This is a genomic window from Brevundimonas sp. KM4 (genome assembly GCF_000964075.1).
Taxonomy (GTDB): Bacteria; Pseudomonadota; Alphaproteobacteria; order Caulobacterales; family Caulobacteraceae; genus Brevundimonas; species Brevundimonas huaxiensis.
The window spans coordinates 1-57,671 of sequence record NZ_JZRG01000004.1; the positions used below are offsets into that span (position 1 = coordinate 1).

The 57,671-nt window shown below is 65.2% G+C and carries 48 protein-coding genes and 4 pseudogenes (1 of these 52 running past the window's edge); 31 read left to right on the forward strand and 21 right to left on the reverse strand.

Annotation, left to right across the window (positions count from 1 at the left end; genetic code table 11):
- Nucleotides 1-155: 155 nt before the first annotated feature.
- The 5 genes from VH88_RS00970 to VH88_RS00990 all read right to left on the reverse strand — a co-directional run bounded on the left by VH88_RS00970 (nt 156) and on the right by VH88_RS00990 (nt 5,615).
- Complete coding sequence (locus tag VH88_RS00970) at nt 156-1,307, reverse strand: beta-ketoacyl-ACP synthase III (RefSeq protein ID WP_156146715.1); 1,152 nt, start codon at nt 1,305-1,307, stop codon at nt 156-158.
- 117 nt (nt 1,308-1,424) lie between these two features.
- Nucleotides 1,425-3,491 carry a capsular polysaccharide biosynthesis protein gene (locus VH88_RS00975; protein ID WP_231576541.1) on the reverse strand — a complete coding sequence of 689 codons (2,067 nt, stop codon included), beginning with the start codon at nt 3,489-3,491 and terminating at the stop codon, nt 1,425-1,427.
- A gap of 52 nt (nt 3,492-3,543) precedes the next feature.
- Nucleotides 3,544-4,380 (reverse strand): CoA ester lyase, encoded by an 837-nt coding sequence (locus VH88_RS00980; protein WP_045809598.1) that lies wholly within the window; start codon nt 4,378-4,380, stop codon nt 3,544-3,546.
- The gene (locus VH88_RS00985) at nt 4,380-5,057 is read right to left on the reverse strand and encodes an SDR family NAD(P)-dependent oxidoreductase (protein WP_045809665.1); all 678 of its coding nucleotides are present in this window, start codon (nt 5,055-5,057) and stop codon (nt 4,380-4,382) included. The genes VH88_RS00980 and VH88_RS00985 overlap by 1 nt, the downstream gene beginning before the upstream one ends.
- Nucleotides 5,058-5,117: 60 nt before the next feature.
- Entirely contained in the window at nt 5,118-5,615 is a 498-nt protein-coding gene (locus tag VH88_RS00990; protein WP_045809599.1) for a GAF domain-containing protein, read from the reverse strand.
- A gap of 143 nt (nt 5,616-5,758) precedes the next feature.
- Here VH88_RS00990 and VH88_RS00995 point away from each other — a divergent pair, with 143 nt between their 5' ends.
- Nucleotides 5,759-6,256 (forward strand): hypothetical protein, encoded by a 498-nt coding sequence (locus VH88_RS00995; protein WP_156146716.1) that lies wholly within the window; start codon nt 5,759-5,761, stop codon nt 6,254-6,256.
- 208 nt (nt 6,257-6,464) lie between these two features.
- Nucleotides 6,465-9,764, forward strand: a complete 3,300-nt coding sequence (locus VH88_RS01000) for a S8 family serine peptidase (protein ID WP_045809601.1) — start codon at nt 6,465-6,467, stop codon at nt 9,762-9,764.
- Nucleotides 9,765-9,826: 62 nt separating this feature from the next.
- On the opposite strand, the gene VH88_RS01005 is transcribed toward VH88_RS01000, so the two are convergent.
- The 4 genes from VH88_RS01005 to VH88_RS01020 form a co-directional block, all read right to left on the reverse strand.
- Complete coding sequence (locus VH88_RS01005) at nt 9,827-10,504, reverse strand: hypothetical protein (protein ID WP_045809602.1); 678 nt, start codon at nt 10,502-10,504, stop codon at nt 9,827-9,829.
- A gap of 271 nt (nt 10,505-10,775) precedes the next feature.
- Entirely contained in the window at nt 10,776-11,900 is a 1,125-nt protein-coding gene (locus VH88_RS01010; RefSeq protein WP_045809603.1) for an osmoprotectant NAGGN system M42 family peptidase, read from the reverse strand.
- Nucleotides 11,901-11,910: 10 nt separating this feature from the next.
- Nucleotides 11,911-13,680 carry an N-acetylglutaminylglutamine synthetase gene (gene ngg / locus VH88_RS01015; RefSeq protein ID WP_045809604.1) on the reverse strand — a complete coding sequence of 590 codons (1,770 nt, stop codon included), beginning with the start codon at nt 13,678-13,680 and terminating at the stop codon, nt 11,911-11,913.
- Nucleotides 13,670-15,445, reverse strand: coding sequence for an N-acetylglutaminylglutamine amidotransferase (locus VH88_RS01020; RefSeq protein WP_045809605.1), 1,776 nt, complete (start codon nt 15,443-15,445; stop codon nt 13,670-13,672). The genes ngg and VH88_RS01020 overlap by 11 nt, the downstream gene beginning before the upstream one ends.
- A gap of 65 nt (nt 15,446-15,510) precedes the next feature.
- On the opposite strand from VH88_RS01020, the gene VH88_RS01025 reads away from it, so the two are divergent.
- The gene (locus VH88_RS01025) at nt 15,511-16,023 is read left to right on the forward strand and encodes a MarR family winged helix-turn-helix transcriptional regulator (protein ID WP_045809606.1); all 513 of its coding nucleotides are present in this window, start codon (nt 15,511-15,513) and stop codon (nt 16,021-16,023) included.
- Between the two features lie 86 nt (nt 16,024-16,109).
- Here the strand turns inward: VH88_RS01025 and VH88_RS01030 are convergent, their stop codons facing one another.
- Nucleotides 16,110-17,885, reverse strand: coding sequence for an SLC13 family permease (locus VH88_RS01030; protein WP_045809607.1), 1,776 nt, complete (start codon nt 17,883-17,885; stop codon nt 16,110-16,112).
- A 64-nt stretch (nt 17,886-17,949) separates the two neighbouring features.
- Between VH88_RS01030 and VH88_RS01035 the strand changes: the two genes are divergently transcribed.
- The 3 genes and pseudogenes from VH88_RS01035 (at nt 17,950) to VH88_RS16350 (ending at nt 20,442) form a co-directional block, all read left to right on the forward strand.
- On the forward strand, nt 17,950-18,231 hold the full coding sequence (locus tag VH88_RS01035; RefSeq protein ID WP_045809608.1) for an NrsF family protein: 282 nt from the start codon (nt 17,950-17,952) through the stop codon (nt 18,229-18,231).
- Between the two features lie 625 nt (nt 18,232-18,856).
- The gene (locus VH88_RS01040) at nt 18,857-19,195 is read left to right on the forward strand and encodes a helix-turn-helix transcriptional regulator (RefSeq protein WP_052689445.1); all 339 of its coding nucleotides are present in this window, start codon (nt 18,857-18,859) and stop codon (nt 19,193-19,195) included.
- A gap of 8 nt (nt 19,196-19,203) precedes the next feature.
- Nucleotides 19,204-20,442: pseudogene (locus VH88_RS16350) on the forward strand (type II toxin-antitoxin system HipA family toxin).
- Between the two features lie 31 nt (nt 20,443-20,473).
- Here the strand turns inward: VH88_RS16350 and VH88_RS15490 are convergent.
- A pseudogene (locus VH88_RS15490) lies at nt 20,474-20,665 on the reverse strand (LuxR C-terminal-related transcriptional regulator); the annotation flags it as partial.
- A gap of 300 nt (nt 20,666-20,965) precedes the next feature.
- Here VH88_RS15490 and glmS point away from each other — a divergent pair.
- The 19 genes from glmS to VH88_RS01135 all read left to right on the forward strand — a co-directional run bounded on the left by glmS (nt 20,966) and on the right by VH88_RS01135 (nt 42,610).
- Nucleotides 20,966-22,780 (forward strand): glutamine--fructose-6-phosphate transaminase (isomerizing), encoded by a 1,815-nt coding sequence (gene glmS, locus VH88_RS01050; protein ID WP_045809610.1) that lies wholly within the window; start codon nt 20,966-20,968, stop codon nt 22,778-22,780.
- A 20-nt stretch (nt 22,781-22,800) separates the two neighbouring features.
- The gene (locus VH88_RS01055; RefSeq protein WP_045809611.1) at nt 22,801-24,795 is read left to right on the forward strand and encodes a nucleoside-diphosphate sugar epimerase/dehydratase; all 1,995 of its coding nucleotides are present in this window, start codon (nt 22,801-22,803) and stop codon (nt 24,793-24,795) included.
- Entirely contained in the window at nt 24,792-26,588 is a 1,797-nt protein-coding gene (locus VH88_RS01060; RefSeq protein ID WP_045809612.1) for an ABC transporter ATP-binding protein, read from the forward strand. The genes VH88_RS01055 and VH88_RS01060 overlap by 4 nt, the downstream gene beginning before the upstream one ends.
- 251 nt (nt 26,589-26,839) lie before the next feature.
- Nucleotides 26,840-27,778 carry a glycosyltransferase family 4 protein gene (locus VH88_RS15495; protein ID WP_231576546.1) on the forward strand — a complete coding sequence of 313 codons (939 nt, stop codon included), beginning with the start codon at nt 26,840-26,842 and terminating at the stop codon, nt 27,776-27,778.
- 2 nt (nt 27,779-27,780) lie between these two features.
- A complete protein-coding gene (locus VH88_RS01070) occupies nt 27,781-28,872 on the forward strand; it encodes a hypothetical protein (RefSeq protein WP_156146717.1) in 1,092 nt (363 codons plus the stop codon).
- Nucleotides 28,873-28,990: 118 nt separating this feature from the next.
- Entirely contained in the window at nt 28,991-30,400 is a 1,410-nt protein-coding gene (locus VH88_RS01075) for a hypothetical protein (RefSeq protein WP_052689438.1), read from the forward strand.
- A complete protein-coding gene (locus VH88_RS15310) occupies nt 30,393-31,520 on the forward strand; it encodes a glycosyltransferase (RefSeq protein WP_052689439.1) in 1,128 nt (375 codons plus the stop codon). The genes VH88_RS01075 and VH88_RS15310 overlap by 8 nt, the downstream gene beginning before the upstream one ends.
- Nucleotides 31,517-32,683: a glycosyltransferase family 4 protein gene (locus VH88_RS01085; protein ID WP_052689440.1), complete on the forward strand. Its 1,167-nt coding sequence runs from the start codon at nt 31,517-31,519 to the stop codon at nt 32,681-32,683. The genes VH88_RS15310 and VH88_RS01085 overlap by 4 nt, the downstream gene beginning before the upstream one ends.
- A 26-nt stretch (nt 32,684-32,709) precedes the next feature.
- On the forward strand, nt 32,710-32,997 hold the full coding sequence (locus VH88_RS16640) for a polysaccharide biosynthesis protein (protein ID WP_045809615.1): 288 nt from the start codon (nt 32,710-32,712) through the stop codon (nt 32,995-32,997).
- Nucleotides 32,958-33,326 carry a glycosyltransferase gene (locus VH88_RS15500; RefSeq protein WP_197070957.1) on the forward strand — a complete coding sequence of 123 codons (369 nt, stop codon included), beginning with the start codon at nt 32,958-32,960 and terminating at the stop codon, nt 33,324-33,326. The genes VH88_RS16640 and VH88_RS15500 overlap by 40 nt, the downstream gene beginning before the upstream one ends.
- The gene (locus VH88_RS01100; RefSeq protein ID WP_052689441.1) at nt 33,305-34,474 is read left to right on the forward strand and encodes a glycosyltransferase family 4 protein; all 1,170 of its coding nucleotides are present in this window, start codon (nt 33,305-33,307) and stop codon (nt 34,472-34,474) included. Before VH88_RS15500 ends, VH88_RS01100 begins: the two co-directional genes overlap by 22 nt.
- Nucleotides 34,475-34,500: 26 nt before the next feature.
- On the forward strand, nt 34,501-35,535 hold the full coding sequence (locus tag VH88_RS01105; RefSeq protein WP_045809617.1) for a polysaccharide biosynthesis protein: 1,035 nt from the start codon (nt 34,501-34,503) through the stop codon (nt 35,533-35,535).
- Between the two features lie 3 nt (nt 35,536-35,538).
- Entirely contained in the window at nt 35,539-36,642 is a 1,104-nt protein-coding gene (locus tag VH88_RS01110; RefSeq protein WP_045809618.1) for an NAD-dependent epimerase/dehydratase family protein, read from the forward strand.
- Nucleotides 36,643-36,644: 2 nt separating this feature from the next.
- Nucleotides 36,645-37,775, forward strand: coding sequence for a non-hydrolyzing UDP-N-acetylglucosamine 2-epimerase (gene wecB, locus VH88_RS01115; protein ID WP_045809619.1), 1,131 nt, complete (start codon nt 36,645-36,647; stop codon nt 37,773-37,775).
- 2 nt (nt 37,776-37,777) lie between these two features.
- The gene (locus VH88_RS01120; RefSeq protein ID WP_045809620.1) at nt 37,778-39,004 is read left to right on the forward strand and encodes a glycosyltransferase family 4 protein; all 1,227 of its coding nucleotides are present in this window, start codon (nt 37,778-37,780) and stop codon (nt 39,002-39,004) included.
- Nucleotides 39,005-39,100: 96 nt separating this feature from the next.
- Nucleotides 39,101-39,784, forward strand: coding sequence for a sugar transferase (locus VH88_RS01125; protein ID WP_045809670.1), 684 nt, complete (start codon nt 39,101-39,103; stop codon nt 39,782-39,784).
- A 45-nt stretch (nt 39,785-39,829) separates the two neighbouring features.
- Nucleotides 39,830-40,474, forward strand: coding sequence for a hypothetical protein (locus VH88_RS15885; protein WP_156146718.1), 645 nt, complete (start codon nt 39,830-39,832; stop codon nt 40,472-40,474).
- Nucleotides 40,467-41,441: an ATP-grasp domain-containing protein gene (locus VH88_RS15505; RefSeq protein WP_082064325.1), complete on the forward strand. Its 975-nt coding sequence runs from the start codon at nt 40,467-40,469 to the stop codon at nt 41,439-41,441. The genes VH88_RS15885 and VH88_RS15505 overlap by 8 nt, the downstream gene beginning before the upstream one ends.
- The gene (locus VH88_RS01135; protein WP_045809622.1) at nt 41,435-42,610 is read left to right on the forward strand and encodes a DegT/DnrJ/EryC1/StrS aminotransferase family protein; all 1,176 of its coding nucleotides are present in this window, start codon (nt 41,435-41,437) and stop codon (nt 42,608-42,610) included. The genes VH88_RS15505 and VH88_RS01135 overlap by 7 nt, the downstream gene beginning before the upstream one ends.
- On the opposite strand, the gene VH88_RS01140 is transcribed toward VH88_RS01135, so the two are convergent.
- The 8 genes from VH88_RS01140 to VH88_RS01175 all read right to left on the reverse strand — a co-directional run bounded on the left by VH88_RS01140 (nt 42,576) and on the right by VH88_RS01175 (nt 51,045).
- Entirely contained in the window at nt 42,576-43,865 is a 1,290-nt protein-coding gene (locus VH88_RS01140; protein ID WP_197070958.1) for an O-antigen ligase, read from the reverse strand. The genes VH88_RS01135 and VH88_RS01140 overlap by 35 nt on opposite strands.
- Before the next feature lie 77 nt (nt 43,866-43,942).
- The gene (locus tag VH88_RS01145) at nt 43,943-45,214 is read right to left on the reverse strand and encodes a hypothetical protein (RefSeq protein WP_156146719.1); all 1,272 of its coding nucleotides are present in this window, start codon (nt 45,212-45,214) and stop codon (nt 43,943-43,945) included.
- Nucleotides 45,215-45,228: 14 nt separating this feature from the next.
- A complete protein-coding gene (locus VH88_RS01150; protein WP_082064326.1) occupies nt 45,229-47,466 on the reverse strand; it encodes a GumC family protein in 2,238 nt (745 codons plus the stop codon).
- 5 nt (nt 47,467-47,471) lie between these two features.
- The gene (locus VH88_RS01155; RefSeq protein ID WP_045809626.1) at nt 47,472-48,158 is read right to left on the reverse strand and encodes a polysaccharide biosynthesis/export family protein; all 687 of its coding nucleotides are present in this window, start codon (nt 48,156-48,158) and stop codon (nt 47,472-47,474) included.
- Entirely contained in the window at nt 48,155-48,949 is a 795-nt protein-coding gene (locus VH88_RS01160) for a tyrosine-protein phosphatase (protein ID WP_045809627.1), read from the reverse strand. The genes VH88_RS01155 and VH88_RS01160 overlap by 4 nt, the downstream gene beginning before the upstream one ends.
- Nucleotides 48,950-49,039: 90 nt before the next feature.
- Nucleotides 49,040-49,522 carry a hypothetical protein gene (locus tag VH88_RS16200; RefSeq protein WP_045809628.1) on the reverse strand — a complete coding sequence of 161 codons (483 nt, stop codon included), beginning with the start codon at nt 49,520-49,522 and terminating at the stop codon, nt 49,040-49,042.
- 169 nt (nt 49,523-49,691) lie between these two features.
- Nucleotides 49,692-50,099 carry a hypothetical protein gene (locus tag VH88_RS01170; protein WP_156146720.1) on the reverse strand — a complete coding sequence of 136 codons (408 nt, stop codon included), beginning with the start codon at nt 50,097-50,099 and terminating at the stop codon, nt 49,692-49,694.
- Nucleotides 50,100-50,523: 424 nt separating this feature from the next.
- Nucleotides 50,524-51,045 (reverse strand): DUF922 domain-containing protein, encoded by a 522-nt coding sequence (locus VH88_RS01175; protein WP_045809630.1) that lies wholly within the window; start codon nt 51,043-51,045, stop codon nt 50,524-50,526.
- Nucleotides 51,046-51,339: 294 nt separating this feature from the next.
- Here VH88_RS01175 and VH88_RS01180 point away from each other — a divergent pair.
- From VH88_RS01180 to VH88_RS01190, 3 genes and pseudogenes are all read left to right on the forward strand, one after another.
- Nucleotides 51,340-52,319: pseudogene (locus VH88_RS01180) on the forward strand (threonine/serine dehydratase).
- 57 nt (nt 52,320-52,376) lie between these two features.
- A pseudogene (locus VH88_RS01185) lies at nt 52,377-52,831 on the forward strand (MaoC family dehydratase).
- A complete protein-coding gene (locus tag VH88_RS01190; protein ID WP_045809631.1) occupies nt 52,801-53,346 on the forward strand; it encodes a TnsA endonuclease N-terminal domain-containing protein in 546 nt (181 codons plus the stop codon). The pseudogene VH88_RS01185 and the gene VH88_RS01190 overlap by 31 nt, the downstream one beginning before the upstream one ends.
- A 149-nt stretch (nt 53,347-53,495) precedes the next feature.
- On the opposite strand, the gene VH88_RS01195 is transcribed toward VH88_RS01190, so the two are convergent.
- On the reverse strand, nt 53,496-54,074 hold the full coding sequence (locus tag VH88_RS01195) for a helix-turn-helix domain-containing protein (RefSeq protein WP_197070959.1): 579 nt from the start codon (nt 54,072-54,074) through the stop codon (nt 53,496-53,498).
- A 117-nt stretch (nt 54,075-54,191) separates the two neighbouring features.
- Here VH88_RS01195 and VH88_RS01200 point away from each other — a divergent pair, with 117 nt between their 5' ends.
- The 3 genes from VH88_RS01200 to VH88_RS01210 are packed head-to-tail and all read left to right on the forward strand — an operon-like array spanning nt 54,192 to nt 56,718.
- On the forward strand, nt 54,192-54,374 hold the full coding sequence (locus tag VH88_RS01200) for a hypothetical protein (protein ID WP_045809633.1): 183 nt from the start codon (nt 54,192-54,194) through the stop codon (nt 54,372-54,374).
- Entirely contained in the window at nt 54,371-54,643 is a 273-nt protein-coding gene (locus tag VH88_RS01205) for a hypothetical protein (RefSeq protein WP_045809634.1), read from the forward strand. The genes VH88_RS01200 and VH88_RS01205 overlap by 4 nt, the downstream gene beginning before the upstream one ends.
- Before the next feature lie 8 nt (nt 54,644-54,651).
- Entirely contained in the window at nt 54,652-56,718 is a 2,067-nt protein-coding gene (locus VH88_RS01210; RefSeq protein ID WP_231576542.1) for a recombinase family protein, read from the forward strand.
- A gap of 366 nt (nt 56,719-57,084) precedes the next feature.
- Here VH88_RS01210 and VH88_RS15510 read toward each other — a convergent pair.
- Nucleotides 57,085-57,671 (reverse strand): IS5 family transposase gene (locus tag VH88_RS15510; RefSeq protein ID WP_156146721.1). Its coding sequence is split into 2 segments (ribosomal slippage): nt 57,085-57,539 and nt 57,539-57,671, totalling 768 coding nucleotides; it runs 180 nt beyond the window's last position; the frame shifts between segments, so codons are not numbered across the junction.

A 57,671-nucleotide genomic window follows, 5' to 3' on the forward strand; every position in this document is an offset into this window, starting at 1 on the left:
CGAAGGACGAACCCGGAACCCAGGGGAGGCGCATCAGGCATTGAGTGGCGCCAGCAACGTCTATGTGGCCCTGGGTTCCGGGTTCTTCGCTCCGCTCAGCCCCGGAATGACGAACCGAGGGACCGATCGGCTCGACTGTCGATGGAGCCCAGACGTTAGGCGCGCTTCCTGACGAAGACCGTCCCGGCCGAATAGCCGGCGCCGAAGCTGCAGATCAGTCCTGTATCGCCCGCCTCGAACCCGTCGTTGTGCAGGTGGAAGGCGATGATCGACCCGGCCGAAGAGGTGTTGGCGTAGTCGTCCAGGATGATGACGTTCTCATCCGCCGAGGGTTCGCGACCCAGCACCTTCTTGCCGATCATCGTGTTCATGTTGATGTTGGCCTGGTGCAGCCACAGGCGCTTCAGCTCGTGCGGATCGAGGCCCAGTTCGCCCGCGTGATCCACGATCATGTCCGACACCATCGGCACCACGTCGCGGAAGACCTTGCGGCCCTGCTGGATGAACAGCTTGTCGTTCTGGACGCTGTCGTCGGCCTCGGGGCTGTCCAGATGCGCGGTGTCGCGCGCGTTGCGGTTCAAGAAGCCGAAGTTGTTGCGGATATTGTTCGAGAAGGTCGTCTTCAGCCGCGTGCCGAGCACGTCCCAGCCGCCGGGTCCCGCCGTATCCGACGACTCCACGATCACCGCCGTCGCCACGTCGCCGAAGATGAAATGGCTGTCGCGGTCGGTGAAGTTCAGGTGGGCCGAACAGACTTCGGGGTTGACCATCAGGACCGCCTTGACCGAGCCGCCGGCGATGAAGTCCGCCGCCGTCTTGATGCCGAAGGTCGCCGAGCTGCACGCCACATTCATGTCGAAGGCGAAGCCCTCGATGCCCAGGGCCTGCTGAACCTCGATCGCCATGGCCGGATAGGCGCGCTGCATGTTCGAGGCGGCGCACAGGACGGCGCCGATCTCTGAAGCCGGCTTGCCCCAGGCCTCAATCGCCTGACGCGCCGCCTTGACCGCCATCTCGGCCAAGATCGAGATTTCGTCGTTGGAGCGTTCGGCCAGGTTCGGCGCCATCCGCTCGGGGTCGATGATCCCGGCCTTGTCCAGCACGAACCGGCTCTTGATGCCCGACGCCTTCTCGATGAACTCGGGCGAGGAATGCGACTTGGCCTCCAGCTCGCCGGCCTCGATCTGGGCGGCGTGGCGCGCGTTCCAGCCGTCGGCCCAGGTGTTGTAGCTGTCGACCAGTTCGGCGTTCGAGACCGACTGTTCGGGGGTGAAGAGGCCGGTGGCGGCGATCACTGCATTCGACACTTTTTTGTTCCTATCGCTCGACGCGCGGCGTCTCGCTGCTTGAGGAGATATTGGTTCCTATCGCTCGGCCCGCGGGGCCTCGCTGCTTGAGGAAGGTCCGTTTCCTATCAGAACGCGTCAATAGGACGGCGGCGGCTTGCGGTCGAGACTGGCGATGATGCCGGCGGCCCAGCGCTGGACCTGGCCGCGCGGCGCCCTGGGCGTCGGCTGGTCGCGCGCGGCGATCAGCCGGTCCACCAGATCCTCGGCCTCGCACGGCCAGCCCTCGGGCGTGACATACAGGGGATAGGCGATCAGGGCGGCGTGGACCAGGTGATCGACGCCGGCGCGGCGGCTGCGGCGTTCGAACGTCAGCCGATCGTCGGTCAGCCCCCATCCGGCATAGAAGGGCCGGCCATAGACCGACACCGCCTTGCCCCGCATCAGGGCCTCAAACCCGGTCAGGGAGGTCAGGGTCGCCACCCGTCGACAGGCGTTCAGACAGTCGACGATATCCAGCCCGTCTCCCACCGCATCGACCGAGGCCATGGCCCCGGCGTCCAGCCGCCCCGGCCGGTTGCCCGCCAGCACGTCGGGGTGATTGCGATAGACCAGAAAGGCCTCCGGATGATCGCGCCGCGCCGCCTCCACCAGGGCCGAGTTGGTGTTCAGATCGGCTTCGCAGCCCAGCAGGATCGACTTGTCGTTCTCCACCTGGCCAACGACCAGCAGGATGTCGCGATCGACAGGCCAGTCCGTCGGCGCCTGGCCCCGCAGATTGTATTTCGACAGGCCGGCATCGACCACGCGCGTCCGGAGGGCGGCGGCCCGCGCCAACTGCACCGGCGACAGGTCCGAGGTCTCGATCAGGGTTTCCAGCCGCGAGGGCCGCGACGGATCGTAATAGACCCCCTGATCGTCCAGGGCGACCGACAGGGCGCCGACGAAATCGGACCCCAGACCCCGCGAACGGATGAAGCCGTCCTCCATCCGCACCGTCGGGCCCCCAGTATCTTTGGCGAACGCAGCCGCCGCCTGACGCGTCGCCTCGCTCTCCTTGCCCGCCCACCAGATCAGCCGGCCGTCGGTCGCCTTGGCGTGGGCGGCGGCGCGCGACGGCGACATGAAATAGCGCATCGACGCCTTAGGCGAGTTCAGCAAGCGGCGCACCGGCGGGCGTTTGGCCGGCGCAAACCCCACCGCCGACCATGAACCCGCCAGTCGGTCGGCGCGGTCACGCAGGGCGATCAGCCGCTCCAGCGCCTGCTCGGCCTCGCACCTTTCGCCCGTCACCGGATCGACATAGCGGCTGTAGGCGATCAGGGCGGCCGCCGCGACCTGTTCGATCGACGGCGAGACGCCGCGCCGTCCCGTCTGGACCGCATCGGTCGTCAGACCCCAGCCGGAATAGAAGGGCGCCCCGAAACACCGCACTGGCAGGCCGCGCAACAGCGCCTCGAACCCCAGGGCCGAGGTGACGCAATAGACCGCATTCACCGCCGACAGCAGTTCGGCGGGCCGTACATCCGTATCGACCAGGGTGACGCCGGCCAGATCCGTGACGCAGCCGCGCTTTTTCCCCGCCGCCACGGCCGGATGGCGTTTGACGATCAACTGGGCGTCCGGTTCGTCGCGCCGGGCGGCGGCGATCATGTCGTCAAAGCTCTGAGCCGTGGCGAGCCCACAGGCGATGGAGGCGTCGCCGAACGTCTGGTCCACGATCAGCACGCGCCGACCCGGCTTCAGCAGAACCGGATCCAGCGGCCCGCCCATATTGGTCTTGGACACGCCCGACGCCACGATCCGGTCGATCAGCCCCCGCGCCCGCGCGATCATGGCCGTATCGCACCATTCGTCCGCCGTCTGGATCAGTTGCTCCAGCCGACTGGGCCGCGTCGCATCATAATAGACGCCCAGATCATCGACGATCAGGCTGAGACTTGTCGCGCCCGCCTCGCCGATGCCGACCGAACGCAAAAACCCGTCCTCCAGCGCCACATAGGGCCGCCCGTTCCTCTCGGCCCATCGTCGCCCCGCCGCCGCCGTCGGCTTCATCCCCCAGCCCAGCACCGCCTGCACGTCCTCCCCCGGCAACCGACGCAGATCGTAGTCGGCCAGAAACACGTCGAGGAACGGGACCTTCAGCACGCCGGGCGCACAGACCCAGGCCGGAATTTTCGAAGGCGTGTCGGAGTGTAGGGGCAAGGCGGGTCCGCTGTGGTTCGCCGCGAGCTTTACGGCGGTTGCGTCGACGCGACTAGGCCCGATCCGCCCGCGCCAGCAAGGCCTTCGCCTGCTCCAGATGCAGCCGTTCGACCATCGCCCCGTTCACGCGGATCGCGCCTTGACCCTCGGCGTCTGGTGCGTCGAAGGCGGCGACGATCGCTTGCGCATCGGCGATCTCGGCTTCGGACGGCGAGAAGGCGGCGTTGGCGGTCGCGATCTGCGACGGGTGGATCAGGCTCTTGCCGTCGAACCCGTACAGACGTCCCTGCAATGCTTCGGCCGCCAGGCCTTCGGCATCGTCGATGCGGTTGAACACCCCGTCGATGGCCAACAAGCCGTTGGCGCGCGCGGCGGCGACCAGCATGGCCAGCCACGGCTTGAACGGCTCGCGATCCGGCGACGCCCCGGTCCCCAGCGCCTTGGCCAGGTCGTTGACCCCCAGCATCAGCCCGTCCAGCGCCCCGTCCGCCGTGGCGATATCGGCCAGGGCCATCAGCGCGCGCGGCGTTTCGATCATGGCCCACAGGGCGCAGCCCTTGGCCAGGCCGGCGGACAGGGCGTGCACGGCCTCGGGCGTCTCCACCTTGGGCGCGACGATCAGCGTGGCCCCCGCCGCCTTCATCGCCGTCAGGTCGTCCAGCCCCCACTCGGTGTCCAGCCCATTGATCCGAACGCCCAGGCGCGGCCCAAACCCGCCGCCCCGAATCGCCGCGACGGCGGCGTCACGCGCGTCGGCCTTGGCCTCGGGCGCGACGGCGTCTTCCAGGTCCAGCACGGCGACATCGCAATCCAGCGTCCGCGCCTTCTCGATCGCCCGTCCATTGGAGGCGGGCAGATAAAGCACGCTGCGGACCCGGTCGCTGCGCATCAGACCCGGCCCGTGACGGGCACCAGGGCACCGGTCATGGCCCGGCTCTCGGGCGAGGCCAGGAACAGGATCACCGCCGCCAGATCGGCCGGCGCGACCCAGGTCGCCGGGTCGGCGTCGGGCATGTCCTTGCGGTTCGCCGGCGTGTCGATGATCGACGGCAGGACGGCGTTGACCGTCACCTTTGTCGCCTTCAACTCCTCGGCCAGCGCCTGGGTCAGGGCGTGGACCCCGGCCTTGGCCGCGCCGTATGCCCCCATGCCCGCGCCGGCCTTCAGCGCGGCGGCCGAGCCGACGTTGACGATCCGACCCTCGGGCGAGGCCTTCAGCGCATCCAGCGCCGCGCGGCTGGCGTTGACGGCGGTCGCGACGTTCAGCGCGTGCATTCGGTCCCAGGCCGGTTCCGCATCGTCGGTCGTCTGCCAGACGAAGCCGCCGGCGATGTTCAGCAGGGCGTCCAGCCGTCCGAACCGCGCGATCACGGCGTCGACGGCCTTCTGCGCCTGGCCGGCTTCCGTCAGATCGACCCCGCCGATCTCCAGCACGCCGTCGGGCACGGTATGGCCCTCGGCATGGTCGATGACCGCGACCTGCCAGCCGGCTTTCAGCGCCGCCTCCAGCACCGCCCGGCCCAAGACGCCGTGTCCGCCCGTGATTGCGACTGTTCGCTGCATCATCCGATCCTCCATGTCGCCGGGGACCATAGAGCCGGCTGCGGCCGGATCAACCGGCCCCGATCAAGCGTCGGCGAACACCTTCGCCATCAACCGCTCCAGCGCCTCCTGATCGTCCGTATCGAAGGCGGCCGGCGTGGTCGCATCCACGTCGAACACCGCGATCAGCGCGCCCGAGGCGTCGCGCACCGGAACCACGATCTCGCTGGCCGAACGGCTGTCGCAGGCGATGTGGCCGGGAAAGGCGTGGACGTCCTCGACCAACTGCGTCCGGCCCGTCGCCGCCGCCGCGCCGCACACCCCGCGTCCGAAGGCGATCCGCAGGCACCCCAGCGTTCCCTGATACGGCCCGACCACCAGCTCCTGGGGCTTGTCCGGCGCGACGACATAGAAGCCGGTCCAGAAATAATGATCGAAGGCGTCGGCCAGCATCGACGCCACCGTCGCCATTCGCGCCGTCACATTCGGCTCGCCGTCCAGCACGGCCAGGACTTCCGCCTCGACCTCCAGATAGCGCGCCGCCTTGTCGGCGGGACGATCGTTGCGGGCGACATAGGCCATGGAAAACCTCCGGAGCGGGACAGGCTGGCGATATAGGCGAGCGCTTGCCCGAAGGGGAGGGGCGCCGTCATTCGCCGCCGCTTCGCCGGGAACGCTTCCGTGCGCCCCCGTGTTGGCGCTGGGAGACAGAAACGGAGGCTCCCGTGACATCCACCCCTTCACGATCGCTCAGCCTGATTGCCGCCCTGATGCTGTCGGCCGCCGCGGCCGCCTGCGGTCAAGACGCCGGCGCGCCTGGACCCGTTGACGCGACGCAGACCCCCGCGCCGGCCGCACCCGAGCCGATGGCGCCGCCTCCGGAACCGGCGAAGATCAACACGAACCCTGCGACCTCGTCGTCAGCGTCAGCGACCCCCACGGCCTCGCGCAAGTCCTGTTATCTCTCGGTCGATGGCAAGGTTCTGCTCGACGAGACTTGCCTCGTCTACCCGTTCGGCGACGGCGGCTACACGATGAACGCCTGGTCCGAGGGCAAGCCTAAGAACTCCCATTTCGCCGTCGTCGTCCTGATGGCCGACGGCTCGGCCGACGCCACCTGGAACGCCGACCCCGACGACGACAAGGCCGGCGATCGTCTCGGGACCGTGCGCCTGGACGGCGACTGCTGGATCAACGACCGCGCGCGCATCTGCGTGCGGTAATCACGCGCCACGCCACGTGCCAAACGCGCGCCCGGCGCCTCAAGCTTGAGCGCAAGAGATTGGTTTATCCCAAACAATCCGGCTGGGACGAAACGTCCCAAGGCCAAAATGTGGTTGACGACAACGCGAAACACCTTCGATTTGTGCGCCGGAGTTGCGTCGCGGGGGCGCAGTAGAGTCGTCGGCCGCAGGCCGCAGGGGGTAGGTTTTGAGTTTCAGTTTCAAGGGCGGTCTGCTGGCCGCAGCGGCGGGCGTCGCGATCATGGTGGGCACGACGGCGGCGGCGCAGACCGCTCCGGCGCCCACGGCCCCGGCCGGCGGCTTTTACATGGCCAACGGCACGCGCACGACGAACTATCAAACGGCCATCGCGTCTTGGCGCGCGGACAGCCAGTTCGCGGTCGATTATTCCAAGGGCTTCCTGGGGCTGGAACACGCCTACGCCATGGGCCTGAGCGGGCGCGGACAGACCGTGGGGGTCAATGACGCCGGCGTTTACATGGCCCACCCCCTGTTCGGATCGGCGGGCAAGGTGACAGGCCTGCGCAGCCAGGCGGTCGCCGGCTATGGCAACGACGGCATGATCAATCCGCGTCGCCAGTGGGAAGGTCACGGCACCCACGTGTCCGGCACCATCGCCGGCGATCGCGTGGCGGGCCAGCCGATGTTCGGCAACGCCTTCAACGCCAAGCTTTACGCCGCCACCGCCAACTTCTCGGCCGGTGACTTCCTTTGGTACAAGGACGCGATCATCGACGGAAAGATCGTCGCCACCCAGAACCAGAACATCGTCGACCTGGCCAATACCGGTCAGGTGCGCATCATCAACAACAGCTGGGGCAGCGGCAACTCCCTGCCTTTCAACGCCTCGCTGCCGACCGTGCTGGCGTCGTTCAATCGCAACTACGGCGACTTCTACAAACCGGTTTTGGACAAGGACGTTCTGGTCGTCTTCTCGGCCGGCAACGGCTATGGCGTCCACGCCGGGATCGATGCGGCCGCACCGCTGAATGATCCGCGCCTGCGCTCCAACTGGCTGTCGGTCGCCAACTATTCCAGCTTCACCGCCGCCGACCCCTCGACCAGCTTCTGCGGTCAGACGGCGACCTGGTGCGTCGCTGGACCGGGTTCGGCCGTCGTCTCGTCGGTGCCCGCTTATACGATGGACCGGGCGGGCATCCTGGCCCTCTATCCGCGCGCCAACTACGCCAGCCTGTATTCCGCAACTACGGTTACCGCCCTTCAAACCGCGTCGGTGAACCAGTTCATCGGCGTTCTAAACGCCTATTTGGCCGCTCGCGCCGCTGGTGGCCCGACCTACAATGAAGACGCATGGCGCCGCGAAGTCGGACGTCAGGCGGCTGCCATCACCTTGGTTTCGGGGGCGCGGCTGGGTGATCCGGACGGCTTCACCTCCGTTCTGGCAGGGCTACTGACCTCGACCAACAACATGGCGCTGCTGACCCCGGCCTTCTCGGGCGCGGTTTTGCAGTACGCCAATGACGAGCTTCAGCGCGTGCTGAACCAGTACATCAAATATACGGGCGGCGGTTATGCGGCCTACACCGGCACGTCGATGGCGGCGCCAAACATCTCGGGCTTCGCGGCCCTGCTGATGGAAAACTTCCCCGAATATTCGACGGCGCTGATCTCGGACATTCTGGTGTCCAGCTCCAAGGATCTGGACGCGCCGGGTGTCGATCTGCGCTCGGGGTGGGGCGCGCCGCAGATGGACGTGGCCCTTCGCGGACCGACGGCGTTGCGCGACACCCGCGACGTCACCGTCGCCGTGGGCACAGTCGATATCTGGAGCAACAACATCGGCGATGCGCGCGACCGCTATTCGGCCGAGGTCAAGGCCAACTTCGGCAATGACATCGGCGGTCTGGTCAAGAAGGGCGGCGGTCAGCTGATCATGACGGGCGCCAACGACTACAGCGGCCCGACCCGGGTCGAGGGCGGCCTTCTGACGGTCAACGGCAGCCTGCTGCGATCCAGCGCCACCGTCGGCGGCGTCGGCATGATCGGCGGCACCGGTCGTCTGGCGAACCTGACAGCGGAAAGCGGCGGCGTGGTGTCGCCCGGCGACGGCGTCAATCCGTTCGGAACCCTGACGGTCGCCGGCAACCTGAATTTCAAGCCGGGCTCCTTCCTGTGGATCCGCTCCAGCGTGAACGGCGCGGCCTATTCTCGCCTGAACGTGGGCGGCACGACCAAGATCGACGGCGGCCAGGTCATCCTGAAGGCCGACAATGGTGAATGGAATCTGCGCACGCGGATGAACATCATCAACTCGACAGGCGCGGTGACGGGCACGTTCAGCGGCGCCCAGAGCGATCTGGCCTTCCTGGCCCCGGTGCTGACCTATTCGACCAACGGCGTGGTCCTGACGGTCCGGCGCAACGATGTGACCGTGGCTTCGCTGGGTCGGACGGACAACCAGCAGTCGGTCGGCGGCGCGCTTGACGTCATGATCAACAACACCGCGACCGGGACCAACCACGATCTGTCGCTTGAAAACGCCCTGCTGGACGCCAGCGTGCCTGCGGTTCAGGGCGCGCTCAGCGGCCTGACGGGCGAGGTCCACGCCACCCTGGGCGGCCTGGCCGTTTCGGACACCCGCGTCATCCGCGACGCCATGTCCGAGCGCGGACGCAGCCAGGGCGCGGCCACCTACGTCGGCAACGGCGTGTCGGTCTGGGGCAGCGGCGTCTTCGGCAACGGCCAGGGCTCGGCGCGTGACGGCCTCGCGGGCTTCCGCAACGAAGCCTCCGGCTATCTGGTCGGGGCCGAAAAGGCGCTGGCGAACGACGTCCATGTCGGCGTGGCGCTGGGTGAAACCCGCTCGGAACTGCGCTCGCCGCGTCTCAGCTCGACCGGCCGGGTCACCAGCGAGCAGATCGGCGTGTATGGCGGCGCCGGCGTCGGCGACTTCCAGATCCGCGTCGGCGGATCGTGGGCCAGCGCCGATGTCCGCACGGATCGCACGGCCCAACTGAACGCCTTCACCAACGCCCTGGTCGGCGACTACGACGGCGACGTCTGGCAGGCCTATGGCGAGGTGGCGTGGAGCCGCGCTGTCGGCGGCACGATGTTCGAGCCCTACGCCGGCTACAGCCACGTCGAATACGACGCCGACGTTGTTGAGACGGGCGGCGACGCCGCGCTGTCGGGCAATGTGAAGCAAAAGGCCGATCTGTTGACCGCCGGCTTCCGCACCCGCACCGTGCTGGCGGGCGGCGAGGGGCGTGCGCGTCTGTCGGCCGTGACCCACCTGGCCTACACCCATGACCTGAACGGTGACGGGCCGGTCTTCGACGCCGCCTTCGCCGACGGCCCGCGCTTCCTGATCGACGGAGCCAATCCTGGCGACGACGTCATCTCGGGCGGTCTGGGCTTCAACATCCAGGCGACCGAACGCACCGCGATCGAGCTGGGCTATACCGGCCTGTATAAGGACGAGTATCGCGACAACCGCATCTATGGTCGGTTCAGCGTCAAGTTCTGATCTGAAGTCAGGATAAGACGGCGGCGGCCCCGATCTTCGATCGGGGCCGTTGTTGTTTGCGCCTAGTTGGTCTGGGCGGACAGGGCGTCGTTGTCCTGGGTGAACGGTCGATCCCGCTCGGCCGTGCGGTTTTCGATCCAGACACCCCGGCGCCCCGTCACCCGCTCGACCGCCTCCACCGCGCTGCGAATAAAGACGGCCGGGCTTTCCGCTTCATTGGAGCGTCGAACGGGTATCGCCGGATCGCCCTCCAGCAGGGTCGAGGCATAGACGTTCAACTGATGCCCCCGGCGCCGTCCATCGCGATACGGAAACAGGCACAGGGTGTAGTGCTGCTCGATCCGCGCCTGCACACGCTGAACCGCCTCCGCGCGCCAGCTCGCGCTCGTGCACATCACCGTTCGCGGCGCGCTCAACCAACCGGCGGGGGCGCGTGTCGCCGGCCCTTGCAAGCCAAAGGCGCTCTGCGCTGTCGGATCGACCAGGGTGAAGCGGCCAGCCGACCGCGGCGCATCGGCCATGTTTAGCTGACGATAGGTCGCTTGCATCGGCAGACGATCGAGATGGCGCTGCAGGGCTTGCGCGATTTCACGACCGCTGCGCGACGTCTGGAAATCCACGATCGCATAGGCTTGATCTATGCTTTGCCGATCCGTCCGCACGGACTGAGCCGCAGCGCAGGACGCCTGACCCAGCGCAATCAGCGCCACAAGCGCCGCAGACCGTCGAGAGATCGCCATAGGCCATCACGTTCACGACCGACTGATCTGTCAAGGCGTGCCTCGATATGGGTTTCGGGACCACTTGAAACCGGATCGAGCGCTGAACGAATTTGCACAGACTTTCTGCGACCAAAACTCCGCTGATCACCGGACAATGCCTCAACCGGTTTTGGATCTGGGTCGGCTGTAGTGCGGCGCGGCGCCAAGAGAGGGAACGACTCGAAGGCTGCCTCAGTCTGACATGCATTGGCTGAGTTTAGGCGGCTAGGCGAATGCGATCCCCTACGCGCTAACCCACCTCGTCGCCGACAGGCTGGTGGGTGAAGCCCTTTGTCCCGCTCAAGGACTTGGCGTCACGGCTGATTTCGACGTCGCTTTCGGCATAGGCGATCAGCAGGCGCGACAGGTCTTCCAGCGCGCTTTCGTGAATGCGTTCATAGCCGTGGCTGGCGTCGATGCCGAAGGTGACCAGGGCGGTCCGGATGTCGGCGCCGGCTTCCAGAGCCGAAGCCGAGTCCGAGCGATAGTATCGGAAGACGTCCTTCTGGTGCGGGATGTCGTGGTCGCGGGCCAGTTGAACCAATTTGCGTGACAGGTGCCAGTCGAAGGGGCCGGTCTGGTCGGCCATGGCGATGGTGACGCCGAACTCCGACGAGTTCTGGCCAGGTGCGGTCGTGCCGTTGTCGACCGTCACCATGGCGGCGACATCCGGGATCAGCACGGACGAGGCGCCCAGCCCGACCTCCTCGGCGATCGTGAACAGCCACCAGGTATCGACCGTCGGCGTGCGATCTTCGCGGATCATGCATTCCAGCGCGGCCAAAAGGGTGGCGACGCCCGCCTTGTCGTCCAGATGGCGCGAGACGACGAAGCCGGTATCGACGAACTCGGGCTGCGGATCGATGGCGACGATGTCGCCGACATCCACGCCCAGGGCCAGGGTGTCTTCGCGGCCGTGGGTCACGGCGTCGATGCGCAGTTCGACCTGGGCCCAGTTCACCGGCTGGGTGTCGACCTCTTCGTTGAAAGTATGGCCCGACGCCTTCAACGGCAGGATGGTGCCGCGATAGGCGCCGCCCTCGGAAAAGATCGTCGCCCGCGCACCCTCGGCGAAACGCGACGACCAGTGACCGATCGCGACCAACTCCAGCCGGCCGTTCGCCTTCACCTGTTTGACCTGCGCGCCCAGGGTGTCGACGTGGGCGACGATGGCGCGCGCCGGTTTTGGCGTCCGGCCCGGCAAGCGTGCGCGAAGGGCGCCGCGGCGGGTCATCTCATAGTCGAGGCCCAGCCGCTCCAGTTCGCGGCACAAGAGCCAGACCGCCTCGTCCGTATAGCCGGTCGGGCTGGGCGTGTTCAGCAGGTCGGCCAAACGGGCCTTCAGGTAGTCGAGGTCTATCGCGGGGCGGGCCAAGGGGCCTCCTTCAGGCTTCGGGTCGCGAAAATGTCCGCGCAGCGGCCGGTGCGGACAGTGGAAACAGCAGATCGACGAAACGCTCGGCAGTCGGTTGGGGTTCGTGGTTGGCCAGGCCGGGGCGCTCGTTCGCTTCGATGAAGGCGTAGTCGGGTTCGCGCGGCGACTTCACCATCAGGTCGATGCCGGTGACCGGAATGTCGATGGCGCGCGCGGCGGCGACGGCGGCGCGGATCAGGGCGGGATGCACCTCATCCGTCACATCATGGATGGTGCCGCCCAGGTGCAGGTTGGCCGCCTTGCGCACCAAGATCTCGGCCCCTTCCGCCGCCACGTCGTTGAGACGATAGCCGGCCTCGGCCAGGGTGCGTTCGGTCTCGGCGTCGATCGGGATGGTGGATTCCCCACCGGTGGCGGCGGCGCGACGACGGCTTTGGTGTTCGACGAGGGCGCGCAAGGTCGAGCGGCCGTCGCCGAAGACGCGCGGCGGACGACGCAGGGCGCAGGCGACGACCTTGTAGTCGATCACCACCAGCCGAAGGTCCTCGCCCTGAACCTGTTCTTCGACCAGAACTTCGGAACAGATGCGGCGTGCCCGAACCAGAGCCGTCTGGACCTCGCTCATCGTCCTCAGCCCGACCGCGACGCCTTGCCCCTGTTCGCCGCGTGCCGGTTTGACGACCAGGGCGCCGAACTTACTCAGCGCTGCATCGATTGCTGACGGGCTTTCGGGATCGATCCTCTCGGGAACGCGCACGCCGGCCGCCTCGACGATGCGTCGCGTCATCCGCTTGTCGTCGCAGATGCTGAGCGCGACGGCCGAGGTCAGTTCCGACAGACTTTCGCGACACCGGACCGAGCGGCCGCCCCAGTTCAGGCGAAACAGCCCGCCCTCACCGTCGATGATCTCGGTATGGATGCCGCGCCGACGCGCCTCGTCGACGATGATCCTGGCATACGGATTCAGGTCGTGGTCGTCGGTCGGGCCGACGAACAGGGCCTCGTTGATCGGGTTCTTGCGTTTGACCCCGAAGAAGGAGACGCGACGCAAACCCAGCTTTTCGTACAGGGCGATGGCCTGGTCGTTGTCGTGCATGACCGACAGGTCCATGTGCGCCAGACCTTGGGTTTTGAAGTGTTCGGCCAGACGCCGAACCAGGGCTTCGCCGACGCCCGGCTGGGTCGCCTGGGGATCGACCGCCAAGCACCATAGCGAAGAGCCGCATTCCGGATCCTGAAAGGCGCGGGCGTGGTTGACGCCCGTCACGGTGCCGATCACAGCCCCCGTCACGGTGTCCTCGGCGATGAAATAGGTCAGGGTCCGGTCGTCCCGATGCGACCAGAAGAAGTCAGGCGGAACCGGCACCATCTTGCGCTTGGCGTAGATGTCGTTGACCGCCTGCGCATCCGTTTCCGACGTCAGCCGGCGCACGGTGAAGCCCCGGGGCTGGCGTCGGCTGGTGCGATAGGTCGCCAGTTCCAGCCGATAGGTGTGCGACGGATCCAGGAACAACTCCTGCGGCGCCGAGGCCAGCAGGACGTGCGGATTGCGAACATAGAAGGCGATGTCGCGCCGGTCCGGCCCTTCGGCGCGCAGGGCCTCGACCAACGGCTCGGCCGTCTCGAAGGTCTGGGCGAACAGCAGTCGGCCCCAGCCGCAGTCCAGCACGGCATCGGGGGTCGGTCCGTCGCCAGACTGCACCGGGGGCTTCAGGCCCTCATGCCGCAGACGTTTCAGCCGATGCGCCTTTGATCGCTCGGGGCGGATATCAGACGCCATGCTGCTGCATCCACATTTCCAGGACGGCGACCTGCCAGAGTTCGGAGCCGCGAAGGGGTGTGATGTGCTCGGTGGGATTGGCGAACAGGGTGTCCAGATAGCCCCAGTCGAACAGGCCGCGGTCGCGCGCCGCCTGATTGGTCAGGGCCTCGCGCACCATCTCCAGATATGGACCCAGGATGTATTTCAGCGCGGGCACGGGGAAATAGCCCTTCTTGCGGTCAATGACCTCGGAGGGGATCACCAGACGCGCCGCCTCTTTCAGCACGCCCTTGCCGCCTTGCGCCAGCTTGTGCTCGGGCGGGATGCGGCCCGCCAGTTCGACCAGTTCGTGGTCGAGGAAGGGCACGCGCGCCTCCAGGCCCCAGGCCATGGTCATGTTGTCGACCCGCTTCACCGGGTCGTCGACCAGCATCACCTGGCTGTCCAGACGCAGGGCCTGGTCGACCGGCGTCGCTGCGCGGCCTCGCGCAAAATGGGCCTCGACCAAAGCGCGGCTGACGTCGGTGTCGGCCATATAGGCGCCGTTCAACTGGGTCTTCAGCGTGTCGTGACTGCGGTCGAAGAAGGCCTTGGCGTAGGTTCCGACCGGATCGGTCGCGCCCAGCATCGGCGGATACCAGTGATAACCGGCGAACACCTCGTCCGCGCCCTGTCCCGACTGCACCACCTTGATGTGTTTGGAAACTTCCTGGCTCAGCAGGTAGAAGCCGACATTGTCGTAGGAGACCATCGGTTCCGACATGGCGCCGATGGCGCCCGGCAGGGCCTCCATCAGCCGCTGGTGCGGCACGAAGATCTGGTGATGCTTGGTCCCGTGATGTTTGGCGATCAGATCGGAATAGACGAACTCGTCGCCCTTCTCGCCATTGGCCTCTTCGAAACCGACCGAGAAGGTCATCAGGCCCTTCTGACCCAGTTCGGCCAGCAGACCGACAATCAGGCTGGAATCCACCCCGCCTGACAACAGCACGCCCACCGGCACGTCGGCGACCATGCGGCGCTTCACCGCTTCGCGCACACCGTCGAGGACCCGGTCGCGCCAATCCTCGGCCGTCAGGGCCGCATCCTCGGGATGGCGGGTCATGTCGGGCTGCCAGTAGAGGCGGTCCTTGGCCCGTCCATCCGCCTCGATCACGCGTATGGTCGCCGGCGGGAACTTCTTGACACCCTTCAGGATGGTGTGCGGCGGCGGCACGACCGCGTGGAAGGTCATGTAGTGGTGAAGGCCGACGGGATCGATGGTCTTGTCGATATCGCCCGCCGCCAGCAGGGCCGGCAGGGTTGAGGCAAACCGCAGACGCTTGCCGTGTTCGGCCAGATACAGCGGCTTGATGCCGAAGCGGTCGCGGGCGATCACGGTGCGGCCGGTGTCGCGCTCATGCAGCACGAAGGCGAACATGCCCTTGAACCGCTCGACGCAGGCTTCGCCCCACGCCTTCCAGGCCTTGATGATGACCTCGGTGTCGCCGTGCGAGAAGAAGCGGAAACCCATCCCCTGCAGTTCTTCGCGCAGTTCGGGATAGTTGTAGATGCAGCCGTTGAACGCCAGGGTCACGCCCAGGTCGGCGTCCACCATCGGCTGCTGCGCCTTCTCCGACAGGTCGATGATCTTCAGGCGTCGGTGACCCAGCCCCACCGGGCCGCGCACAACAATGCCCAAGCCATCCGGTCCACGGGGCGAGAGCGCATCGGTCATGCGTTGAACGGCGTCGGCATCGGCCGGTCGTCCGTCGAAATTGATCTCGCCGCTAAGACCGCACATGGATCCTCCTTGAATTGTGGAAGCAGCGGGTACAAATGGTTAGGACACGAAAGAGTTCAACCCGAATGGCCGATATTTCCCATGAGCCAGGCCCTGACGTGGCGGTTGACGCCACCGCATCCCTCGTCCGGTCGGTCCGACGCATCGCCCAGGCGATTGATGTTCGGTCTCGAGAAATTTCACGACTGACCGGGCTGACGCTGCCGCAACTCCTCGTGCTGCAATCCGTCCGCGCATTGGGTGAAGTCAGCACCAGCGCCATATCGCGGGACGTTTCCATGTCGGCGCCGACCGTCGTCGCCGTACTGGACAAGCTCGAAGCCAAGGGCATGGCCGCCCGCTATCGCTCGACCGTCGATCGCCGCGTCGTCCATGTGCGTTTGACTGACGCGGGGCGGCAGGCGTTGAATACGTCCCCGGGCCTGCTCGGCGACGGCTTCCTTGCCGCCTTGGCGGAACTTCCACACGGCGAGCGACTGGCAATGGCTCAAGCTATCGAACGCTTGGCCGTTTTGATGCAGCCGCGCGACACTTCGGCCTCTTCGAAGCCGCACCATGAGGCTGTCAGGCCCTCATAAGCGGCTCGGGATGTCGAGCCGGCGAACAGCCGGAAACGGTGATCCTGACCTGTCTGTTCCAACGCTATCTTCTGACCTCGAGCCAATCACAGAGGCCAAAACAGCAAGATGAGCGAGGGCCCCGTGACCAGAACGAGCGCGCTCAAAGGCGCGCCCAACCTGGGGTAATCAGAAAACTCATAGCCGCCAGGTCCCATAACCAGCGTGTTGCACTGGTGACCGATGGGCGTCAGGAAGTCGCACGCGGCGCCGACCGCGACCGCCATCAGGAACGGGTCTGGATTGTAGCCAAGCTGCTTGGCCAGCGTCGCTCCGATCGGGGCGACGATCAGAACGGTCGCCGCATTGTTCAGGAAGGGCGTAACCGCCATTGAGGCGAGCATGACGCCTGTAATCGCGACAACGCCCGGCAAACCTGTGAACACGTGGCGAAGCAGTCCCGCGATCAGGTCGGACCCTCCCGTGGATTGTATCGCGTCCGAGACGGGAATGAGGGCTGCGATCAGAACGAGCAGGGGTCCATCGAGGGCGGCGTAGGCCTCACGCATCTTCAAGCCGCCCAATGCGACGATGACGACGGCGGCGCCGAAGAAGGCGACGGCGACTGGAAGCAGGCCAAGGCCGACGAGCGTCATGGCGCACGCAAGAACAACGGCTGGCATGAAGCGCCTGCGCACGCTTCCGAGTTGAACCTGACGCTCCGCCAGGGGGAGTAAATCCAGCGCCCTCAGCGCGACCGGCAGCGCCTGTTCGGCGCCTTGAAGCAGGATGATATCGCCGGGGGCCAGTTTCGCCGTCCGCAGATGCTGGGTGAGTTGAAAGCCGCTTCGCGACACGCCCAACAGATTGATCCCGTGCTTGCCGTACAGATCCGAGCTTCGAACAGACTGCCCTTGCAGCGGCGAGTTTCGGCCGATGACCGCCTCCACGATCGCAATCTCCTCGGATGCGGTCGCTATGGGAACCGGGCGATCATCGCGGATGAGATTCATCTGAGCCCGACTGACGAAGCCCTCCAGCGCCTGCTGCTCGCCTTCGATCAGCAACGCGTCACCCGCCTTGACGACGACATTGCCTCTGGGACTCAGCCGCCGTTTCCCTGAACGGATCAGCGCCATGATCTTGACCTCGTCGTCGCCGAGGGCGGCAAGAGCGGACACGGTCATAGACCCCGGAGCCCAGCCTTCAGGCGCCCTGACTTCCGTGGCATAGGCGTTGGCGGCCAAGGCCGCGCTCATGGACGTTGCGCCCTGTCGATCGCGGGGCAACAGGCGATAGCCGAACGCCAAAAACGCCAAGGCGATCAGCGTGAGCGCCAGGCCCACGGGTGCGTAGTCAAACATGGCGAAGGGTTCGCCGACGATGCCCTGGCGCACTTCGGCGACGATGATGTTCGGGGCGGTCCCGACAAGGGTGACCATGCCGCCCGCCATGGCGCCGAAAGCCATCGGCATCAGGAGCCGGGAGGGAGACGACTTCGTCTGGCGCGCCACCTGAAGCGCCACCGGCATCATGATCGCCAAGGCTCCGACATTCTTCGTCGCCATGGAAAGCAACGTCACGGCACCGGTCAGAACCGGGACCTGGGAGCGCTCAGTCTTTAGCAGCGGCATCACCCGCCGCATCGCGAGCTCAATTACCCCCGATCGGGCGAAGGCGGACGAAACGATCAGCGCGCAGGCGATGATGACGGTGACGTCGTTTTTGAAACCGTCAAATGCAGCCTCGGCGGGGATGATGCCGATCGCCAATCCTGCAACCAATGCGACGACCGCGACCAGGTCGTAACGAAACCGACCCCAGATGAAGGCGCCGATTGTCAGCCCGACAAGGCCAACGGCCAGTCCCTGTTGAAACGTCACTCGCCTAGCGCCCTTGCATGATCAGCGTGCAGCGTAGGCTCAATGCTAGAAGGCAGCCAGCCCTCTGGATCATGGGTGCTGCGCCAGGGTCTGTCCGACGAACAACCTGTCGCTCGGCGCTGTGGCGGCGCCGTTCATCTTCTTCGCCGCGAGACGATTCGCTCCTGTGAAGCCCGCTTCCGCCGGCGCCGCCGCCGGTCTTCTGGCCGCAGGGCTGGCCGCCACCGTCTATGGCCTGCATTGCCCCGAGCATACGGCCGCCTTTGTGGCGGTCTGGTACACCTTGGGCATAAGCCTTGTCGCAGCCCTTGGCGCTGCTTTGGGTCGTTTCACCTTCCGCTGGTGAGTGTGTTTTGCGCGATACTGCCGTGAAGCGGTCTTGAGCCGTTTTTGAGCGGTCTCGACAGACAGATTTGGTAGGCCCGGAGGGAGTGCCCTTGCGGGCTAAGTCAATGGGTTAGACTGTCAAACCGGCTCGCAGCCGGTCCCGCAAACACTGGGAACTACAGGGCGGTGTCAAACCATCCTGTGGATCACCTTGGCCCTCAGAATGTGAGCGCCTTCCTGACAACGTCTTGCGCATCTGAGCAGAACAACACCTGAACCCTAGCCTCCACGGTTAGGTGCTTCGTGTCGTGCGAGGGGGTAGGCTAGCGTTTCTCGGGCAAAACGCGGGTGGTCGATGCCGCTTGGGGTGGTCTATTGGCTGTAACTGATCGAAAATGCTTAGAAAAGACTGGTGGACGCGACAGGGATTGAGCCTGTGGCCCCTACGATGTCAACGCGAATATTTTCAACGAATTCAATGATTGGGAATTATCCAAAGAACGGACAGGTCAAGGAAATCAGGACTCGCACCGAGGTTACACGGGCGTTTCGTGGGCGATCCTTGCGCGCGTGCGTGTCGGCTCAAACCGGCATTAAGCTGGATAATGTCGGCTCAAGGCTCCATAGTGGCTTCGGAGGCCGTCATGCGTCGCAGTCGCCTGCATACCACCCCGCCCTATGAAGTCGAGGCCGCCCTGAAGCGGTTAGGAGCGGACCTGCGCACCGCGCGTCTGCGCCGAAACGTCACCATGATCGAGGCGGCCGAGCGGCTGGGTGTCGGCCGCGAAGCCATCGCCAACGCCGAGCGGGGAAAGCCGTCAACCAGCGTCGCCATCTATGCGGCCTTGCTGTGGTCCTACGGTCTGATCGAGCGCCTGGCGTCGCTGGCCGCACCGCTCGCCGACGAAGAAGGCCTGCGCCTCGCCAGTCTGAACGAGCGCCAGCGCGCCCGTGTCGGCCAGGCGCTGGACGACGACTTCTGAGCCGCGCCATGCCGCAGGCCTACGTCTACATCACCCTGCCCGGCGCCACCCAGGCCGTCACCGCCGGGCGGTTCGAGCGCCAGGTCGACCGCAACGGGGTCGCTGTCGGCCGCTTCGTCTACGGCCGCCGCTATCGCGAGCGGCCCGATGCAGTCGAGATCGATCCGATCGAGCTGCGTCTGGGCCGCGCGCAGTTCGAGACCGTGCGCCTGAACGGCGTCTTCGGCGCCCTGCGCGACTCAAGCCCGGATTATTGGGGACGGCGGGTCATAGAGAAACACGCCGGCGTCGACGCGTTGGGCGAACTCGACTACCTGCTGCACTCGCCCGACGACCGGGCGGGCGCCCTCGGCTTCGGTCTGGGCGTCGAGCCGCTCGCGCCGATCCGTGAGTTCAACAAGACTTGGGACCTTGAGAAGCTTCAGGCGCTGGCCGACACCCTGATCGCCGACCAAGCCCCCAAGGACGCGGCGGCGGTCGAGGAACTGCTGCTGCTGGGCACCTCCATGGGCGGCGCTCGGCCGAAGGTGGTGGTCGAGCACGACGGAGCCTTGTGGCTGGCCAAATTCAACCGCGCCGACGACCGCTGGAACATGGCGCGCATGGAGCACGCCACCCTGTTGCTCGCGAGGCGGTGCGGGTTGCAGGCTCTCGACTCTTAGGTTGTGGCCGTGGGCGGACGGGATGTCCTGTTGGTCCGCCGCTTCGATCGCGAGCGCGCCAAGGACGGCTACGCCCGCGCCCGCATGGTCAGCGCCCTCACCCTGCTGGAGACCGATGAGACCCCGGATGGTCGGGCCCGCTGGTCCTACGTCATTCTGGCCGAGACGTTGCGTCGGATCAGCGAGCGACCGCGCGAGGACGCGCACGAACTGTTCCGCCGCATGGTCTTCAACGCCCTGATCTCGAACATCGATGACCACCCGCGCAACCATGCCGCCATCGCGCCCGGCCGGGGCTGGCGCCTGTCTCCGGCCTACGACCTCTCTCCGACACCGTCAGTCAGCGAGGACCGCCGCGACCTGGCCATGGCCTGCGGCGCCCAGGGGCGCTCCGCCAACGCCGCGAACCTGCTCAGCGAAAGCGGGCGGTTCCTGCTGCCTCCTGCCCAAGCCGCCGCCGTGGTGGACGAAGTGGAGCGGGTGGTGACGAGCGAATGGTATGCGATCGCGCGCGCGGCCGGGGTCAGCGAGGCTGATTGCGGGTCGGTGAGCAGCGCTTATGGGTATCCGGGATTCCGGCGATAGCGAACTCAGACTGTAGAGGCGGCGAGGCTGGCTAGCCCACGGTGAGGACCATCCGCACCCGTTCGGACAGGCTGTTGGCGCCCATCTTGGTCATGGCGTTGGCGCGATAGACCTCAACGGTGCGCGGGCTGATGTCGAGGTCGAAGGCGATGACCTTGTTGGCGTGGCCCTTGACCAGCCCGTCGAGAACATCGCGTTCGCGCGCCGACAGGCTCTCCAGCCGGGCCTTGATGCGTTGGCGTTCGGCATCCGCCGCCAGGGTGCGGTCCGGAGATTTCGAAGCCGATCTTGTTCGAGCGCTTCGTCATCGTCTCAGTGCAGTGGGTGTTCTATCTAAGTCAGCCTGTTGTTCTTGCGCTGAGCACCAGCCGGACGCACCGGCGGCGTAAGCGCCCTGAGCAGCGCCCCTCCCCTTTTGCAACGCCAGTGCGGATGCTCTCAAAATGAGAGTGACAGCACAACCTTGTGGCTGTAAAAGGCGGTATTCGAGGCGCGGGGCGCTGTTTCAGCGAGCGCTTTCTTTATGTGCGGCATCATCGGCGTCACCGGCGAGGGCCCGGTCGTTCCGCGCCTGCTCGACAGCCTCAAGCGGCTGGAATACCGGGGCTACGATTCCGCCGGCGTCGCCGCCGTGGTGGACGGCCGGATCGAGCGCCGCCGCGCCAAGGGGAAAATCCGCGCGCTGGAAGAGGTGCTGGCCGACCAGCCCCTGAAGGCCACCGTCGGCATCGGCCACACCCGTTGGGCCACGCACGGCGCGCCGAACGTGCCCAACGCCCACCCGCACCAGGCCGGGCGCGTGACCCTGGTTCACAACGGCATCATCGAGAATTTCGCCGAACTGAAGGCCGAATTGGCGGCTCTGGGCCATGTGTTCGAAAGCCAGACCGACACGGAGGTGGTGGCCCATCTGCTGGACCAGACCCTGTCCGAAGGCTCGGCGCCGCTGGACGCCTTCAAGGCGACGCTGAACCGGCTGACCGGCGCCTATGCGCTGGCGGTGCTGGTCGAGGGCGAGGACGGGCTGATCCTGGGCGCCCGGCGCGGCAGCCCGCTGGTGGTCGGCTGGGGCGCGGGCGAAATGTACCTGGGCTCGGACGCCCTGGCGGTGGGGTCCTTCACCCAGAGGATTACCTACCTGGAAGAGGGCGATTACGTCGCCGTCGATCGCGCGGGCGCGCGCATGTTCGACGCGAGCGGGGTCGCCGTCGAACGCGCTATCGTCCAGGTCTCCGCCTCCTCGGCCATGGTCGAGAAGGGCGAATACCGCCACTTCATGGAAAAGGAGATCCACGAACAGCCCGACAGCGTTCAGCACACCTTGTCGGAGTATCTCGACCTGGTGACCGGAAAGGCCAAGACGCCGGCCCTGGATTTCGCCGCAATCGACCGCGTCCAGATCATCGCCTGCGGCACCGCCTTCTACGCTGGCCAGATCGGCCGCTACGCCTTTGAGCGCATCGCCGGCCTGCCGTGCGACGTCGAGATCGCCTCGGAGTTCCGCTACCGCTCGCCCGCTCTTGGCAAGCGTACCCTGGCGGTTGCCGTCAGCCAGTCTGGCGAGACCGCCGACACCCTGGCCAGCCTGACGTGGTGCAAGCGCGAGGGGCTGAAGACCGCGGCGGTGGTCAATGTCCACTCGTCATCGATGGCGCGAGAGGCCGGGGTGCTATGGCCGACGCATGCGGGCCCGGAGATCGGCGTGGCCTCCACCAAGGCCTTCACCGCCCAGGTCGCGGCGCTGTTGGCGCTGGCGGTCGCGGCGGGCGTGGCTCGAGGCCGCCTCGACGCCGCCGAGGAGGCCGAGCTGGTCAAGGCCCTGTTCGAAAGCCCGCGCCTGATCGCCGAATGCGCCGAGCATCACGCCGACATCGAAGCTGTCGCCCACGACCTGGCCAAGGCCAGAGACGTGCTGTTCCTGGGTCGCGGCGCCATGTTCCCGCTGGCCATGGAAGGCGCGCTGAAGCTGAAGGAGATCAGCTACATCCACGCCGAGGGCTACGCCGCCGGCGAGCTGAAGCACGGCCCCATCGCCCTGATCGACGAGGAAACGCCGACCGTCGCCCTGGCGCCGCTGGACGACGTGTTCGAAAAGACCTGCTCCAACCTGCAGGAAGTCTCCGCCCGCGGCGGTCCCGTGATCATGATCGCCCCGGAGACCGCCCCCGCTCCGCACGGCGCCGACATCCGCCGCATCCACGCCCCCGACTGTCACCCCCTGATCGCGCCCCTGGTCTACGCCGTCCCGGTCCAGTTGCTGGCCTACTACACCGCCGTCCACAAGGGCACGGACGTGGACCAGCCCCGCAACCTGGCGAAGTCGGTGACGGTGGAGTGACCATGCTGGAGGTTCGCTGAATGCCGCACCGTTTCAAAGCGCCGGCGCGGTTCGGAGTCACCGACGCCACGAAGTTCGCCCTGCATGTGGGCGTGCTGTTTGTCGCGTTTCTCGCGGCCTATGAAATCCGGCGCGCCCTGCCGCTGGAGTGGTGGCTGACCCAAAGCGATGCGATCCGGGTCCTGGGCTGGGCGGCGCTGTATGCCGGGATAGGCGGTGCGGTCGAACTCGTCGCCAAGACTGAACGGTCCGCCTGGCGCTATACGTCTCTGGGCGAGCTGCTGGCCCTGGCGCGCAGCCTTGTCGCGGCCATGGCTCTGTTCCTGGTACTCGTGTTCGGCCTCGATCGGGGTCTGCAACTGCCGCGCTCGGTTCTGGTTCTCGCCCTTCTGTTCAGCCTGCTGGGACTGGCGGGCTTGCGGCTGTGCTGGCGCCTGGCTCACGATCCTCACCTGCTTCGTCGATCGGTCGCAGGCGGCCTCAAGGCCGGAGAGCTCCACGCCGCTCGCAACACGCCCCTGCTCGTGGTGGGAGACATGAAGGCCGCAGACGCGCATCTGCGCCACCTCCTGGCCGATGCCCGGTCGCCGCACCAGCCGGTCGGGATCATCACGCCCAACGGGGGCGAGGTCGGCCTGCGTCTTCATGGCGTGCCGGTGCTGGGCATGGTCGGCGAGTGGCGCCTGCCCGAGACGGCGGATGGGCCGCGTTACGCCATCCTTTTCCTCGACGATCCGGTTCAGGCCTGGAACGTCAGTCCGGCGCGCATCGGCGAGGTGCGCAAGGCGGGCCATACGCTGCTTCGGCCGCGGATGCTGGTGGACCTGGCGGCGACGGACGGAGATCCCCAGGCGCTGAAGGAAATCCCGCTGGAGGAGTTCCTGCCGCGCAGCCCGGTTCGGCTCGACCCCGCGCGCGTTCGCCAGCTTGTGCAGGGCAAGCGCGTGCTGGTGACCGGCGCGGGCGGCAGCATCGGCTCCGAAATCTGCCGCCAGGTCGCCGCCTTCGGCTGTGGTCATCTGGCGCTGCTGGACCATTCGGAGTTCGGCCTGTTTAAGATCGACCAGGAGATCGGCCAGGCCTATCCCCACCTGACGCGCCGCGAGATCATCTGCGACGTGCGCGACCGCCGCCGCGTCTCAGCCTGGGTGTCGCAAGAAGCGCCGGACATCATCTTTCACGCCGCGGCGCTGAAGCATGTGCCCATTGTCGAACATCACCCGGCCGAGGGCGTGCTGACCAATGTGATCGGCACCTGGAATGTCGCCGAGGCGGCGCGAGAGGCGCGCGTGCCGCAGATGGTGATGATCTCCACCGACAAGGCGGTCGACCCCGCCAACGTCATGGGCGCCACCAAGCGGCTGGCCGAGGCCGTGGTGCGGGGGCTGCACGACCAAGCGGGCGACACCGCCTTTAGCGTGGTTCGGTTCGGCAATGTGCTGGGATCGGCCGGATCGGTGGCGCCGATTTTTCAGGACCAGATCCGGCGCGGCGGCCCGGTGACCGTCACCCACCCGGACGTCGAGCGCTATTTCATGACCATACCCGAGGCGGTGCAACTGGTGCTGCACGCCACGGCCGAAAGCGCCGCGCGCGAGCTGTCGCGCCCCAGCGTTTTCGTGCTGGACATGGGCGAGCCGGTGAAGATCATGGACATGGCGCGCAACATGATCCTGCTCCACGGCCTGCAGCCGGATGTGGACGTGGCGATCACCTTCACCGGCCTGAGGCCGGGCGAGAAGCTGATGGAGGAGCTGGTGGACACCAGCGAGCGTGTCGTGGCGCGGCTGGACTCGGTGATGGAGGTGGTGGAACACGGCGCGTCGGCCGTTGTGTCCCAAGATCAGGTCGAGGCGCTGGAGGCGCTGGCGCGAACCGGCGACGAATCCGAGGTGTGTCGCACGGTTTATGAGCACGTGGCGAGATTACGCGGTAGCTCAGGGATTGACTTGCCGTCTGAGGTCGGTGGCGCCAACGGTCTGAGGGCGTTGAATGTCGGAAGAAAGAGACGATGAAAAACGCCTCTGATGCGGCACGTCCCGCCGCGCTGCTCTCTGTTGTCGCCGGCCTGTTCCGCCACCTTCCGCATCAGCTCCGCCGGGCCGCGATCGGCGTGCTCGCGCTTATGCTCGTCGGGGCCGGGGCGGAGCTATTCACGCTCGGCGCGCTGTTGCCGTTCCTGGCGGCTGTGGCCGCGCCGGAGAACTCGCCGCTGTTGCGGGCGATGCAGCCACTGTTCGAGCTGGTCGGAGCGCACACGCCGCGCCAGGTGCTGTTCACCTTGACCGCCCTGTTCGCGCTGGCGGCGCTGACGGCGGCCATGCTGCGGTTGATCCTGCTGTGGGCTAGCCAGAGGTTCGTCTACAGCGTTTCGTATGAGCTGGGCGTGAAGCTCTACTCCGATACGCTGCAACAGCCCTATTCCTACCATCTCAGCCGCAACAGCAGCGAGATCATCGCTTCGATCACCAAGGTCGAGATGATCACGCACCAGGTCCTCAATCCGTTGATGACGGCCGCTGTCGCCGTGGTGATTTCCGTCGCCATCATCACCGGGCTGATCGTCGTCGATCCGATCGTGGCGTTGCTGTCGGGAGGCGGGTTTGTCGCCGTCTATCTGCTGGTCTCCCTGGCCACCCGGCACCGTCTTCAAGCCAACGGCGTGGTCATCGCGCGGTCGCAGGGCGCGCGTGTGCGCGCCCTCCAGGAAGGTCTCGGCGGCATCCGCGACGTGCTGCTGGACCGGTCGCAATCGGTTTTCGTCGACACCTATGAGAAGGCCGAGGCTGACTTCCGCGACGCCCGCGCTCGCAACGCCCTGTTCGCCAATGCGCCCCGGTTTCTCGTGGAAGGCCTGGGGCTGATCCTGATCGCCGGCATAGCGGTCGCAGTCACAAGTCGTTCCGGCGGCTTCAGCGCGGCCATACCGACCCTTGGCGCGCTCGCCCTGGGCGCCCAGAAGCTGTTGCCCCTGACCCAGCAGATTTACGGCGGGTGGTCTTCCGCCCTCGGCAACCGACAGAACCTGGTGGATGTCAGCGAACTCTTGTCCCGCGCCGTGTCGCCGGTGGGGCAGGCAGAAACAGCGCTGCCCTTTGCAGACACCATCCGACTGACGGATGTAGGCTTCGCCTATGGGGGCGCAGGGGCGCGCGCGCTGTCGGGCGTCAATCTGGAGATCCGCAAGGGCATGCGGCTCGGGATCGTCGGCAAGAGCGGCAGCGGCAAGTCGACGCTGATGGATCTAATTCTCGGCTTGCTGGAGCCGAGCGAAGGCCAGATCGCGGTGGACGGAGTTCGGCTGACGCCGGAAAACCGCGCCGCCTGGCAGAGAAACATCGCCCATGTGCCGCAGGCGATCTTCCTGGCCGACGCCAGCGTGGCGGAGAACATCGCCTTCGGCGTCAGGAGGCGGGACATCGACCTCGAGCGCGTGCGACGCGCGGCCGAACAGGCCGAGCTGGCGGATGTGATCGCCGTGCTTCCGAACGGCTATGAGACCCGTGTGGGCGAACGCGGCATCCAGCTCTCCGGCGGCCAGCGTCAGCGGATCGGCATCGCCCGGGCGCTCTATAAGCAGGCCAGTGTCCTGGTGTTCGACGAGGCGACCAGCGCCTTGGACAGTGAGACGGAGATGTCCGTGATGGCGGCCATCGCGCGATTGGACAGGAGTCTAACCATCCTTGTCATCGCTCATCGACTCTCGACCCTTGAAGGTTGTGACGCGGTAGCGACACTGGAGCGCGGGGAGGTGAATGGTTTGGCTAAGAGGATCTTTCGTGAGTCTCCGAACTGTTTAGCGTCATGACCAACGTGCTCGTGATCACCAGCTACTGGCCGACGGAAGCCAACTCGATTTCAGGGATCTTTGTTGCTCAGCAACTCAACGCGTTCTGCCGGTCCGGATTTCACATTACTGTTGTCGTGGGGCGAACCATCGGTAGGGATCGAGCACGGCTACTCTCCCCGAAAGAGCTCGGTCTCAGTGACCAGTCAGTGCACCTGATAGAACTTCCCTACTTTAGATTGCCTGAAATCTTCTCTCGGCACTCAGTAGCCATGGCGGTAAATACCTACTGTTTTGGACATGCTGCTGCCGTGCATCTAAACCAGAAGGACGGCGCGCGCGCTTACTCAATTTGTATAATCCATGGGCTGCGATACGGGGGACTGTCCTTGCCCGCGTGGTCGAAGTTCGTACCGGCGAAGAAACTGATCGTCATCCATGGTGTGGATCCCGTTCTGACAAGACCTAGCCTGAGAGCGTATCTTCAACGTCGCCTGCGTCGTGTAGATGCGTCGGTAGAGAAGTTCATACTCGTTGGGTCTCCATTGGCCCGGCACGCGTCCACCTTAGGTATAAAAAGCAATCGTCATACTGTGATCGCTAACGGAGCGGAACTTCCCAGAGTTGGAACGGAACCCGGATCGAGAACGGACTCTCACGGCAAAGTGACAGTTGTTAGCGTATCGAATTTGATCCGTCTGAAAGGAGTTGATCAAAATATACGAGCGCTAGCTATGATCGACTCCGCTTGCCCCAATCTGAGTTGGGAGTACGAGATCATCGGCGATGGTCCTGAAAGGGATGCCTTAGAGCGCTTGGCTAAATCGCTCGGAATCTCAGACAGGGTCTTCTTTCGCGGCCGCCTCGAGTATGAAGAAACGATGAGCGCCTTGTCTCGTGCCGACATATTTTCGCTCCCAAGCTGGGGGGAGGCGTTTGGAATAGTGTATTTGGAAGCCATGATGAGGGGCCTGCCTGCTGTGGGTTGTCATGAGAACGGAGCCGCCGACATCATTAGTGACGGCACGGACGGCTTCCTGGTTCAGCCGCTCGATCCGGAGGCGCTCTCAAAAGTGCTAAAGCGTCTAATAGAGGATAAAGCCCTTCGGTTTCAGGTGGGGCGCAGGGCGAGATCGAAAGCCAAGACTTTCACTTGGGAGGAAAACGTTCAGCGCGTCCTCCAAGTTGCGGAATTGAAGGCCGAACGATGAGAGTGGCCTTCATACCCTTTGACGATGTCGCGTTGTTCCCCAATCTCTACAACACGGCTGCACAGATTGCGAATTTGGGCCACGATACTGTTTTTATTTCCGAGGGGCGACCATCCTCTATGGGGGACGCGGTTGGCGTGAAGGCGGTGGAATGGCGCAGGGTAGAGCTGCCCACCGGAGTGGCTTCTCGGATACCTGTACTACGAGGAGCACACACGAGCATCTTCAGGCATCTCTGCTCTGCTCATCCGCATGTCATTGTAGCTGAGCAGGCTTATGTTCTACCAGCGATGCTCTACAAGATGCTGGCTCGCCAGAACGTGAAGATCATAGGTTACTACGCGGACTATTGGCCGGATGCGTGGTATGCAAAGATTACAGGTTCGCTCAGTTTCCTGTTGGATGCATATGTCGACGTTTGCGATATACGGCTGCAGTGGCGCAAGAAAAACTGGCCGGGCATGCGCGGCGATTATTTCATCACCCGCCAAGCGCCGCATAGGCGCAGATCCGAGAAACACGAGGATCATCGCGGAGCAGTGAGGATTGTTTTCGCCAGTTCTGGGTACGTACTTGGGCTGGAGCGAGAGAGGCTTTCTCGCTTCTTGGAAAGGCTTTGCTGCCATGGAATGGCAGTGGATTGGTACTTGCCAGGTTCAGATGAAGTGCGGTTGGCCGCGAAAGCATTAACTTCCCATGATCTCTTCAGGGTGCTGGAGCCGGTAGAGAAATCACGCCTTCCGGAGGTCCTCGGTCAATATGATGTTGGGTTGCACTGGGCCCCGATGGCAGAGCGCGCGTACGATCCCTATTACTTCGACTCGACCGCCTCAAATAAGATCGGCGAGTATATCGCCGCTGGCTTGGTAGTCGGACATGCCGGCAACCCGGGATTGTCTTATCTTCCTGCCGACGTCTGCGCGATCTTCGATCCGACGGATCCGGAGGCGGGAGCAGATCAGCTCGCCTCCGCGCTTGCTGACCGCGGCGACGTCGAGCGCAAGCGCAAGGCTGCCCTAGGATATCACCTCGGCGAGATGAACTTCGAGGCGCAAGCTGAACCGTTCATCCGTTACATCACGCAGCCAGCGTGAGCTCGTCTGTAGTGACTTTTCCAATCGTGCCATTGTCCCGCCGGCCTGGAGCGAAGCCGGGGAGCGAGCCTCGCGCAGGGGCGACGACTGATGACCGTGCGCACCGTGGGACGACCCTATGGAAGTGACCAGTCGGCAATTGTCGGTGCTAAGCCTGCGGCGCGATGGCAGTGGCGCGCCCCGCGCCGACCTACTGACCTACTTGCCACTCGTCCTGCTGCTCGCTCTCCGGCTAGCGGCCCCATCCACGGCGGGGCTCGCCTACATCGGCCTGGGCGCTTACGCCCTGCTAGGACGCAGACAGGCCATCTATGCGCTCACCCTGTCCTGGCTATTCACCATGGTCAATCCGGATATTGCGCCGGAGAGCACGGGGGCAGGCGCAGGGCGGTATCTTGTCATGCTGGCGGCTGCATCCTCGGCGTTGCTTCGCAGCGGCTTTCTGACGCGGCATCTTCAGGTTCGCCCCTTCACGGTCGCGACGGTGCTGCTAAGCGGGTTCTTCGTCCTGCATTCGGTGCTGGTCAGTCCGTTGCCGGACGTGTCGATCCTCAAGGCGTTATCCTGGGGGCTGACCATGACGGCGCTGCTTTCGCTTTGGCTCGGCTTGTCGCCGTCAGAGTTTGTAGCGGCGACGCGGGACTTGTTCTGGGGATTGACCTTGGTGCTGGTTCTCAGCCTGCCATTTCTGGTGTTGCCCGCCGGCCACGCCGTAAACGGCACAGGCTTTCAGGGCATTCTCAACCACCCGCAGGCGTTCGGTATGACGATGGCTCTGCTCGGCGCCTGGGCCGGCGCCCGCATGTTCGGCGAGCGGCGGCCGAGCTGGATGCTGATCGCGCTCACCGGAGGAAGTCTCGTCTCGGTATTTTTGTCCGAGGCGCGCACCGGTGGCGTGGCCATGGTTCTCGGACTTGGTCTGTCGCTGGTGCTCTCTCCGGTGTTCGCTGGACGGAGCCTGGTTCTGATGGCGCCCGGCTTCGGCAGTGGTCGCGTGTGGTTGACCCTCGGAGCGGGCGCGATCGCCAGCGTCGCCATGGCCGCCACCTTTGCGGAGCTGATCGGCAGGTTTCTGTCCAAGTCGAACCGCAGCGGCACGAGCGGGTTGTTCGACGCCTATGAAGCATCGCGAGGTTTTCTGATCGACCGCATGGTGGCGAATATAGCCGATGACCCGCTTCGCGGCATCGGTTTCGGCATCGCATCTGAACCGTCCCTGATGGTGGTGGAACGGGATCCGGTCCTGGGTCTGCCCCTGGGGGCGGCGATCGAGAAGGGCATTGCACCCTTGGCTGTGCTGGAGGAACTCGGCGTGATCGGGGCGCTTCTGGTAGCCGCGTGGATCATCTGGCTGTTGCGCAGGGGCGCGGTAGGGGGGCTCGCGCCCTTCGCCGTCTGCCTGACGGCCCTGGCGCTCAACATGGGAGAGAACACGCTGTTCTCGCCCGGAGGACAAGGCATGTTGCCCCTGATCCTGTTTGGCTGGATCTACGCCGGTGGAAGCCGGCGCGCGGGCTCCAATGCGTAGGCCCGTCTGGTTCTGGCAGCGCATTGTCTCGCCGCACATGGCGGGTCTCGCCTCGGCGCTCGCCGAGCGAGGCGTGGACGTGACCTATGCGGCGGAGCGGCCGATGTCGGCGGATCGCGCGGCCCAGGGGTGGGGCACGCCTGATCTGGGCGGCGCGCGCCTGGTCTATGCCCAGGATGCGGCGGCCGCCAGCCGCTTGGCGCGGTCGGCGCCGGCAGACAGCTTGCACATCTGTCAGGGATTGCGCGGCAATGGCGTGGTCGCGACGGCTCAGGCCGTGCTGGCCAACCGTGGACTGACGCAGTGGGTGGTGATGGAGACGGTGGAGAACGCCGGCTGGCGAGGCCTCGTTCGGCGTCTGGAGTATCGCAGGCTGATCGCCAGCAGGCGAAAGACCGTGACCGGCTATCTGGCCACCGGACACGAAACGCCTGGGTGGCTGATGGCGCGCGGCGCGCCCGCCGAGCGCGTGTTCCCGTTCGCCTATTTCCTGTCCGACGAGATCGGGCGCACGCCGCCGCCGCCCCGGCCCGCCGGCGGCTTTCGCATTCTGTTCGTGGGCCAGTTCATAGAACTGAAGCGGCTCGATCTCTTGATCCAGGCCGTGGCCGCGCTTGGGCGTGACGATGTTGAACTCCAGGTGATCGGCTCCGGGCCTCAGGAGGAGGCGCTTCGGCGTCTGGCCACAGACGCCTTGGGATCGCGTCTCCGGTGGATCGGCCGTGTTCCGTCCGTCGATGTTCCAAGCCACATGGCTCAAGCCGACCTCCTGGTGCTGCCGAGCCGCTATGACGGGTGGGGCGCGGTGGTTTCGGAAGCGATCATGGTGGGCACGCCCGCCGTTTGCAGCGATCGATGCGGCTCGGCCGGCGTCGTTCGCGCCAGCGGCCGGGGCGGGGTCTTCGCAGCGAATGATCTGGACGCCTTGACCGCCCTGCTGCGCCGTCTAATGGACCAAGGATCGCCGTCGCCGGACCAGCGCGCAGCCTTGGCGGCATGGGGCCGGCGCCTGGGCGCCGGTGCGGGCGCGGACTATCTCCAAGCCATTCTGGCCTTTTCGGACAAAGGCGGAGATTGTCCGGCGGCGCCCTGGATGCTGTTCGAGGAGCCGGCGCAATGACCCGTCCCGCCATTCTCACTTTCGCCGGCCATTACCTGCCAGGCTACAAGGCCGGGGGGCCGATCCGGTCGATCGCCAACATGGTGGAGCAGCTGGGGGACGAGTTCGACTTCCGCATCGTGGCGGCCGATCGCGATCTGGGGGACGCCGCGCCTTTCCCCGACGTCGCCGTCAACACCTGGAACATCGTTGGCGGGGCGCGGGTGTTTTATCGCTCCCCCGGGGCGACGGGCTGGCGCGCTCTGCTGAAGAGTTTGGAGCAGGGGTCGTTCGACCTGATCTATCTGAACAGCTTTTTCTCGACCGGGGCGGCCCTGCGCCCGCTGGTTTATCGGGCCGTGGCGCGTCTGGCGAGAAAACCGGTCCTGCTCGCGCCGCGCGGCGAGTTCTCGCCCGGGGCGCTTGCGCTGAAGCCGACCAAGAAGCGCGCTTTCATCGCGCTGGCGCGGGCGACGGGGCTGTACCGAAACGTCGTGTTCCAGGCCTCGTCCGAGCATGAAGCGGCCGACATCCGACGGACGCTCGGCGATGTGCCGGTTCACGTCGCGTCCGATCTGCCGGGCCGTTCCGCACCGGATGCGGACCGGCTCGATGTTGCCGCGCCGGGGCAGCCGCTTCGCGCCGTGTTCCTGTCGCGCATAAGCCCTATGAAGAACCTCCTGGGGGCGATCGAAATGCTGGCGCGGGTCAGGGCGCCCATCACCTTCGACATCTATGGGGTGATTGAGGATGGGGCCTATTGGGCGCGCTGTCAGGCCGCCATCGCCGCCCTGCCGCCGCATGTTCAGGCGCGCTATCAACGGCCACTGCGGCCCGACGAGGTGATCGAGGTGCTGGCCCGGCATGACTTCTTTTTTCTGCCGACGCTCGGCGAAAACTATGGCCACGTCATCCGCGAGGCTCTGTCCGCGGGCTTGCCGGTGCTGATCAGCGATCGGACGCCATGGCGCGGCCTTGTCGCCGAGTCGGCGGGCGCCGACCTGCCGCTGGAGGCGCCGGACGCCTTTGTCGCCTGGGTCGAACAGTTCGCCGCTCTGGCTCCGGCCGAACGCGCCGCCATGCGCCGCGCCGCGCGGACCCGGGGCGACGATCCGGCGGCGGCGGCGGCGGCCGTGAACGCCAATCGCACCCTGCTGCTCCGCGCCCTTGGCGCGGCGGCCTAAGACGCTTTCCCCAGGACTTCCAGACCATGTTCACCGACAAGACCCTGCTGATCACCGGCGGCACCGGCTCGTTTGGGAACGCCGTGCTTCGCCGCTTTCTGTCATCCGACATCGGCGAAATCCGCGTGTTCAGCCGCGACGAGAAGAAGCAGGACGACATGCGCAAGCGCTATGGCTCGTCCAAGCTGCGGTTCTATCTCGGCGACGCGTCGTCCCGCCGCGCGTGGCAGGCCTTACCTCGGCTTGGGCCGGGTGGAGCGCTCAGGCTGACCTCGTGGTGCTGCCCAGCCGCTACGACGGGTGGGGCGCGGTGATTTCGGAAGCGATCATGGTAGGCACGCCCGCCGTCTGCAGCGACCGCTGCGGCTCCGCCGGCGTGGTTCGCGCCAGCGGACGGGGCGGGGTCTTCGCAGCGAATGATCTGGACGCCCTGACCGCCCTGCTGCGCCGTCTAATGGACCAAGGATCGCCGTCGCCGGACCAGCGCGCAGCCTTGGCGCGATGGGGCCGGCGCCTGGGCGCCGGCGCGGGCGCGGACTATCTGAGGGCCATTCTGGCCTTTTCGGATAGAGGCGGAGATCGTCCGGCGGCGCCTTGGATGGTTGGCCAAGAGGCGGCGCAATGCCCCGCCCCATCATTCTGACCTTCGCGGGTCACTACCTGCCGGGCTACAAGGCCGGAGGGCCGATCCGCAGCCTGGTCAACATGGTCGATCAGCTGGGGGATGCGTTTGATTTCCGCATCGTGGCGGCCGATCGCGATCTGGGGGACGCCGCGCCGTTCAAGGGTGTCGACGTCAACGCCTGGAACACGGTTGGCGGGGGGCGGGTGTTCTATCGCTCTCCAGGAGCGGCGGGTTGGCGCGCGCTGCTCCACAGTCTGGACCCGACGTCGTTCGACCTGATTTATCTGAACAGCTTCTTTTCTCCCAGCGCGGCCTTGAGGCCGCTGGTCTATCGGCGATTTGGGCGCCTGGCGCGAAAGCCGGTTCTGCTGGCGCCGCGTGGCGAGTTCTCACCCGGCGCCCTGGCGCTGAAGCCTGCCAAGAAGCGTTTGTTCATCGCGCTGTCCAAGGCCGTCGGTCTGCACGGGAACGTCCTGTTCCAGGCCTCCTCCGAGTATGAAGCGGCCGACATCCGACGGACGCTCGGCGATGTGCCGGTTTACGTCGCGTCCAATCTGCCCGGCCGTTCCACGTCGATTGTGGACCAAGACGATGTCGCCGCGCCGGGGCAGCCGCTTCGCGCCGTGTTCCTGTCGCGTATAAGTCCCAAGAAGAATCTGCTGGGGGCGATCGAAGTGCTGGCGCGGGTGAGGGCGCCCGTCACCTTCGACATCTATGGGGTGATCGAGGATGGGGCCTATTGGGCGCGCTGCCAAGCCGCCATCGCCGCCCTGCCGCCTCACGTTCAGGCCCGCTACCAACGGCCGCTGCGGCCGGACGAGGTGATCGAGGTGCTGGCCCGGCATGACTTCTTTTTTCTGCCGACGCTGGGTGAAAACTACGGCCATGTCATCCGCGAAGCCTTGTCCGCGGGCCTGCCGGTGCTAATCAGCGACCGCACGCCCTGGCGCGGCCTTGTCGCCGAGTCGGCGGGCGCCGACCTGCCGCTGGAGGCGCCGGACGCCTTTGTCGCCTGGGTCGAACAGTTCGCCGCTCTGGCTCCGGCCGAACGCGCCGCCATGCGCCGCGCCGCGCGGACCCGAGGCGACGACCCGGCGGCGGCGGCGGCGGCCGTGGACGCCAATCGCACCCTGCTGCTCCGCGCCTTAGGCGCGGCGGCGGCCTAAGACGCTTTCCCCAGGACTTCCAAACCATGTTCACCGACAAGACCCTGCTGATCACCGGCGGAACCGGCTCGTTCGGCAACGCCGTGCTTCGCCGATTTCTGTCGTCGGACATTGGCGAGATCCGCGTATTCAGTCGCGACGAGAAGAAGCAGGACGACATGCGTAAGCGCTATGGCTCGTCCAAGCTGCGGTTCTATCTCGGTGACGTGCGGGACGACCGCAGCGTGGCGGCGGCGATGCAGGGCGTAGACTTCTGTTTTCACGCTGCGGCGCTGAAGCAGGTGCCGTCATGCGAGTTCCACCCGATGCAGGCGGTGCGCACCAATGTGCTTGGCACCGAAAACGTGCTGAACGCGGCACTGCACAGCGGGGTGCGGCGCACCATCTGCCTGAGCACCGACAAGGCCGTCTATCCGATCAACGCGATGGGGGTCTCCAAGGCGATGATGGAAAAGGTCGCCGTAGCGTCCTCCCGCAGCTTCGCCGAGACGGGCCTCACGGTTTGCGGCACGCGCTACGGCAATGTGATGGCCTCGCGCGGTTCGGTGATCCCCTTGTTCGTCAGCCAGCTTCTGGAGGGGCGGCCGATCACGGTGACCGAACCCGCCATGACGCGGTTCATGATGACGCTGGAAGACGCCGTCGAACTGGTGCTCTACGCCTTCGCGCATGGAGACAACGGCGATATTTTCGTGCAGAAGGCGCCCGCCGCCACGGTGGAGACCCTGGTTCAGGCCTTGCTGGAACTGTTCGGCCGACCGGATCACGAGGTGCGCGTGATCGGCGTTCGTCACGGCGAGAAGCAGTATGAATCCTTGCTCGGCAAGGAGGAACGGGCGCGCTCCGAGGATCTCGGGGACTACTTCCGGGTGCCGCCGGACGGCCGTGACCTCAACTACGGCAAGTTCGTCGATCAGGGCGACGCCTGCCTGCACGAAGGCGAGGAATACAACTCGCACAACACCGAGCGTCTGGACGTCGAGGGCATGAAGGCCTTGCTGCTCAAGCTGGAGTTCATCCAGCGCCTGCTGAGCGGCGAGCGGGCCTCGCTGGAGGACTGAGCCATGGCTGTTGTTGTCACCGGCGCGCGAGGATTCATTGGCCGCAACCTGATGGTGCGGCTTCAGGAGACCGGAGTGGAGCCTCTTCCGCTCGGTTCGGATGCGGATGAGGCTGCTATTCGGGCCGCCGCGGCGCGAGCGGAGTTCATCGTCCACCTGGCGGGCGTGAACCGACCCGTTGACGAGGCGGATTTCGTGACCGGCAATGTTGGCTCGACCGAAGGGCTGGTGAAGGCCATCAAGGACGCGGGCAGAACGATCCCGATCCTATACGCTTCGTCGATCCAGGCCGAGCGCGACAATCCCTACGGCCGCAGCAAGAGGGCGGCCGAGAATGTCCTGTTTCGCTATTCGGAAGAGACGGGTGCGCCGGTGCGCGTCTTCCGGCTGGCTAACGTCTTCGGCAAATGGGCGCGGCCGAACTACAACTCGGCGGTCGCTACCTTCTGCCACAACATCGCGCGCGGTTTGCCGATCTCCGTCAACGACCCCTCGGCGTCCCTTCGCCTGGTGCATGTGGACGATGTGTGCGACGCGATGCTGGACCTGATTCGTCATCCGCCGTCGAGCGCCGCCTTCGCCGAGGCGGGACCCATCCACGAAACCACGGTCGGAGCGGTGGCCAATGCCATCACCGGCTATGCCGCCAGCCGGGAGACCCTCGTCACCGACCGCGTCGGCCAAGGGCTCGACCGAGCGCTTTACGCCACGTATCTCAGCTACCTGGAGCCTAAGAGCTTCGCCTATGACGTGCCGCGGCACGCCGATCCGCGCGGCATATTTGTGGAGATGCTGAAGACCCCGGACTGCGGCCAGTTCTCCTATTTCACGGCCGGCCCAGGAATCACGCGCGGCGAGCACTATCACCACACCAAGACGGAGAAGTTTCTGGTCCTGACCGGCAAGGCTCATTTTGACTTTCGCCATATATTGACCGATCAGCGGCACGAGATCGTCGTGGAAGGCGGCCAGGGTCGCATCGTCGAGACCATCCCTGGCTGGACCCACAACATCACCAACATTGGAGATGGCGAGATGGTCGTCATGTTGTGGGCCAACGAGATATTCGATCGGGCGCGGCCCGACACTGTGGCGCAGAAGGTCTAGCCGTGAAGAAGTTGAAGGTCATGACGGTCGTAGGAACACGGCCCGAACTCATCCGCCTGTCGCGCGTCATCGCTCGGCTGGACGATCATACAGAGCAGGTCCTCGTTCATACGGGCCAGAACTACGACTATGAGCTGAACGAGGTCTTCTTTCGGGATCTGGAAATTCGCAAGCCCGACCATTTCCTGAATGCGGCCGGCGGCAATGCGGCCGAGACCATCGGCCAGATCATCATCGCCGTGGACAAGGTGCTGGCGGCTGAAAACCCGGATGCCCTGCTGGTGCTTGGCGACACCAACAGCTGCCTGTCTGTCATTCCCGCCAAACGACGCAAGATCCCGATCTTCCACATGGAGGCTGGTAATCGCTGCTTTGATCAGCGCGTGCCGGAAGAAACCAATCGTCGCATCGTCGATCACACTGCCGACATCAACCTGACCTACTCCGCCATCGCGCGGGATTACCTGTTGAGGGAAGGCGCCGCCCCCGACCGCGTGATTTGCACCGGCAGCCCGATGAACGAGGTGCTGAGCTACTATCGTCCCGCCATCGAACGCTCGCGCGTTCTGGAAGAAGTGGGGGTGAGCGAAGGAGGCTACGTCGTCGTCAGCGCCCATCGTGAGGAGAATGTCGATTCCGAGCGCCAGCTGCGACGCCTCGCCGACTGCCTGAACGCTGTTGCCGATCACACTGGCGAGCCCGTCCTGGTCAGCACCCACCCACGCACGCGCGCCCGCATCGAAGCCTTCGGAGTCAGCTTCGACGAGCGGGTGCGGCTTCTGAAGCCGTTCGGCTTTCTGGACTACATCGCCCTTCAGACCAGGGCTCGGGCGGTGCTGTCGGACAGCGGCACGATCACAGAAGAGTCGTCCATCCTCAACTTTCCGGCGCTGAACCTGCGCGAAGCTCACGAACGCCCGGAAGGCATGGAGGAGGCCGCGGTGATGATGACCGGCCTCAATCCCGAACGCGTGCTGCAGGCCATGGCGGTCCTCGAAACCCAGCCCCGCAGGGATGAACGTCTCCTGCGGCTGGTGCGCGACTATTCGCCGGACAATGTGTCGGACAAGGTGCTCCGCATCATCCTCAGCTACACGGACTATGTGCGCCGGACGGTCTGGAAAGAGTACTGATCGTGCCGCGCCGCATTCTGTATCTCAGCCAGTGGTTCTGGCCGGAACCTGCCACGCGTGGCCTGACGGTCGTGAAGGACCTCCAGGCCAGAGGCTACGAAGTCGAGGTCCTGACGGGCTTTCCCAACTATCCATCGGGCAAGCTGGCGCAGGGGTATCGCCTTGCGCCTTACATGCGCGAGCAGATCGAGGGCGTGATCGTCCATCGCGTCTTCCTCTATCCCAGCCATGATCGCTCCAGCCTCGGTCGGGCTCTCAACTATCTGTCCTTCTTCCTGTCGGCATTCGTCTTCTGCCTGGTCCAGGCCAGGCGCTTCGACCTGATCTACGTCTATCATCCGCCGATCACGACCGGTCTGGCGGCGGCGCTCGCCGGGCTGGTCTGGCGCAAGCCCTTTCTTCTTGAGGTTCAGGACCTGTGGCCGGACACCGTGGCGGCCTCGGGCATGTCCGCGACGGGAACCCTGGCGCGCATCCTCGATCCGATCTGCCGCTTCGTCTACAAACGGGCCGCCCTGGTCCTGGGGCAGTCGGAAGGCATGGCGGCGCGGTTGGTCGAGCGCGGGGTGGCTCCCGAGCGCGCCGACGTTTTCTTCAACTGGGCCGATGAGGACGCAGCCCGCGCCAATGGCTTATATGACACGGCCTCGCTGAACTTCGAGGGGCGGTTCAATTTCGTCTATGCGGGCAACTTGGGCACTGTCCAGGCCCTGGAGGTCCTGATCGAGGCCGCCCACAGTCTCGCCGACGCGGCGCCGCACATCCAGTTGACCCTGATCGGCGACGGCGCCGAGCGCGCGCGGCTGGAAGCCCTGGTGCGCGACCGCAGCGTTCGCAACGTCCAGATCCTGCCCGGCGTGCCGCCGTCGCACATCGGCGATGTTCTGGCCGCCGCCGACGTGCTGGTGGTCCATCTGAAGGACGACCCGCTGTTCGAGATCACCATTCCGTCCAAGACCCAGTTCTATCTCGCCATGGGCCGCCCGATCCTGATCGGCGTCAGCGGCGAGGCCGCCCGCATCGTCGCCGAGGCCGGCGCCGGCGTCCGCACGCCGCCCGAGAACAGCGCCGCCATGGCTGAAGCGATGCTGCACCTGGCCAACCTGCCGAAGGCCGAACTGCAGGCCATGGGCGCCCGCGCCCGCGCCGCCTACGCCTCGCGCTTCGCCTTAAAGACCACCATGGATCGCATTGCCGGGCATGTGGGCCGGGTGCTGGAGGTCGCGTGATGGCGCTCTTGTCTTCAACCCAAAAGAATGCGGATGAGCGGTCGGACAGCTCGCCTTTTCCTGTCACCCCGCTTCCGCCACAGCGTTGATCCGATCATGTCTCAAGACACCTCCCCCCCCGCGTCCCGATCACGCCACGGCTATGACCGCCTCAAGCGCTGCATCGATGTAGTGGGCAGCCTGGCCGGCTTGGTCGCCTTGTCGCCGGTGCTGTTGGTCGTTGCCATCCTGGTGCGGGCGCGTCTGGGATCGCCGGTTCTGTTCCGTCAGATCCGACCTGGGTTGCATGAGCGTTCCTTCGAAATGGTCAAATTTCGCACCATGCGCGACACGACGGGGCCAGACGGGCACCCCCTGCCGGATGCCGAACGCCTGACGCCTTTTGGCCGATGGCTGCGCTCAACCAGCCTTGATGAGTTGCCGGAACTCTGGAACGTGTTGAAAGGCGAAATGAGCCTGGTGGGACCTCGGCCGCTACTGATGGCCTATTTGCCCCTATATTCGCCTGAGGAGGCGCGGCGCCACGAGGTGCGACCAGGCGTCACCGGCTGGGCCCAGGTGAAGGGACGCAATGCCCTGACATGGGGTGAAAAATTCGCGTGCGACATCTGGTATGTGGACAATATGGCTCTAATCGTCGATCTGAAGATCATGCTGATTACGGTGTATAAAGTCCTCCTCAGGTCCAGTGTATCATCACCAACCTCGGAAACTATGGAACGTTTTACAGGGACGGCTCCGCCGGTTGATGCATCCCGCAGCGATCTTCCAGGATTTTGACTTGGTGTTCAACCTGGCGCTACCTTTTAGGAGAGTAATACGGCCATGCGGAATCTAGTCATCTCGTTTGTTCGACGAATTCGGCAGGGTGACTTAAAGAACGCGCTGTACCTTACTTATTACTACGCTTACTTGATGACATATGATGTTATCCACGGAACCCGGTTTGCGGTTTCTCACAAGCCAGGCGACATGGGCAACGAAGCATTATCAGGATCAACCGGTAATTTTCCGGCTCATCCCCGGCTTATCCGGCGATATCTTCAGCACGCAAACATCGATGAACGGGCACCCGTCATAGATATCGGTCACGGCTCCGGCACATTCCTGCACGTAGCCTCATTGGAAGGGTACACAAACCTCTCTGGAATCGAATTTGGCCACATTCCCTTTGCGATGTCGCAGCGAAATTTGGGCGAGCGGGCGACGCTGATACACGGTGACGCGCTTGCACTTGATCTTACACCCTATAGAGCGCTGTTCTTTTTCAATCCCTTTCGCGGCGATTTAGCTGTTACGTTTTTTAACCGCCTTCCTGACAATGTCCTAGTGGTGGTTAGCGTGAATCATGATCCGGTCATTGAATCCATATTGCACCTTAAAGGGTTCTCTTTAGATTTTCTATATTCTCACCCGATCTACTCTAACTTCAATTGTAAGATATGGAAGCGACGACCTAGACATGCTTGATAAGAGGACATTGCTGGTCTCCGGGATTGGTAAGCGGAACAGCCTTTTGAAGTTACTTAGGGACGAATGTCGGGTTTTAGGCATACGTCTGGTCGGCTGCGATGCAGCGGCTTGGGCACCGGCGCGATTAGATGTCCCCCATTTCTCTCAACTCCCCTTGGCTCGAGACAGTGGTTTCAAGGTCGCCTATCTCAACACTCTCGCCCGTTCTTCTGCCGGAGCTTACTTGACCCTTATTGATCCGGAGATAGTTTCTCTTGGTGAAATCGAGGGCGAAGCGGACGCCCTTTACCTGCATCCGGCGGCGTCCACTGCAGCGATCTGCGAAGATAAATACCACTTCTTCGAAACTATGCGAGCCAACGGCATAGCCACTATCCCGACATCCCTGACTCCGCTCAACCAGACACCATTCATCCGGAAGGACCGAACGGGTTCCGCCGCAAGCGGGTTCAAAGTCTATAGCGAAACCACTGATACCGAGACCGTCCGGCAGAACGCGCGGGATCCACGCTACATCTATCAACCGTTCTGCTCAGGTCGGCACTACTGCATCGATGCCTATTTCTCCATCCGGGATGCTCGTCTTATCGACCTGTGTGTCAAGGAGGTGTTGGCCAAAGCAAATGGCGAATCCTACCTGCTCCGGTCAGTGCCGCGTGACCGTTTCATCGGGATGCTTGATGCTGTTGCAACAGTGCTACCCATGCGCGGCATAGTGAACTTCGACATCTATGATGAGGATGGCGAATTAAAGATCATGGAGGTAAACTGCCGGATCGGCGGAAATTATCCCGCGTCGCACGCTTTCGGTGTCAATCTTCTTCGGCCTATGTTGACCGAAGTCTGCGGCAGACACTTGCCGTCAGACGGCGTCCGCGCCAACTATGCCGCAGACCAGGTGATCGCAAAGTATATCGGGTTCTCAGTGCCCTCACAGATGCTTGAGTTCGGGTCTAAATGCTGAACACTGCCTTCTCCCCTTGGCCCTGCTATTCGCCCGAAGAGGTCCAGGCTGTCTCCGAAACGCTGGCCTCCAACCGCGTCAACTATTGGACCGGAGATCGCTGCCGCGAGTTCGAGCGGCGCTTTGCCGACTGGGCCGGCGTCGGGCACGCGGTGGCTCTGGCAAATGGGACGCTGGCGCTTGACTTGGCGCTGAAGGCGCTGGGGATTGGGCCTGGGGACGAGGTGGTGACCACGCCGCGCACCTTTATCGCTTCGGCGTCCTGCATCGTCACGGCGGGGGCGACGCCGGTGTTCGCTGATGTGGACGCCGACAGCCAGAACATCACCGCCGACGCCATTCGCGCGGTGCTGACGCCACGGACCCGGGCGGTGATCTGCGTCCATCTCGGCGGCATGCCGTGTCACATGGATCCAATCATGGCGCTGGCGCGCGAGCACGACCTGAAGGTGATCGAGGACTGCGCCCAGGCCCATGGCGCACGCTATCGCGGCCGATCGGTTGGCTCGATCGGACATGTGGGCGCCTGGTCCTTCTGCCAGGACAAGATCATGACCACCGGCGGCGAGGGCGGCATGGTCACGACAAAAGATCTGTCTCTGTGGTCGGCCATGTGGTCCTACAAGGATCATGGGAAAAGCTGGGAGGCCGTCTATGAGCGGCCGCATCCGCCGGGGCCGCGCCTGGTGCACGACAGCTTTGGCACCAACTGGCGCATGATCGAGATGCAGGCGGCCTTGGGGCTGATCCAGCTTGAGCGGATGAACGACTGGACGGCGCGGCGGACCGAGCTGGCGCTGCGCCTCGCCGACGCCTGCGAGCCGTTCGACCTGCTGCGCACGCCCTTGCCGCCGCAAGGCGTGATCCATGCGTGGTATCGCTTTTATACCTTTGTCCGGCCCGAGCGCTTGGCGGATGGCTGGACGCGCGACCGGATCATCGGGGAAATCAACGCGCGCGGCGTGCCCTGCTTTCACGGCTCGGCGTCCGAGGTCTACCTGGAGGCGGCGTTCGACGGCACGGGCTGGCGGCCGAGCGAGCGTCTGCCGACGGCCAAGCAACTCGGCGAAACCAGTCTCGCCTTTCTGGTGCACCCCACGCTGACGGACGCGGAGATCGACAAGAGCTGCGCGGTCATCTCCGAGGTGATCTCGGCGGCTCAGGCCTGATCGCCGTCCGTGACCGCGCTCGATCCCGCGTCCGCACTGCGAGGCTGGCCAGAAGAAGGGCCATCAAAACTTGAAGCGCCGGGGTCCTGAGCGGGTAGTCGACCAGCGAGGCCGCCAGAAGCACGGCCAGGGCGAGCAGGGCGAGAGTGCTCTGGGATCCCTTGTGTCGCCAGGCCTGTTGCAGCAGCAGCAGCAGAAATGCGGCAGGCAGGAGCGCAAGCAGGCCGTATTCGACCACGACTTCCAGCCAATCGTTATGCGCCTGGTTGGTGAAGCCGGCGGTCAGGTCGTCGGGCGTCTCGACGCCGGCAAACACCGCGCTGAAGCTGCCCGCGCCCGTCCCGAACGGCAGGTGGGCGGCCGCTATACGACCCGCCTCGGCCCAGATGTCGAACCGCAGATCACGAGGCGCATCGGCGAAGCGGTCCGCAGCGACCCAAGATCCGGCGACCGCCAGGCCGAGACTGACCACCAGCAGCAGCCCGGGCAGAAGAAGGCGACGGGGGTCGCCCTGTCGGCCGACCCCAAGCCAAGGCGCCAGTCCCAGAGCGCACAGCAGCAACAGCCCGGCACCGGCCCTGGAGCCGGAAATCGCCACCCCCGCGAGCAGGGCGAGACATGCGACGGCGCCAAGGATCAGTGCGACGCCGGAGCGCCCTCGATCCGCCGAGGCGCGGCGCTGGAAGCTCCAGGCAGCCACGGCTGGAAGCGATGCGACCAGAAAAGCAGCCCAGTGGTTGCGATTGGCAAAGAAGCCGGTCGCTGCGCGTCCCGCATCCGGACCATAGAGGCGAAACGGGCTGGAGGGGCCGCCGCCCAGTTGAAACCCGCCCAAGCCAACGGAGATGACCGCGATCACTGCGACCAGCAGCCACATCGTCTGGGCCTGAGAGCGGCGAAGTGTCAACACGCCAAGGAAGACGGCGGCAAAGGGCGTAAGGCCGAACAGCGCGTCCCACGTGGCGCCTGGCGCCAAACTGATCGGCCGCCAAGTCTCACCCGCACCCACTGCGACGAGATCGGCCGCTAATGTGGCTCGACCAGGCAGGGCGCTCCAGACCGCCGGCGGCAGCGGGATCAATTGCACCAGCGGCAACAGGATCAGCGATCCAAGAAACAGCAGGGCCGGGCGTGAGACATCCTCTCTAGCCAGCAGCCGCAGGGCGCCGAGGGCCAGCAGCGGCAAGCCGGCAAGCCGGAGAACGAGGTCGAAACCGTCGTTGTCTTGAGACGCCCCGCCAAGAACCAGCGCCAAAGCAAGGTACAAGCCCAAGACTGCGGTGTACCAGGGGTGGGCGTCTCCGCCGGTTCGCGGACGTGCGGCAAGCGGGTTCATTGGAGACCGGTCAGTTCGATATGGAGGTCGTCATAGACCGCAGTGGTCGGGGACAGGCTCGCACCCGGACGTGTCTCCAGCGCGAGCCGCTGTGCGGGGCAGGCCTGTGCGGTTTCGAAAGAGATGAAGAAGAGGAAAGTCCCCTCCCCGCTTCGGCGTAGGGTCTGGGTTGCCTCTATGGCAGGTCCGTTCTCACAGCGCATCGTCCAGACCAGGGCGTCTTCGGGTGTGTTCGCTTCACGCCACACACGCCCCTGCAGCCGGTAGGATCCGGGCGCGAGCACCAGCAACTGTTCCGCCAGCCTCTGCCGCTGCAGGCCACCGAGCGTCGTCGCCTGGAGCGCGCGGCCCTCTCCGTTGGGCGAGCGGATGATTTCGGCCGCACCTCCGTCCGCCGCCAGCAGCTGCCAGCCAAAGGGCGGCAGCCTGTCTTCCGCCTCGAAGCCGCCGTCGATCAGCAAGCCGGCGGCCGTCTGTGGGCGCTGTTGTTGCCAAGCGACCAGCGCGGCGACATAGGCGCGGTCGCGGACAAGACGATCGATGTAGGCACGGGCTTCCTGATCGGTGGGAGGCGCCGGCCCATCCCGCAGCAACTGCTGGAGATGATAGGCAAAGGCGGGTTCAGAGGCGCTTCGACTGTAGCTCGTCAGCAGCATCGATCGCCATGGCGGCGTCAGCGCCATCCTTTCCGCCAGAGCGGCGCGTGCGTCCGGCGCGGCGTCGAGCAGGGGAAACAGCACCGGAGCCAGCGTCTCCCTCAAGTCCGGACGGCGTCGAAGCAGAACATCCAGAGAGCGCATGGCGGCAGGATAGTCCTGGCGATCCAAGGCGCGGGCAAAAAGCCAGGTCTGGCTTGGCGCGTCGCGCAGGCTGCGACGGGCCGCTGTTTGCATCAGCGCATCGGCGTTCTGGAGCTCGCCTTTGGAAATTGCCGCCTGCCCGAGAATGGAGACGGCGCGCACCGACAGGGGGGCGTACTCTAGGGCGTTGCGTGCGTGAGCTTCGGCCAGCGAGGGGCTCGCAACGCCCGCGGCGCCTCCCAACGCGTCCGCAGCAAGAGCCAGGTGCGCATCCGCCTGCCACGGCCACGCCCTCAGCGCTCGCTCGGGGGCATCATCCGCCCACAGTCTGCCGAGGCCGAAAGCGCCCGTCACCCCGCCCACACCGGCGGTGGCGCCAACGATCAGAACCGCCGCAAAAGGAGATGCGCGCAGCTTCCCCTGCTTGCGGCTATCACGACGACCATGCTGTGGCGGGCGGCGGGCCATTTTCGAGGCGCCCGTCAGCGCTTGCGCCGACGAGCCTTGGCGCCGGGCGTTTCCTCCATGCCGTAGTCGTAGGCGTAGGTGTATTCATAGCCGTAGCCGCCGAGGTTCGCCCGCTTCGAGTCGAAGCGCTCCAACACACCGCCCAGAATGTCGGCGCCGGCGCCTCTCAATCGGTCGAGCGCGCGCAGCGCCGTGCCCCGGCGCACAATGCCCGCGCCACTGATGAAGAGCACGCCTTCCGACGCATTGCCCAGCAAGGTGGCGTCGGCCAAGCCCATCACAGGCGGACCGTCGATGATCACTAGGTCGAAATGCTCAGCCAACCTGCCGAGAACATCGGGCAAGGCCTGGCTGGAGAGCAGGTCAGCGGGACTCGGCGGGCGCGGTCCGCTCGGCAGCAAAGTCAGGTGCTCCTGCTCCGTCGGCTGTAGCAGGTCGTTCAGGTCTGATCCCGCGAGGGCCGACGAGAAGCCAGCGCGGTTGTTGCCGCCCAGCATCTTGTGCAGGGACGGATTGCGAAGGTCGCCGTCGATCAGCAACACACTCTTGCCCATCCGCGCAAAGGCGCGGGCGATCGCAACCGACGAGGTGCTCTTGCCTTCGGCCGGCTGGGCGCTGGTCACAAGAAGCGTGCGGACCATGCCGCCAGGCCGCGCGAACTGCAGGGCCGAGCGCACGGAGTGATAGGCTTCGGAAAAGCCGGAGCGAGGGTCGCGCTCGGCCTGCGCCAGAGCCGCAGCCGATGGCAGCCACGGTACGCTGCCAAGCAGCGGCAGGTTCAGCTTCGCTTCGACATCAGCCGGTACCCGCAGCGATTCGTCCAGGAACTCGAGCACGAAGATGATGGCGGCGCCCAGCAGCAGGCCGAGCAGTCCAGCCAAGGCCAGATTGATCAATGGACGCGGCGCCACCGGATTCACCGGCAGGTCGGCGCGGTCGACGATGGATACGTTGTTGGTGCCGACGCCACCGGCAATGCCGATCTCGCGGTAGCGCTGAAGCAGGCCGTCATAGAGGGTCCGGTTCGTGTCCAACTCGCGCTGGAGAATGTTGTAGCGGATGCTGCGTTGATCCAGATCGAGCGCCTGCGCCTTCAGAGCGTCGATCTCGCCCTGGATCGAGCGTTCGGCGGCCGCCGCTGACGCATACTGGCCTTGCAGCGAACGACGAACGTCGCCCGCCTCGGCCGCCAACTGGCGATCCAACTCCGTGATCTGGGCTTGGATCTGCTGGACACTGGGATATTCAGGTTGAAAGCGTTCCAGCAGCTCCTGCCGCCTCGCCGTGAGCTCGGCGCGCTGTTCACGCAGCGCCTGAATGGTGGGGCTGGACAATACCTCGCTGAGTCCCAGTCCGGTTGAAGCCTGCGCCGCGCGTGAGCGTTCCTCGGCCTCAATGCGCGTAGTCCGCGCCTCTGCAAGGGAGGCGTTAAGCGCCTCCAGAGATGAAGCGATCAACGATCGGCCGCGGTTGGCGTTACCGTCCGATGTGGCGCTGGCGCTGGGGATATTGATGATCTGCTGGTTGGAGGCGTAGGCGACGAGCTCGCGCTCGGACTCCTCCAAGCGGGCGCGAAGTTGCTCGATGCGTTCTTCAAGGAAGCGACGGGCATAGGACGAGGCTTCGAAGCGACGCTCCAGGTTGGTGGCGATAAAGGTCTCAGTGATGGAGTTGACCACCGCCTGCGCCAGGGCCGGGTCGGCGCTGTCATAGCTGATCGTCACCAAGCGGGAGTTCATCGTTGGCGTGACACGAAGATTGGCGAGCAGTTGACTGACGGCCTGCCGATTGCGTTCGGCCGGCGAGCCTCCATCCTCGTCACTTCGCGGCTGCGCGTTGGCGGGGCTGCGCCGATTTGCTTCGATAAACTGCGCGTCCTGCGCCAGGCGCAGTCCCGTCACCACACGCTGAGCCAGCGACCGGCTCTTCAACAGGCCATATTGAGTTTGATAAAATTCCTGTGCCGAGTACATGCCTTCGGCCGGAAGAACTCCTTCCACGTCGACGACCTGCGCGGCTTCGCGGTCGATCTGTAGGGTGGCGCTGGCGCGATAGATCGGCGTCGACAGCAGGGTGATCACCACGCCAAGGACCAACGCAACCGCCAGCACGCCGGCAAGTATCCACCAGCGCTTCAACAGAATATGCCAAAGACGGCGCAAATCGATCAGGCCGTCGCCGTCCTGCCCGAACAGGGGACGAGACTCTGCAGCAGAAGAGCTGGTACCGGCCGCGGGAAGCATGGAGGTCATCAGCTTTAATTCAGTACGTTGAAGATGCCGACCAGGAAGCCGCCCAGCGGCGCCAGGTCGCGAATGAGGCGGCGCGCGCGCGCCGTGTCGACGATCACTGTATCGCCAGGAGCAAGCTCAGGGTCAGCAAGCCGGCCCGCTTGAATCTCGCGCAGATCGAAACGCGCAGCGGTTTGTTGGCCTTCGGCCTGGCGCAGGACAACCACGTTTCCGGCGTTTGCGTTATCGCTCAGACCTTGAGCCTGTGCGATCGCCTGAACCAGGGTCAGCCGCCCCTGCACCGGGAAGACGCCGGCTTCGCGCACCTCGCCTGACACAACCACCCTTTGGCTCTGCGGCGTGGTGATTTGGATAGTGACGTTCGGGTCGCGAACATAGCGCTTCGCATAGGCCCGCTCCACCTCGACCGCCAACTGCGGCGGGGTGCGGCCCAGGGCGTCCACGGGCCCCACGAGCGGCAGGTTCAACTGGCCGTCGCCGTCCACCTGCGCCGCGCCCGAGAGCTCCGGCACGCCGAAGACATTGACCTGCAACTGATCAAACGGACCAATGCGATAGGTCGGCTGCGGCGCCTGCTGAACGACGGGCATTGGTAGAACGGCGGGGGGCGCAGCCGAACGGGTCGCGCAGGCGCTCACGGCGGCGCCCGCCATCAAAGCCGTTGCCAGGGTGAAGGTCCGCATGCGGATCATCTGAAGCCTCCGAACCAGCGCCTTCGCGCCGGCTGCTCGACCGGACGCCGCGCCTTCGTCAGGGCGGGCATGTCCGTAGGGGAATGGTCAAGGATCACGCCTTGCGCCCTGACGCTCACCATGTCCAGCGCCGCCTGCTGTCCCAGCCGATCGGCCACGCGTTCGCGTGCTTCCGAGAGCACAGGGCGACGACGGCGCAGATTATGTCCGTCGCTGGCGACTATGTGGACGCGGCCTTCGTCCAGCATCCGTTCCGACCAGTACTGGGCGCGCTTGCCGAACAGCCCGGTAATGGAGCCGGCGGTCAACTGGATCCAGGCGCCGGCCTCGAAGACCTCGCAGATCGTGGCGTAACGATCTTCGATCCAGGTCAGGCGCTCGGGATGGGTGATGATCGGCACATAGCCAGCCGCCAACAGCTCGAAAATCACGTCAGCCATGCGGGGCGGCGCCACATGGTGGGGCGGCTCAAACAGGAAATACCGAGAACCGGCCAGCGTCGGGATGCGGCCGGTCTTTAGCTGCTCGAGCATATTCGGTGTGAGCTGCGCATCTGCGCCCGCCACCAGCGTCAGCGGAATGTCAGCCTTTGCAAGTTCATCCTGTAGTGAGGCGACCCCATCGTGGATGATCTCGGCGGTGTTGTCATATAGGCCAGGATAAATGTGCGGCGTGCAGGCCAGCGTGGTGATGCCATCTTCCCACGCCACCCGGGCCAGTGCCAGGGCGTCGTCGAGGTCGGTGGCGCCATCATCAACGCCAGGCAAGAGATGGCAGTGCAGATCAATCATCGAGTGGATACGCTACGCCCCCCCGGCGCCGGCACAAACCGCAAAAAAAGAGCGGCCGAAGCCGCTCTTCTTGACTTCCGTGATCAGGGCTTAGCGGCTGATCGGCTCGTCTTCGTCATCGTCGGCGACGGTCGCCACAACGCTCACCAGGACGCCGGCCGCCAGACCGCCAACCACCAGGCCGGTGGTGCTGATCGTTGCCAGCCCCCCAGCAGATGCTGATCCCGCCGCGACGCCAGCGCCGGTCTCAGCCTGGCCGCCGCCAGCCACCTGAGCGGCGCAGGGCGAAACCGAAGGAACCGCGAAGGCCTGACCCGCGGCGATCGGCAGCGCGCAGCCGTCAGCAAAGACCACCTGGGTTGCCGCAGATGTCCGAACCACGTCACCGGCGCGCAGGATCGAGGCTGCGTCCGACGAAACAAAGCCTTGGCCGCGGTCCACCATCACTTGACCAGCAGCACCCGACAGGCGCGCGGTCGGCGTTTGAGCCGAAACGCCCGACTGGGCCGAAGCGCCCGCGGAAACCGCGGCGACGGCGAGAGCGGCGGCAACGACGCTCAGGGACTTTTTCATGGTGGACCTTTCGAACGGACGGCTACCGGAGATTGCCGGGGGCTATTAGCATGGTGGAGATCGCGTCAGCAACCCCGATTACGTCAAATGAGATGACTGGGGAGTTAAAAGGCTGATCGGACAGAAAGGTTCACCTCGCGACAGGGTCTCGTAAGCAGAGGGCCGCGCCTTAGCGGTGATCCGGGCCGCCATGCGGGCCGCCGGCTTGGCGCCTTACAGCTCCGATCGAGATGACCAGAAACACAGCCGCCACAACAGTCGAGTCCCAGATGGCTTCAAGAACGCTTGGGCCTCGGTTCACGCCGGGCAAGCCCTGGATCACCTCGATCAACACACCAAGAAGCGTCAGGCCCCACCACAGCCGCAGCAGCGACACTCTGGGCAGGGCGACGGCGGAGAGCACCGCCAGCACCAGAAAGGCTGCGCCGTGGCTCAGCCAATCTGACCCAAGCGAGGGCGCGGACGAGATCGGCAGAAAGGCGGCCGCCAGCACGCCCCCGCCCGAAACGATGAGCGCAAGGCGGCTTAGAAGAACAACAAGGCGCGAATGCATAAAGGCGGGAGAGGCTCTGTTCACGCGCTCTCCTAGCGGACGCGCCCTCGGTCCCGCAACAGAGCAAGCCGCTTGGCTCGCCTCACCCTCTTTCAAGGAGACCCTTGAGGAGGGCATAGCGCGCGCGAAAAGGACCTTCGCTGATCGCATGAGGCCGAAGTCTCCCTATCCCTTCTGGATGTCAGCGCGGCGTCGGCCTCTCTAGGGCAGCGGCCTCAGCCACCGGGCGCAGGTGGTCCACGTCCGTGTCTGAGATCTGCAAAGGCGGCGGCCTTTCAACCGACCTCGACCCGCGATCGTCAGCGGGAATGCAACTGAGCCAACGGGCGCGGGCCCGAACGGCGTCGTCAGCATGAGCGGCGATGCGAACGGACTTCAAGCGCCAGCGCGGCCGTCACAAGCAGTTTTCCATCGAAGGCAACTCAGAAGGTGTTCTCGGCGCCTGAACTCAGGGAAAGACGACGCCTTCTGACCGACCGTGAACCGTGCGCTCATCATAATCGCTGTTGGCCTTCAGGATTTCTGACCGCCAGCGATCCGACGCCCGCACCATGTCGCCGCATGAAGAGGCGGAGCGCATCTCCGTCTGCATCTGCGCAGCGCCCATGGTGATCAGGTGTGCATGGTGACGCTCATGGATTTCGAGGCGTCGCAAGTACCGCATCCAAGCCTGTTGGAGGCGGCCGGCGCGGCGGTGTTCGTCCTTCAACGCAGGCAGAGTGATCGAGATCACCGGCCAGACCGTCACAGTTGACGGCACGCACTCGCCACTTGCATCTGTGGCCCACTCGATCTGGAAGCGCCAAGATGTCACGGCGTCATGTCGCGCACCAGAGGCGTCCGTCGGCCGGCGCTGGTTGAGCGACTGCCGAACATCACGAGACGTTCGCCCTTCGACCTCATAGGTGGTCACGCTGACCTGCGCCGGGGCGGAAGCGCTTTCGGGAAAATCAGCCAGGCTGGCGATCACTGGACCTAGGCTCCCCAGACGAGGCGTTGTCTCCAGGCATTTATGCGGTTGGAGCTCCAACGCTTCTATCCTGCGTCGCCATGAGAGCCCAGAGAGCCAGGCCTGCTGGGCTCTGGGCGAAGTCCAAAGCCGCCATGAGCTATGAGCGCTCTACGGTCTACCGCTTCGGCGTGACCAGGGTGAACAGCGGCCGCGGCGTCGCTTGGGCGATCGCTGCGGCCACCGCCCCTGGTCGATGGCGAGGATCAGGCTCAAGTCGTTTCTCTCCCGATAGGCTTGGGCTAAGGGGAGCACATGACGCACCGCCTGCCCAGCTATGAAGGCGTCCTCGACGCCGCCCGCCGGATCGACGGCGTCGCCGTGCGCACGCCGCTGCTCGAAAGCCCCGCCCTGAACGAACGCATCGGCGGCCGGGTGCTGATGAAGGCCGAGAACCTGCAGCGCGCGGGGGCCTTCAAGTTCCGCGGCGCCTAAACCGCATCAGCCGGCTGAGCGAGGACGAGCGGCGCCGCGGCGTGGTCGCCTTCTCCTCCGGCAATCACGCCCAGGGCGTGGCGGCGGCGGCGCGGCTGGCGGGCACGCCGGCGATCATCGTCATGCCGTCCGACTCGCCCCGGGTGAAGGTCGAGGGCGTCCTCGCCTTCGGCGGAGAGGTCCGCGAATACGACCGCTGGACCGAGAGCCGCGAGGAAATCGGCGCCGCCATCGCCGCCGAACGCGGCGCCGTCCTGGTCCCGCCGTTCGACGATCCCTTCATCATCGAGGGCCAGGGCACGACGGCGCTGGAAATGCTCGAACAGGCCGATTCGCCGATCGACCAGCTGCTGTGCGGCGCCTCCGGCGGCGGCCTGATGGCCGGGATCAACCTGGTCATGGCCGAGCGCAGTCCAGACACGCGCGTCTTGGTGGTCGAACCGGAGGCCTTCGACGACACCGCCCGGTCCCTGGCCGCCGGCGAGCGGGTCGGTCATCCGCAAGGGCCGCCCTCGATCTGCGACGCCCTGATGGCGCCCATGCCGGGCGAGCTGACCTTCCCGATCAACCGTCGCCTCGCCGGCGCCATCACCGTGTCCGACGCCGAGGTCGCCAAGGCCGTGGCCTTCGCCTTCCGTCAGCTGAAGCTGGTCGTCGCGCCGGGCGGCGCCGTGTCCCTGGCGGCGCTGCTGGCCGGCAGGATCGAGGCCAGGGACCGCGCAACGGCCCTCGTCCTGTCCGGCGGCAACGTCGACCCGGAGCTGTTCGCCGCGATCATCGAGGGCCGGTTCGGACGCTGACGCTTTCCTTCCGCCGCGCCTTTCGCCACCTTCCCTTCAAAGCCATGGGAGGACGTCATGCCGAAACCGTCGGAACTGCAGGGCCTGATCGGCCAGGAAGTCAGGGTCTCCCGCTGGTTCGAGGTGGCCCAGGCCCGCATCGACGCCTTCGCCGACTGCACCGAGGACCGGCAGTTCATCCACGTCGATCCGGACCGGGCCAGGCCACCCCCTTCGGCGGAACCATCGTCCACGGCTTCCTGACCCTCAGCCTGGCCTCGGCCATGAGCTACGACGCCGTCGCCCCGCTGGAAGGCCTGGCGATGGGGGTGAACTATGGATTCGACAAGCTGCGCTTCCTCGCCCCCGTCCCCGCCGGCTCGCGCGTGCGCGGCCGCTTCAAGCTGCTCTCCGCCGAGGACAAGGGCGGCGGCCGCTGGCTGCTGAAGCACGAACTCACCGTCGAGATCGAAGGCGCCGACAAGCCGGCCCTGATCGCCGAATGGCTGGGCATGCACATCGTCGACGGCTAGCGGAGCGCCAGCAGGATGAGCACGAGGTCGAACTGATCAAGGTGCCGGCCGCCGGTTACTACGAGGTCACGGCCGCCGCCGACAAGATCGTGCGCATGGGCGATGTCGCCGATGAAGCGGAGCGGGCGAAGAGCTTCCACCTCGACACCTACTGCTTCGACTCCAACCCTGAACGCACCCTGTTCTGGGACCTTCTCCATGAGAAGCGTGTGAGGAAGATCTACTTCACCGGCATGCTGACCCACGGTCAGTCGGACTCCTTTGTCCAATACATTGACCCTGAATCCCACACGGTGCGCTCCTACTATCCGGACTTCCTCTTCCTCCGTGAGGAAGGGGACGGCACTGAAAAATACGTCATCGTGGAGGTGAAAGGTGATCACCAGATCGACGACGCGGTTGTCCAAGCCAAGAAAGAGTTCGCCCACCAGATCGCGGTGGCGAGCGGCATGAAATACCAGATGATCAAATCCAGCGATGCCGACGATCGACGCTATCGCGCTTTGATAGACTGATAGTGGCTGTCGTTTGAGTCTACCCGACGCGCTCAGTCGCCGGTTGGGGGCGTCGTCCCCAGCCGGCGGCTGAGTCATCTAAGCCATTTGACGGGAATCTTAACTTTCCGAGCGATGAGCAGCGGAAGCCATTCGTCCCACTCGTGTGCTCAGCGCTTGGGCGCTACCAGCGTAAACAGGGGCCGGGGTGCCGACTTGGCAATCGCAGCCGCCACCGCCCATAGATTGATAAGCCCGGCGGCCTCGACCGTCTCGTCGGCGGCGTCTTCGCTCAGGGCGTGAAGGAGCCGGCACTCGCCGTCCTCGATCACCGCATGCCGATAGACCTGATCCATGCCGTCCAACTCGGCCAGGATCAGCATGTAGGCGTGATCACCTTCCTCCTCCAATGTTGCGATGTAGGCGGCGGCGTCCTGCGCCGTGCCATCGACCGCCAGCGTTCGTGTATGATGGTCGGCCAAGGCGGCGAACACTACGCCGGGCGCCGCTTCTACCGCCGCGCGCTTCGCATCGGGCAAGGACACGCCCAGGCTCCGCAGGCGCATCATCAGCCGCATCTCGGCCAATTCACGAGGCGTGAAGCTGGCTCGCCCGCCGTCGCGTGCGCGCAACAGGCCCTGGCTACGCCAGTCCCGCTGAAGGTGGAGCGGCGTGCCGGTTATGGCCGCCGTCTCGGAAGGCGTGAACTGCCCCTCTCGATAACGCAGCGAAATCTGGACGCTTGACATCCTGACCATTCCGTGTGATGCGAACAACAACCGCATCGACGACACGGTTTGTGTTTATAGGTTACGTTATGGACTGCGCAGGCGCATGGCGCAAGCGCGTTTGGAGGATGAAAGAAGATGATCTCGAAGATCGATGTCAGCGGCCACGACATGGCCGAGACTCTCGCGAAGGACCGCCGCCGCCGTCACGAGGCCCAGATGAGCGAGGGCATGGGCGACCTCGACGCCCTGCTGCTTCCCTTCGCTCTCGCGGTCGCGCGTCTGTCGGCGCGGGTCGAAGTGAAGGGGGCCGCCCAATGAACCGCGTCGCTATCCACCTGTCCGGCCCGCCGCCGATTGACCGCGACGTGCTCCGCGCCGTCTTCCAGCAAGTTCAGGACGCTGGCGGGCGCGTGGTGACCCTCGCGCAGGACGCGGCCGGCGAAGAGGAGGCGTTGGGCGACCTGATCTACCGTCTGGGCGACGATTTCGATCAGTTGTTCAGCATCGTGGGCGATGAGTTCTACGAGTTCATTGTCCAGGGCGACAGCCCGTTGGCCGGCGGCCACGTGATGGCGATGGCGCACTGATGCGCGCAATGCCGCCACCCGGCAGCCGGGTCGTCTTCTACAGCCGTTTCTCTAGCAGCCGCCAGAAGCAAACCTCGATCGAGGGTCAAGAGCGGCTCTGCGTTCACTACGCGGCGGAGAAGCAGTGGGTCGAGGTCAATCGCTTCAGCGATGCGGAAAAGTCCGGCACCACCACCATGGGTCGCGCCGGCCTGTTCGAGATGATGGCGTCGGCCGAGCGGGCCGAGTTTGATGTGCTCCTTGTCGAGGACATCGACCGCACCAGCCGCGATGCGGCCGATATGCACAAGATCGCCAAGGACCTGGACGAGTTGGACATCGTCATCTGCACCGTCGCCAATGGCGTGGTCACCGACATCGAGCTGGCCTTCAAGGCCGTCCAGAACAAGGAGTTCATCAAGCAAACTGTTTTCAAGTCCAAGCGCGGGCAGGAACTGGCGGTCAGCGAAGGCCGTATGTCAGGGTCGATTCCTTACGGCTACCGCAAGGTCCACAAACTGGATGCCAAGGGCGAGCCCATCAACGGGCTGCGAGAAGTTGACGCGAAGAAGAAAGCTATCGTCATCCGCATCCACACGGAATTCGATGCGGGCCGCTCGACCCTCGAAATTTGTGCCGGTCTTAACGCGGACGGCATCTCCGGTCCCAAGGGCAAGGACTGGCGGCCCGGCGCCCTCCTGGGCAACCGCCACGGCGGCATCGGTATCCTGCGCAACCCCATCTACATCGGTGAATACCACTTCCGGAAGACCAGCCGCCGTCGCCGCAAGGGGCGAATGAAAACGCGCTTCACCGCCCAGTCGGAACGCATGATCACGCAGCATCCGGAACTGGCCATCATCGACCAGGATCTGTGGGACCGTAACCAGGCGCGCCTGGCGGAGAACGTCGACCGCCCCTTCCACACCAAGCGGAAGGTCGAATACGTCTTCACCGGCAAGGTTAGCTGCGGGGTCTGTGGTTCCAGCTGCATCGTCAGCGACGGCAAGTATGTCTGCACCGGCCGTCAGCAAAAGGGCATCTGCTCCAACCCCCGCCGCGTGCCGCGCGAGGCGGTCGAAACCTCCATCTTCGACCGCATCAAGGTCCACGTCCTGAACACGGCCGTCGCGGGTCCGGCGCTGATAGCCTTCCGCGAGGAGGTCGAGCGCGCCCGCGCCGACCACGCCGCTCGCGCCGAAAGCCAGGCGGCGCGGCTCAAGGAGGTCGATCAGCAGGTCGCCAACCTGATGGTCCAGTTGCGAGGCGCTGGCGAGACCTCGTTCGCCAGCCAGTTGCTGCTGGAGGAACTGGAGCGCGTGGGCGCCGAGAAGCGCCGGCTGGAGCAGCAGGCGCGCCGCGCAGCTCCTCCGCCGCCCGTGAGCGGCGACGTCAAGGCGATCATCGGTTCGATCTCCGCGACGCTGGACGACCTGCACCAAGCCCTTCAGGTCGACGACGCCGAGGCCGCGCGCGCCAAGGAACTGCTGCGCGGCCTGATCACCAGGATCGTGCTGGAGCCGAAGCCGGGGTCGGTCGTCGATGGGCGCGGCGCCGGCGACATAACTGTCACCGTGGAGGGGCCGATGGCGGCCCTGATCGACCTCGCCGGCCTCGACGTCGATCGCGTTGCCAAGGATGGACATCGGCCCATGTTCGGTCTGGATAACGCGACTTACGTCTGGGCCTTCTCCTATCCCCTGTTGTGGCGCGATCCCCGTCTGGCCACGGTGCGCGCTGACCTGCCGATCCTGGCCCGCCTGCTCGACGAGGCCGACGTGCCTGTCTCCATGGCAGGGATGGCAAAGGCTCTGGCCGACGCCGGACCGACGGCAGGCCCTGACGCGGACCGCTCGCCCGAGCAGCGCGCCCGCAACGCGGTCGCCTATCTCCAAGCTCAAGGCTTCACCCGCTGCGTCAACTTGCGCGGGCCCGACACGGGCTACGTCTGGAACGACCGGGGCCTGAGCGACGCCGAGTGGAAGGCTCGCATCGCCGAGCCGCCCATGACCCACACCATCCCGGTCATGCGGCTCGTCCCGCCCGAGGCCGTGGTGGTCGTGGTCGGCCCGCCGCGTTCTGATGACGCCGAGTGAGCGCCGATGCTGCCGCCCTCCCGAGACGACCTAATGTGCAGACTTATCCTCTACAAAACAAACTGTTAACACTTCAAACATTCTTGACCATGGACGAGCTGGCCCACATACTGCCCAAGACGACGACAGGAGGACCTTGGTTCTCGCCGGCGTATGCCAGTGAGACTTGGGGAGCCGTAGCCACCGGCGACGACGGTCTTGTTGACGAGCGAAGCCAGTAGAGACTTCATGTCGGCGGACACCTCGAGCCGCTCGATCCGACGATGGATCGCCGCCCGATCGATAAGGGCCGGTCTTTCGGCTGCGTCGGTCATGCGAAGCTGTTCCCCCAGAAGCGCGATTTGTGCCCGTCACGCACAGCAATAGCTAGGTTCTGGACTCATAAGCTCTGAGCCAGAGTCGCGTTGATGCGAGGAGGACGGCGGCGAGGAAGTTGCGGGCCAACTTGTCGAAGCGGGTCGCGACGCGTCGGAAGTGCTTGAGGCGACAGAAGAAGCGTTCGACCTGATTGCGCTGCCGGTAGATGGCGGGGTCGATGGAGCGCCTGATCTTTCGACGCGAGCAGCTGGGGATGCTGGGCTGGGCGCCGGATCGGGCGATCAGCTCAAGCACGGCGTTGGAATCGTAGCCCCGGTCGGCGACGACGGTCGTCGGGGCGGGTAGGCCAGCGAGAAGCTCGGGAACCGCGCTCATGTCGGAGGCCTGGCCGGGCGAGAGAAGCAGGCGCACCGGCAGGCCGTCCTGATCGACTACGGCGTGGATATTGGTGCTCAGTCCTCCACGAAAACGGCCGATGGCGGGATCCGGGCCCGCTTTTTTCCACCGGCGGCGTGCTGGTGGGCCCGGATGATGGAGTTGTCGATCATCTGCATCGACTGCGGGGATCGGGCCGCCAGCGTCTCGAAGATCCTCAGCCAGACCCCGGCCTTGGCCCACTGGTTGTAGCGATTGTC

Bases quoted from the DNA above. Each gene is read 5' to 3' on its own strand.
- VH88_RS00980 (WP_045809598.1), bottom strand. From the start codon at position 4,380: ATGCGCAGCGACCGGGTCCGCAGCGTGCTTTATCTGCCCGCCTCCAAT.
- VH88_RS00985 (WP_045809665.1), bottom strand. From the start codon at position 5,057: ATGATGCAGCGAACAGTCGCAATCACGGGCGGACACGGCGTCTTGGGC.
- VH88_RS00990 (WP_045809599.1), bottom strand. From the start codon at position 5,615: ATGGCCTATGTCGCCCGCAACGATCGTCCCGCCGACAAGGCGGCGCGC.
- VH88_RS01005 (WP_045809602.1), bottom strand. From the start codon at position 10,504: ATGGCGATCTCTCGACGGTCTGCGGCGCTTGTGGCGCTGATTGCGCTG.
- ngg (WP_045809604.1), bottom strand. From the start codon at position 13,680: ATGGCGTCTGATATCCGCCCCGAGCGATCAAAGGCGCATCGGCTGAAA.
- VH88_RS01020 (WP_045809605.1), bottom strand. From the start codon at position 15,445: ATGTGCGGTCTTAGCGGCGAGATCAATTTCGACGGACGACCGGCCGAT.
- VH88_RS01025 (WP_045809606.1), top strand. From the start codon at position 15,511: ATGGCCGATATTTCCCATGAGCCAGGCCCTGACGTGGCGGTTGACGCC.
- VH88_RS01040 (WP_052689445.1), top strand. From the start codon at position 18,857: ATGCGTCGCAGTCGCCTGCATACCACCCCGCCCTATGAAGTCGAGGCC.
- glmS (WP_045809610.1), top strand. From the start codon at position 20,966: ATGTGCGGCATCATCGGCGTCACCGGCGAGGGCCCGGTCGTTCCGCGC.
- VH88_RS01055 (WP_045809611.1), top strand. From the start codon at position 22,801: ATGCCGCACCGTTTCAAAGCGCCGGCGCGGTTCGGAGTCACCGACGCC.
- VH88_RS01060 (WP_045809612.1), top strand. From the start codon at position 24,792: ATGAAAAACGCCTCTGATGCGGCACGTCCCGCCGCGCTGCTCTCTGTT.
- VH88_RS15495 (WP_231576546.1), top strand. From the start codon at position 26,840: ATGGCGGTAAATACCTACTGTTTTGGACATGCTGCTGCCGTGCATCTA.
- VH88_RS01075 (WP_052689438.1), top strand. From the start codon at position 28,991: ATGGAAGTGACCAGTCGGCAATTGTCGGTGCTAAGCCTGCGGCGCGAT.
- VH88_RS15310 (WP_052689439.1), top strand. From the start codon at position 30,393: ATGCGTAGGCCCGTCTGGTTCTGGCAGCGCATTGTCTCGCCGCACATG.
- VH88_RS01085 (WP_052689440.1), top strand. From the start codon at position 31,517: ATGACCCGTCCCGCCATTCTCACTTTCGCCGGCCATTACCTGCCAGGC.
- VH88_RS16640 (WP_045809615.1), top strand. From the start codon at position 32,710: ATGTTCACCGACAAGACCCTGCTGATCACCGGCGGCACCGGCTCGTTT.
- VH88_RS01100 (WP_052689441.1), top strand. From the start codon at position 33,305: ATGCCCCGCCCCATCATTCTGACCTTCGCGGGTCACTACCTGCCGGGC.
- VH88_RS01105 (WP_045809617.1), top strand. From the start codon at position 34,501: ATGTTCACCGACAAGACCCTGCTGATCACCGGCGGAACCGGCTCGTTC.
- VH88_RS01110 (WP_045809618.1), top strand. From the start codon at position 35,539: ATGGCTGTTGTTGTCACCGGCGCGCGAGGATTCATTGGCCGCAACCTG.
- VH88_RS01125 (WP_045809670.1), top strand. From the start codon at position 39,101: ATGTCTCAAGACACCTCCCCCCCCGCGTCCCGATCACGCCACGGCTAT.
- VH88_RS15885 (WP_156146718.1), top strand. From the start codon at position 39,830: ATGCGGAATCTAGTCATCTCGTTTGTTCGACGAATTCGGCAGGGTGAC.
- VH88_RS15505 (WP_082064325.1), top strand. From the start codon at position 40,467: ATGCTTGATAAGAGGACATTGCTGGTCTCCGGGATTGGTAAGCGGAAC.
- VH88_RS01135 (WP_045809622.1), top strand. From the start codon at position 41,435: ATGCTGAACACTGCCTTCTCCCCTTGGCCCTGCTATTCGCCCGAAGAG.
- VH88_RS01145 (WP_156146719.1), bottom strand. From the start codon at position 45,214: ATGGCCCGCCGCCCGCCACAGCATGGTCGTCGTGATAGCCGCAAGCAG.
- VH88_RS01150 (WP_082064326.1), bottom strand. From the start codon at position 47,466: ATGACCTCCATGCTTCCCGCGGCCGGTACCAGCTCTTCTGCTGCAGAG.
- VH88_RS01155 (WP_045809626.1), bottom strand. From the start codon at position 48,158: ATGATCCGCATGCGGACCTTCACCCTGGCAACGGCTTTGATGGCGGGC.
- VH88_RS01160 (WP_045809627.1), bottom strand. From the start codon at position 48,949: ATGATTGATCTGCACTGCCATCTCTTGCCTGGCGTTGATGATGGCGCC.
- VH88_RS16200 (WP_045809628.1), bottom strand. From the start codon at position 49,522: ATGAAAAAGTCCCTGAGCGTCGTTGCCGCCGCTCTCGCCGTCGCCGCG.
- VH88_RS01190 (WP_045809631.1), top strand. From the start codon at position 52,801: ATGGCTGGGCATGCACATCGTCGACGGCTAGCGGAGCGCCAGCAGGAT.
- VH88_RS01195 (WP_197070959.1), bottom strand. From the start codon at position 54,074: ATGTCAAGCGTCCAGATTTCGCTGCGTTATCGAGAGGGGCAGTTCACG.
- VH88_RS01200 (WP_045809633.1), top strand. From the start codon at position 54,192: ATGATCTCGAAGATCGATGTCAGCGGCCACGACATGGCCGAGACTCTC.
- VH88_RS01205 (WP_045809634.1), top strand. From the start codon at position 54,371: ATGAACCGCGTCGCTATCCACCTGTCCGGCCCGCCGCCGATTGACCGC.
- VH88_RS01210 (WP_231576542.1), top strand. From the start codon at position 54,652: ATGCCGCCACCCGGCAGCCGGGTCGTCTTCTACAGCCGTTTCTCTAGC.